Annotated in this window: 46 protein-coding genes (1 of these 46 running past the window's edge); 13 read left to right on the plus strand and 33 right to left on the minus strand. The window is 59.3% G+C overall.

Annotated elements, in window-relative coordinates:
* Positions 1–424: 424 nt before the first annotated feature.
* On the minus strand, positions 425–1,429 hold the full coding sequence (locus tag ACFFT4_RS26125) for a YutD-like domain-containing protein (RefSeq protein WP_378051953.1): 1,005 nt from the start codon (positions 1,427–1,429) through the stop codon (positions 425–427).
* Positions 1,426–2,337, minus strand: a complete 912-nt coding sequence (gene lipA / locus ACFFT4_RS26130) for a lipoyl synthase (protein ID WP_378052012.1) — start codon at positions 2,335–2,337, stop codon at positions 1,426–1,428. Before lipA ends, ACFFT4_RS26125 begins: the two co-directional genes overlap by 4 nt.
* A gap of 168 nt (positions 2,338–2,505) precedes the next feature.
* On the opposite strand from lipA, the gene ACFFT4_RS26135 reads away from it, so the two are divergent.
* Positions 2,506–3,492 carry a M23 family metallopeptidase gene (locus ACFFT4_RS26135; RefSeq protein ID WP_378052013.1) on the plus strand — a complete coding sequence of 329 codons (987 nt, stop codon included), beginning with the start codon at positions 2,506–2,508 and terminating at the stop codon, positions 3,490–3,492.
* Between the two features lie 467 nt (positions 3,493–3,959).
* On the opposite strand, the gene kduD is transcribed toward ACFFT4_RS26135, so the two are convergent.
* From kduD to kduI, 3 genes are read right to left on the minus strand one after another with little or no spacing between them, the layout of a single operon-like run.
* On the minus strand, positions 3,960–4,730 hold the full coding sequence (kduD, locus tag ACFFT4_RS26140) for a 2-dehydro-3-deoxy-D-gluconate 5-dehydrogenase KduD (RefSeq protein WP_378051954.1): 771 nt from the start codon (positions 4,728–4,730) through the stop codon (positions 3,960–3,962).
* Positions 4,702–5,475: a DeoR/GlpR family DNA-binding transcription regulator gene (locus ACFFT4_RS26145; protein ID WP_378051955.1), complete on the minus strand. Its 774-nt coding sequence runs from the start codon at positions 5,473–5,475 to the stop codon at positions 4,702–4,704. Before ACFFT4_RS26145 ends, kduD begins: the two co-directional genes overlap by 29 nt.
* A gap of 34 nt (positions 5,476–5,509) precedes the next feature.
* Entirely contained in the window at positions 5,510–6,343 is an 834-nt protein-coding gene (kduI, locus tag ACFFT4_RS26150; RefSeq protein WP_378051956.1) for a 5-dehydro-4-deoxy-D-glucuronate isomerase, read from the minus strand.
* Positions 6,344–6,637: 294 nt separating this feature from the next.
* Here kduI and ACFFT4_RS26155 point away from each other — a divergent pair, with 294 nt between their 5' ends.
* From ACFFT4_RS26155 to ACFFT4_RS26180, 6 genes are all read left to right on the plus strand, one after another.
* On the plus strand, positions 6,638–8,137 hold the full coding sequence (locus tag ACFFT4_RS26155; RefSeq protein WP_378051957.1) for a helix-turn-helix domain-containing protein: 1,500 nt from the start codon (positions 6,638–6,640) through the stop codon (positions 8,135–8,137).
* Positions 8,121–9,923, plus strand: a complete 1,803-nt coding sequence (locus tag ACFFT4_RS26160; protein WP_378051958.1) for a sensor histidine kinase — start codon at positions 8,121–8,123, stop codon at positions 9,921–9,923. The genes ACFFT4_RS26155 and ACFFT4_RS26160 overlap by 17 nt, the downstream gene beginning before the upstream one ends.
* Positions 9,924–10,010: 87 nt before the next feature.
* Positions 10,011–11,339 carry an ABC transporter substrate-binding protein gene (locus ACFFT4_RS26165; protein ID WP_378051959.1) on the plus strand — a complete coding sequence of 443 codons (1,329 nt, stop codon included), beginning with the start codon at positions 10,011–10,013 and terminating at the stop codon, positions 11,337–11,339.
* Positions 11,340–11,414: 75 nt separating this feature from the next.
* The gene (locus tag ACFFT4_RS26170) at positions 11,415–12,281 is read left to right on the plus strand and encodes a carbohydrate ABC transporter permease (protein ID WP_378051960.1); all 867 of its coding nucleotides are present in this window, start codon (positions 11,415–11,417) and stop codon (positions 12,279–12,281) included.
* Positions 12,278–13,105, plus strand: a complete 828-nt coding sequence (locus ACFFT4_RS26175) for a carbohydrate ABC transporter permease (RefSeq protein WP_378051961.1) — start codon at positions 12,278–12,280, stop codon at positions 13,103–13,105. Before ACFFT4_RS26170 ends, ACFFT4_RS26175 begins: the two co-directional genes overlap by 4 nt.
* A gap of 52 nt (positions 13,106–13,157) precedes the next feature.
* A complete protein-coding gene (locus tag ACFFT4_RS26180; RefSeq protein WP_378051962.1) occupies positions 13,158–16,073 on the plus strand; it encodes a family 78 glycoside hydrolase catalytic domain in 2,916 nt (971 codons plus the stop codon).
* 208 nt (positions 16,074–16,281) lie between these two features.
* Here ACFFT4_RS26180 and ACFFT4_RS26185 read toward each other — a convergent pair whose 3' ends face one another.
* The 6 genes from ACFFT4_RS26185 to ACFFT4_RS26210 form a co-directional block, all read right to left on the minus strand.
* On the minus strand, positions 16,282–18,900 hold the full coding sequence (locus ACFFT4_RS26185; protein ID WP_378051963.1) for a family 16 glycosylhydrolase: 2,619 nt from the start codon (positions 18,898–18,900) through the stop codon (positions 16,282–16,284).
* 430 nt (positions 18,901–19,330) lie between these two features.
* The gene (locus ACFFT4_RS26190; RefSeq protein ID WP_378051964.1) at positions 19,331–20,902 is read right to left on the minus strand and encodes a response regulator transcription factor; all 1,572 of its coding nucleotides are present in this window, start codon (positions 20,900–20,902) and stop codon (positions 19,331–19,333) included.
* Positions 20,903–20,905: 3 nt separating this feature from the next.
* A complete protein-coding gene (locus ACFFT4_RS26195; protein ID WP_378051965.1) occupies positions 20,906–22,744 on the minus strand; it encodes a sensor histidine kinase in 1,839 nt (612 codons plus the stop codon).
* A gap of 157 nt (positions 22,745–22,901) precedes the next feature.
* Complete coding sequence (locus ACFFT4_RS26200) at positions 22,902–24,578, minus strand: extracellular solute-binding protein (RefSeq protein WP_378051966.1); 1,677 nt, start codon at positions 24,576–24,578, stop codon at positions 22,902–22,904.
* A 41-nt stretch (positions 24,579–24,619) separates the two neighbouring features.
* On the minus strand, positions 24,620–25,504 hold the full coding sequence (locus ACFFT4_RS26205) for a carbohydrate ABC transporter permease (protein WP_378051967.1): 885 nt from the start codon (positions 25,502–25,504) through the stop codon (positions 24,620–24,622).
* Positions 25,505–25,519: 15 nt separating this feature from the next.
* Positions 25,520–26,440, minus strand: coding sequence for an ABC transporter permease (locus ACFFT4_RS26210; RefSeq protein ID WP_378051968.1), 921 nt, complete (start codon positions 26,438–26,440; stop codon positions 25,520–25,522).
* Between the two features lie 147 nt (positions 26,441–26,587).
* On the opposite strand from ACFFT4_RS26210, the gene ACFFT4_RS26215 reads away from it, so the two are divergent.
* Positions 26,588–27,331: a glycoside hydrolase family 16 protein gene (locus tag ACFFT4_RS26215; RefSeq protein ID WP_378051969.1), complete on the plus strand. Its 744-nt coding sequence runs from the start codon at positions 26,588–26,590 to the stop codon at positions 27,329–27,331.
* 218 nt (positions 27,332–27,549) lie between these two features.
* Here the strand turns inward: ACFFT4_RS26215 and ACFFT4_RS26220 are convergent, their stop codons facing one another.
* The 11 genes from ACFFT4_RS26220 to ACFFT4_RS26270 form a co-directional block, all read right to left on the minus strand.
* Positions 27,550–28,608 carry a Gfo/Idh/MocA family protein gene (locus ACFFT4_RS26220; protein ID WP_378051970.1) on the minus strand — a complete coding sequence of 353 codons (1,059 nt, stop codon included), beginning with the start codon at positions 28,606–28,608 and terminating at the stop codon, positions 27,550–27,552.
* Complete coding sequence (locus ACFFT4_RS26225) at positions 28,605–29,804, minus strand: M20 family metallopeptidase (RefSeq protein WP_378051971.1); 1,200 nt, start codon at positions 29,802–29,804, stop codon at positions 28,605–28,607. Before ACFFT4_RS26225 ends, ACFFT4_RS26220 begins: the two co-directional genes overlap by 4 nt.
* Positions 29,805–29,902: 98 nt before the next feature.
* Positions 29,903–31,000: an alanine racemase gene (locus ACFFT4_RS26230; RefSeq protein ID WP_378051972.1), complete on the minus strand. Its 1,098-nt coding sequence runs from the start codon at positions 30,998–31,000 to the stop codon at positions 29,903–29,905.
* Positions 30,997–31,470 carry a RidA family protein gene (locus ACFFT4_RS26235; protein WP_378051973.1) on the minus strand — a complete coding sequence of 158 codons (474 nt, stop codon included), beginning with the start codon at positions 31,468–31,470 and terminating at the stop codon, positions 30,997–30,999. Before ACFFT4_RS26235 ends, ACFFT4_RS26230 begins: the two co-directional genes overlap by 4 nt.
* Entirely contained in the window at positions 31,467–32,834 is a 1,368-nt protein-coding gene (locus tag ACFFT4_RS26240; RefSeq protein WP_378051974.1) for an alpha-L-fucosidase, read from the minus strand. The genes ACFFT4_RS26235 and ACFFT4_RS26240 overlap by 4 nt, the downstream gene beginning before the upstream one ends.
* Positions 32,835–32,859: 25 nt before the next feature.
* Entirely contained in the window at positions 32,860–34,554 is a 1,695-nt protein-coding gene (locus tag ACFFT4_RS26245; RefSeq protein WP_378051975.1) for an ABC transporter substrate-binding protein, read from the minus strand.
* A gap of 14 nt (positions 34,555–34,568) precedes the next feature.
* Positions 34,569–35,468 carry a carbohydrate ABC transporter permease gene (locus ACFFT4_RS26250; RefSeq protein WP_378051976.1) on the minus strand — a complete coding sequence of 300 codons (900 nt, stop codon included), beginning with the start codon at positions 35,466–35,468 and terminating at the stop codon, positions 34,569–34,571.
* Between the two features lie 12 nt (positions 35,469–35,480).
* Positions 35,481–36,431: an ABC transporter permease gene (locus ACFFT4_RS26255; protein WP_378052014.1), complete on the minus strand. Its 951-nt coding sequence runs from the start codon at positions 36,429–36,431 to the stop codon at positions 35,481–35,483.
* A gap of 304 nt (positions 36,432–36,735) precedes the next feature.
* Positions 36,736–39,066, minus strand: coding sequence for a helix-turn-helix domain-containing protein (locus ACFFT4_RS26260; protein ID WP_378051977.1), 2,331 nt, complete (start codon positions 39,064–39,066; stop codon positions 36,736–36,738).
* A 173-nt stretch (positions 39,067–39,239) separates the two neighbouring features.
* The gene (gene yunB / locus ACFFT4_RS26265; protein ID WP_378051979.1) at positions 39,240–40,223 is read right to left on the minus strand and encodes a sporulation protein YunB; all 984 of its coding nucleotides are present in this window, start codon (positions 40,221–40,223) and stop codon (positions 39,240–39,242) included.
* Between the two features lie 136 nt (positions 40,224–40,359).
* Positions 40,360–41,226, minus strand: a complete 867-nt coding sequence (locus tag ACFFT4_RS26270; RefSeq protein ID WP_378051981.1) for a helix-turn-helix domain-containing protein — start codon at positions 41,224–41,226, stop codon at positions 40,360–40,362.
* A gap of 106 nt (positions 41,227–41,332) precedes the next feature.
* Between ACFFT4_RS26270 and ACFFT4_RS26275 the strand changes: the two genes are divergently transcribed.
* On the plus strand, positions 41,333–42,439 hold the full coding sequence (locus tag ACFFT4_RS26275) for a glycoside hydrolase family 88 protein (protein WP_378051982.1): 1,107 nt from the start codon (positions 41,333–41,335) through the stop codon (positions 42,437–42,439).
* A gap of 17 nt (positions 42,440–42,456) precedes the next feature.
* On the opposite strand, the gene ACFFT4_RS26280 is transcribed toward ACFFT4_RS26275, so the two are convergent.
* The 3 genes from ACFFT4_RS26280 to ACFFT4_RS26290 all read right to left on the minus strand — a co-directional run bounded on the left by ACFFT4_RS26280 (position 42,457) and on the right by ACFFT4_RS26290 (position 44,552).
* Positions 42,457–43,368 (minus strand): LLM class flavin-dependent oxidoreductase, encoded by a 912-nt coding sequence (locus ACFFT4_RS26280; protein ID WP_378051983.1) that lies wholly within the window; start codon positions 43,366–43,368, stop codon positions 42,457–42,459.
* 24 nt (positions 43,369–43,392) lie between these two features.
* A complete protein-coding gene (locus ACFFT4_RS26285; protein WP_378051984.1) occupies positions 43,393–43,884 on the minus strand; it encodes an LURP-one-related family protein in 492 nt (163 codons plus the stop codon).
* A 242-nt stretch (positions 43,885–44,126) separates the two neighbouring features.
* The gene (locus ACFFT4_RS26290; RefSeq protein ID WP_378051985.1) at positions 44,127–44,552 is read right to left on the minus strand and encodes a GreA/GreB family elongation factor; all 426 of its coding nucleotides are present in this window, start codon (positions 44,550–44,552) and stop codon (positions 44,127–44,129) included.
* Between the two features lie 502 nt (positions 44,553–45,054).
* Between ACFFT4_RS26290 and ACFFT4_RS26295 the strand changes: the two genes are divergently transcribed.
* The gene (locus ACFFT4_RS26295; RefSeq protein ID WP_378051986.1) at positions 45,055–45,870 is read left to right on the plus strand and encodes an SPL family radical SAM protein; all 816 of its coding nucleotides are present in this window, start codon (positions 45,055–45,057) and stop codon (positions 45,868–45,870) included.
* 71 nt (positions 45,871–45,941) lie between these two features.
* On the opposite strand, the gene ACFFT4_RS26300 is transcribed toward ACFFT4_RS26295, so the two are convergent.
* Positions 45,942–47,603 (minus strand): hypothetical protein, encoded by a 1,662-nt coding sequence (locus tag ACFFT4_RS26300; RefSeq protein ID WP_378051987.1) that lies wholly within the window; start codon positions 47,601–47,603, stop codon positions 45,942–45,944.
* 146 nt (positions 47,604–47,749) lie between these two features.
* Here ACFFT4_RS26300 and ACFFT4_RS26305 point away from each other — a divergent pair, with 146 nt between their 5' ends.
* The 3 genes from ACFFT4_RS26305 to ACFFT4_RS26315 are packed head-to-tail and all read left to right on the plus strand — an operon-like array spanning position 47,750 to position 51,474.
* The gene (locus tag ACFFT4_RS26305) at positions 47,750–49,207 is read left to right on the plus strand and encodes a spore germination protein (protein WP_378051988.1); all 1,458 of its coding nucleotides are present in this window, start codon (positions 47,750–47,752) and stop codon (positions 49,205–49,207) included.
* Between the two features lie 14 nt (positions 49,208–49,221).
* Positions 49,222–50,346, plus strand: a complete 1,125-nt coding sequence (locus ACFFT4_RS26310; RefSeq protein WP_378051989.1) for a Ger(x)C family spore germination protein — start codon at positions 49,222–49,224, stop codon at positions 50,344–50,346.
* Positions 50,347–50,391: 45 nt separating this feature from the next.
* A complete protein-coding gene (locus ACFFT4_RS26315; protein WP_378051990.1) occupies positions 50,392–51,474 on the plus strand; it encodes a GerAB/ArcD/ProY family transporter in 1,083 nt (360 codons plus the stop codon).
* Positions 51,475–51,485: 11 nt separating this feature from the next.
* On the opposite strand, the gene ACFFT4_RS26320 is transcribed toward ACFFT4_RS26315, so the two are convergent.
* The 7 genes from ACFFT4_RS26320 to ACFFT4_RS26350 all read right to left on the minus strand — a co-directional run.
* Complete coding sequence (locus ACFFT4_RS26320; RefSeq protein WP_378051992.1) at positions 51,486–52,325, minus strand: ABC transporter ATP-binding protein; 840 nt, start codon at positions 52,323–52,325, stop codon at positions 51,486–51,488.
* A gap of 84 nt (positions 52,326–52,409) precedes the next feature.
* A complete protein-coding gene (locus ACFFT4_RS26325; protein WP_378051993.1) occupies positions 52,410–53,456 on the minus strand; it encodes a FecCD family ABC transporter permease in 1,047 nt (348 codons plus the stop codon).
* Between the two features lie 56 nt (positions 53,457–53,512).
* Positions 53,513–54,574: a FecCD family ABC transporter permease gene (locus ACFFT4_RS26330; protein WP_378051994.1), complete on the minus strand. Its 1,062-nt coding sequence runs from the start codon at positions 54,572–54,574 to the stop codon at positions 53,513–53,515.
* 5 nt (positions 54,575–54,579) lie between these two features.
* Positions 54,580–55,650 (minus strand): iron-siderophore ABC transporter substrate-binding protein, encoded by a 1,071-nt coding sequence (locus tag ACFFT4_RS26335; RefSeq protein WP_378051995.1) that lies wholly within the window; start codon positions 55,648–55,650, stop codon positions 54,580–54,582.
* Between the two features lie 214 nt (positions 55,651–55,864).
* Positions 55,865–56,608, minus strand: a complete 744-nt coding sequence (locus ACFFT4_RS26340) for an ABC transporter permease (RefSeq protein WP_378051996.1) — start codon at positions 56,606–56,608, stop codon at positions 55,865–55,867.
* The gene (locus ACFFT4_RS26345) at positions 56,599–57,285 is read right to left on the minus strand and encodes an ABC transporter ATP-binding protein (RefSeq protein ID WP_378051997.1); all 687 of its coding nucleotides are present in this window, start codon (positions 57,283–57,285) and stop codon (positions 56,599–56,601) included. The genes ACFFT4_RS26340 and ACFFT4_RS26345 overlap by 10 nt, the downstream gene beginning before the upstream one ends.
* 130 nt (positions 57,286–57,415) lie before the next feature.
* A protein-coding gene (locus tag ACFFT4_RS26350) for a hypothetical protein (RefSeq protein ID WP_378051998.1) crosses the window boundary here: on the minus strand, positions 57,416–57,671 show its final stretch. 437 nt of this gene lie beyond the right edge of the window; only the last 256 of its 693 coding nucleotides appear in the window; the start codon falls outside the window, past its right edge; the stop codon is at positions 57,416–57,418.

The following is a 57,671-nucleotide window of genomic DNA, read 5'->3' on the forward strand; positions in this document are numbered from 1 at the left end:
TACATCCCCTCATATGATCTGACATCTAAACCCTGTGAAATCCTGCGAATGAGTGAGCATTCGTGAGAAAACCCCCTAAACCCGAGGGACGGTCTGCCGGACCGCTAACTGGCCCATCTGCGGCGCATTCGCCGAATAACGACCTGCCGGACCGTTAACTGGCACATCAGCGGCGGAATCGTCAGTGTAACGGCCTGCCGGACCGCTAACTGGCCCACCAACGGCGGAATCGTCAGTGTAACGGCCTGCCGGACCGTTAACGGGCTTTCGCAGCGGCGGATTCGCCCCTGCGAAAGCCCGACTCAGGCAGTGCGTGCTCCTGCATAGCGAATGGGTCGGCCATAGAAAAAAAGGCGCCTGCTTCTCCCGCTTTCTCGGGAGACATGCGCCTTTTTGAGTGGAATAAGTTTTTCGCCGCTGCCGGCTATTCGCTTGACTTGGAAGCGCCCGAATCCGGGCGGGAGCCGCCATCAGGCCGATTGCCCGGCTTGCCTCCGAAGCTTTTGCGCCGCCGGTTGCGGTTCTGCCAGCGACCTTCGTTCGGCGCGCCTTCGCCGCCGCGCGTTCCTTCGCTGCGAGCGCCTTCATTGCGGGCATTCTCGTTGCGGGAGTTGTCGTGGCGCTGGCCTTCCTTGCGCGGACCGTCCCCGCGAGAGCCCTCATGGCGCGGATTGTCCTTGCGAGCGCCGCCTTCTCTAGGAGCTTGAGCGTCCGAATGATTCGGCCTGTGCCCGCCTCTGGGTTTGTTCGGAGCCTGCCCTCCGTTACCTTGCCCCTGCTGCGCTCTGCGATCGTTCCCGGAGGAGCCATGGGAGCGGCCTTGCCGCTGGGAACCGCCGGATTCCTGGCCGTTCCTCGCATGGCCTCCCCGCCCGGAGAACGACGAGCCGCCGAAGCCTTTGTCCTGCTGGTTCCCGTTTCTCCGTTCCGCTTCCCGGCGTTCCGCATCCGCCGCGGCGCGCGCCACTGCGGAGACGGTGACGTTCGGCACGCGGACCGGTCCGCCCGCGCGCTCCTTCAGCGGCCATCTCGTGATCGGACCGCTTAGCGCGGCCGCCGTCTCCGCGGCTTGGCCGCCCGTCTCGTCCAGGGCGACCGCAGCCTCGGGAGCGGCCTCCTCCTTGACGATGACCGCGTCCGGCGGAAGCGCGTTGACGTCCAGCTTGGCCAGCACGAAATGCGCGCATCCGAAATTGCAATATTCATTGATGTAATCGACGAAATTGGAAATCGCGAACTCCTTGCCCGCCCGCGGATGCCCGTCCCGATAAAAACCCCGGAGACGAAGCTGGTTGTAGCCCCAATCCCCGACGACGTAATCGAAGCGGTCGAGGACTTCGCTGTACCGCTCGCGAAAAGCTTCGGGATTCCACCCGTTCTTGTATTCATGGACCAGCGAGTAAGCGTTGCCTCCCGCCATAAAGATCATGTTACGCTCTCCTTTTGGAGACCGTTCGTTCTTGCCTCCGCGGATTTGACCTGCTCATGCGCATGATAAGAGCTGCGGACAAAAGGCGCGGACTCCACGTGGGAGAACCCCCGCTTCAGCCCCTCTTCCTTCAGCGCCGCAAATTCGTCCGGGTGAACGTATCTGACGACGTTCAGATGGGACGGAGACGGCTGCAAATATTGTCCAAGCGTCAAAATATTGCAGTCCACCGCCCGCAGGTCGTCCATCGCCTCCAAAACTTCCTCGAAGGTCTCGCCCAGGCCGAGCATGATGCTCGACTTCGTCGGAATTTTCGGCTGCATTTCCTTCGCCCTCTGGATGAGCTCCAGGGACCGCGGATACTTCGCCTTCGCCCGCACACGGTTGGAAAGACGAGCGACGGTCTCGATGTTATGGTTCAAAATGTCCGGCTTGGCGTCCATTACGATTTGCAGAGAATCGCGGTTGCCCAGAAAATCCGGTATAAGCACTTCGACGCTGCAAAAAGGCATTCTCTTGCGGATCGCCTTGATCGTCGCCGCGAAGATCGATGCTCCACCGTCCTTCAAGTCGTCCCGCGCTACCGAGGTGACGACGCAATGCTTGAGGCCCATCTGCTCGGCGGCTTCCGCCACGCGCTCCGGCTCCTGCAGATCAAGCTCGGTCGGCAGGCCGGTCTTGACCGCGCAGAAGCGGCACGCTCTCGTGCAGATATCTCCGAGAATCATAAAAGTCGCCGTGCGGTTGGCCCAGCATTCATATATATTCGGACAGCGCGCTTCTTCGCAAACCGTATGGAGCGTCTTGCTCCTCATCACTTGCTTCAGTTCCTGGTAAGGCTCCCCGGTCGTCAGCTTGATTTTCAGCCAGTCGGGTTTGCGCGGTTTAGCGCCAGTCGTCATAGAAATTCCCCTCTTTCTGTCCCCCTTATTATAGCACGATTCGGATAAAAACCAATGATCTGTAAAACCCTACTTCTAGAAGTCGAGCTCGAGGAGGAGTTCCATTTGCAACCAGATTGGCGGAGATTCGGCCGCAGCTTCCGATTCGTGGTCATTGCGGCTCTCGTTTGTCTCATGACGCTGGAGTCGAGCGAATGCGGACCCGCCGCTTACGGCGCGGACAAGGACAAGCCTTCGATGTCCGACGAATACGCGAAGCGCCGGAAGCTGTACGAAGCGATCAGCTTGCGTACCGGTCTCGCCTGGCCCTATATCGCGGCAATCGATCAATACGAAAGGACGATGTCCCAGGCCCATCCGAAAACAAGACCGATCCGCAAGGACGCGGTTACCGGCGTTTACGTGTCGGAGGAGCGCTGGCGAGGCGATCTGAATCCGACGGAAGAGGATACGAACCCGGCGTCTATCCGTTTTTTTCGCGGGATCGGGCAAGACGGCTCGGGGGACAAAGTCGCGGACCGGAGCAAGGACGAGGATCTGCTCTATTCGGTGACGGTGCAGGCTCTGCAGTACGGCAGCGCCGAGGACGATTTTACTATCGGGCTGTGGGAATATTACCATAACACGCGCGCCGTGCAGCGCGTCATGCAGTTTGCCAAGCTGTACCGTCATTTCGACCGGCTCGACCTGAATGGCCACGCCTTCCCGCTTCCGCTGAAAAGCACCTACTCCTACCGCAGCACGTGGGGCAACAAACGCGGGTGGGGTGGCAGAAGAATTCACGAAGGAACGGACATTTTCGCCGGGTACGGCGTCCCTGTCAGAAGCACCTGCTACGGGGTAATCGAGATCAAGGGCTGGAACGCTTACGGGGGCTGGAGAATCGGCATTCGCGACCTCAACAATCTGTACCACTATTACGCGCATTTGTCCGGCTTCGACAAAAACATAAAGACCGGAGACATCGTCAGTCCCGGCCAAGTGATCGGATGGGTGGGCAGCTCCGGCTACGGACGTCCGGGTACGCAAGGGAAATTCCCCCCGCATCTGCACTACGGCATCTACAGGGATCGGGGACTTGTGGAATGGGCATTTGATCCTTATCCGCTGCTGCGCCGCTGGGAAAACGAGGAGTACAAAGCGGTAAAGGGGAAACGGTAAGCCGCGATCCTTCCGGCGGCTTGGCCGTCTCCCCTCCTCTTCTCTCGTCGCCGCGGCCATTTGGCGGTATCCCGTTCGGTCAGGGACGCGCGCGGTGCGGCATGGCACGGATCGCGGCTTTTGCCGGTATCCCGCTCAGTCAGGGACGCGCGCGGGTGCGGCATGGCACGGATCGCGGCTTTTGCCGGTATCCCGCTCAGTCAGGGACGCACGGTTCGGGCACTGGCCAGTTTTTGCCGGTATCCCGCTCGCTCAGGCACGTACGGTTCGGGCACTGGCCAGCTTTTGCCGATATCCCTCTCGCTCAGGCAGGTACGGCGGGCGGGGCCAGTATTTGACGTATCCCGCTCGCTCAGAAACGCACGCATGTGAGGCCCTCTTTTGCCGATATCCCCCTCGCTCAGGAACGCACGGTTCGGGCACTGGCCAGCATTTGCCGATATCCCCCTCGTTCAGGCACGCGCGGCTTACCGGTTCATCCAACCGCCATCCACGCACAGCACATGTCCGTTCATGTAGTCGGAAGCCGCGGAGGCGAGGAAAACCGCCGGACCGACAAGGTCCTCGTCCGCGCCCCAGCGGCCTGCCGGGATGCGCTCAAGAATTTGGCGGCTGCGAACCGGATCGCTGCGAAGCGCCTCCGTGTTGTCCGTCGCCATGTAGCCGGGCGCGATCGCGTTCACCTGCACGCCCTTGGACGCCCATTCGTTGGCGAGCGCCTTGGTCAGTCCGGCGACGGCGTGCTTGCTGGCCGTATAGCCCGGAACGTTGATACCGCCCTGGAAGCTGAGCATCGACGCGATGTTGATGATTTTGCCGTGTCCCTGCTCAAGCATCAGCTCTCCGGCGAGCTGACACAGGACAAACACGGAATTCAGGTTGACGTCGAGCACTTCCTGCCAATCCGAATAACCGTGTTCGACCGCCGGCGTCCGGCGAATAATGCCGGCGTTGTTCACGAGAATGTCGACGCCTCCGAATGTCTCCACGGCGGCGTCGATAATCGACGGCAGCTTGCTGCGATCGGCCACGTCCGCCTGCACGATAACGGCTTTGCGTCCGTGCGCCTCCGCCTTCGCTTTCGTCTCTTCGGCGGGAGTGCGGTTGGTGACAAGCACGAGATTCGCGCCGGCCTCAGCCAGCCCGACGGCAATCGCTTGTCCCAGTCCTCTGCCGGCCCCGGTGACGATAGCCGTCTTGCCGGCTAGATCAAATCGGTTTCCTGGTTGCGAGTTCAATTTTCACTCTGCCTCCTTCTTCGTAACGATGCCGAACCTCTTCGGGAAGTCCGTCGTCCGTAATCAGCAGATCCAAATCTTCCAGAGCGGCGAACGTCTGCAGCGCGGTCCGGTCGAACTTGCTGTGATCGGCCACGCCGTAAATTTCCTTCGCCCCGGACAAATAAGCCCGCTTCAAATCCAGCAGCTCCCCGGTAAATACGGACAAGCCGAACTTGTCGTGTACGCCCGTAGCCGACAGAAACAGCCTCTGCACGTTCAGGCGAGCCAGCCACTCCAGCGCGTCGTTGCCGACAAGCACGTTGCGGTGACGATACCCGCCCGGCACGACCAATCTGATCCGTTCCTTGCCCATCAGCTCGCGCATGATCAGCAGATCGTTGGTCAGCACCGTCAGCGGCATGTCGGGAAGCTTCCTGGCGATCTCCAGCGTCGTGCTGCCCGCGTCCAGCGCGATGACATCGTCCTGTCGAATGTAGCGCAGCGCGTGCTCGGCGATGGCTTCCTTCTCATTGGCGTGTTTCGTATTCGGAATTTGCAGCGCCTGCATCGGATCCGCCGCGTCCGCGCGGCTGACCGCTCCTCCGTGAATGCGGGTGAGCAGCCCTTTTTCCTCCAGCTTCTCCAGGTCCTCGCGAATCGTCTTCGGAGTCACCTCGAACCTGTCGCTTAGCTCCGACACCTGCACGGCCCCGTTTTCCTGCAGCAATTCCAAAATCAATTGATGTCGCGTTATCGCAAGCATGTAGCGGTCGTTCCTCCCGACTTGGCAGTTGCTGCTATTTTAACGCATCCATCTCGACAACATCCATATCTTTGAACGTATAATTTTCCCCGGCCATCGCCCAAACGAACGCATAGCTGCTCGTGCCCGCCCCGGAATGGATCGACCAGCTCGGTGAAATGACCGCCTGCTCGTTGGCGATGACGATGTGACGGGTTTCGTTCGGCTCGCCCATAAAATGGAATACCCTGGCGTCGGCGTTCATATCGAAGTACAGATACGCCTCCATGCGGCGGTCGTGCAGATGCGCCGGCATCGTGTTCCAGACGCTGCCCGGCTTGAACAGCGTGACGCCAAGCATAAGCTGGCAGCTTTGCACGCCGTTCTCGTGAATGATCTGATGAATCGTGCGTTCGTTGGACGATTCCAGCGAGCCGAGGTTCAGCGTATTCGCTTCCTGCACCGACACCTTGCGCGTCGGGTACGTCGTGTGGGCAAGCGCCGAAGTAAAGTAAATTTTCGCCGGATCGGACGGATTTACGCTCGACAGCTTCAGGCTGCGCGTGCCTTTGCCGACGTAGAGCGTATCCAGCTTGCCGAGCGCGTAACGCTCGCCGTCCGCTTCGATCGCCGCTTCTCCCCCGCCCACATGAATAAAACCGATCTCCCTGCGCTCCAGAAAATAGTCCGTCTTCAGCACGTCGGCCGCTTCGATCGTCAAGGCGGCGTTAACGGGAAGCGCTCCGCCGATAATCAGGCGGTCGTCGTGCGCGTACACCATTTTGATTTCATCGGCTTGAAACAGCTTCTCGATCAAATATTGCTGGCGCAGCCTCGCCGTGTCGTAATGCTTGGCGTCGGCCGGATTCGTCGAATGTCTGATGTCCATTCTAATTCCCTCCGATTAAGTTCGTTTAGGTTCGGATTCAGTATATCACACATTTTCGAACTTTTGTGAACGATTTTAAACCCGAATTGGGAAAACCAATTGTCTAATCTGCTCGAAAAAACGTTTATCCGCAAAGCCAACCAGGAAAATCAAGCGAAGAATGAGAGGTCCGCTTCCGGCGTTCGGCTCGATTGTCGGAAAAGGTCGATCGTGTTAGCATAGGGGGAAAATCGGTGCCGGAGACGGGAGACGCGGATTTTGCGATCAAGTCAACGGCTATTGGAGGAGTAGGACATGCTTAAGGCGGTCGTGTTCGACGACGAATACATCGTGCTGCAGGGGCTGCGCACCATGATCGACTGGCGGCGGTTCGGGGTCGAGCTTGCCGGAACGGCGAGCGACGGACTCGCGGCGCTCCGCATGCTGCTGGCGCTGAAGCCGGACATCGTGTTCAGCGATATTCGCATGCCGGGCATGGACGGCTTGAAGCTGATCGAGACGGCGGCGCGCGACCTGCCCGATACGACGTTTGTCGTGTTCAGCGGGTTCACGGAATTCGAATACGTGAAGCGCGCGATCGGACTCGGCGTCGTCGATTACGTGGACAAGCCGGTAACGGTGCCGAAGATCGAAGAGGCGCTGCTTAAGGCGCTGGCGCGGATCGAGAAGCGCCAGCAGCTCAGCGCGCTGCGCGACAGCTGGGAGGCGGGCCGCGAGGAGCTGCTGGAGAGAGCCGTAATGGACCTCCTGCTCGTCGGGGATAAGGCGGCGGAACGCTGCGGGGAGCTGTACGGCCCGGACTGGAAGCGAATTCACGGCGTGACCGTGCTCGCCTTCTCGGACGCCCAGCCGCCCTGGCGAGAGCACGAGTCGTACCGGGTCGTGAACGCGACCAACGGCGACGAGCGCCTGTCGGTCGCTTTCCGCTACGATCTGTCGGAGCAGGAAGCCTGGGAGGAACGGCTGCTCGAGCTTGCCGGCGAAGAGCGGAACGTTTTCGGTTCCGGCCGGACCTATGCGAGCGTGAACGACGCTCCGCAAAGCTACCGGGAAGCGCTGCGGGCGCTGCGCTACGGAAGGTTCATGGGCGATACGGGCAGAACCCGGATCGAGGACGTGGAAGGCAGCGCGCGCATGCCCGCCGACAGGCTGAAGCACGAGGAGGCGGTCATCGTTTCCCTGCGCATCGGCGACGAGAACGGTTTGACCCGGGCGCTAGAAGGCTTCGAAGCGTGGGTGGAGGAACAGCAGCTCGATCCGGAACGAACCGAGCAGGAGCTGCTCAAGCTGGCCTACCTGGGCCGCAGCGTGATGGAGGAACAAGCCGTGGACGAAGGGCTCGCGGAGAAAATTCGCCATCGGGAGCTGTCCGTCATGCATACCCGGGGAGAGATGTTCCGGTGGCTGCGCCAGCAGCTCGACGCGCAGCTCGCTTGGAAGAAGGCGTCGAGCCGGCTTCCGAGACACGCGGCGGTTAACCGGGCGCTCGCCTATCTGGAGGAGCGCTACGGGCAGGACGTGTCGCTGCAGGATTTGGCCGAGCACGTCGGGATGAATCCGACCTACCTCAGTCTCCTGTTCAAGGAAGAGATGGGGGCCACCTATATCAAGCATCTCACGCACATTCGAATGGAGCGGGCGAAGGAGATGCTGCGGGACGGCTTTCGCGTCAATGAAGTCAGCGAAAAGGTCGGCTATTTGAATTACCGGCATTTTACCGAAACGTTCAAAAAACACGTCGGCGTCACGCCGGGCCAATATCGGGAGGGATACCAGGTTGGAAAACCGGGATGAGCGCATGACGAAATGGCGGCGGTGGAGAAATGCGCTGCGGTTCCGGAGAATCCGCAGCCGCTTCCTCGCATCGATGCTTGTATTGTTCCTCCCTTCGATCATTTTGCTCGGCACGATCTCCTACAACATTACGAAGCGGACGATTGTCGAGATGAACGAGCAGACGACCCGCGACCATCTCCGGACGTCCAGCGAGGTCGAGGATTTGCTTTTCCGCAATGTGATCAATCTTCATTTCTCCATCGTGGTGAACGACGCGATTCAGGACAATCTGCGCAGCCGCGGCCATCCGAACGTCTCGTACGACGCCCGCGACGACGGCTTGGCGGCGCAGCTCCAGCGGGTCCTCAACAAAGGCTTGACGGACACGCGATACGTCAAGTCGATCTGTCTGCTCGATCTCCAATACCGGACATCCTGCGTCGGGCGATCCGACGATGCGGGCGTCCATCGCGGCTCGGATACGGCGGCCAACATCGCGGCAGCGGATTGGTATCGCGAAGCCTATGCGAACAACGGGAAAGTCGTGTTCTACCGCAGCGATGTATTCGGCGAGGCGAGAGACGTCTTCTCCACGGTGAAGCTGTTCCGGGATGCCGACGAGGTCGGAGGAGAACCGCTTGGCCTGCTCGTGGTCAACGTCTCGAAAACCATCTTCGACAAGGTGTTCACGGACAGCGGCGAACGCGGCTCCTACCTGGCGGTCGATTCGGCTCCCGACGCGACGACCGCCGTCTACAGCGGCTCGGACACGGTCGAGCTGAAGAACGGTACAATCGCCGAGACGCTGAAGGATCTCAGGAAACATGGCTACCAGGTAAGCTCGCATTACAACCAGATGACGAATTGGACCTTCCTGCACGTCGTCGAAACGAAAGTGCTGCTGCGGGAGTCGGACAACATCCGCTGGGCGACGACGGCGATCGCGGCCGGTGTCTCGGTAATCGCGCTCATCTACTCCTACTTCATCTCCGGAAGCATCACCCGCCCGCTCCTGCAGCTGAAGAAAATGATGCTCGACTGGATGAAGGGCTCCCGGCAGTTTCCCGACGCCTTCGCGAAGGACGAGGTCGGGGTCATCGGCGAGACGTTCAGGCGAATCGCCTACGAGAACGAGGAGTTGAACGAAAGGCTGTTCCATTCCGAGCTGAAGGAGCGCGAAGCGGAGCTCAGGACGCTGCAGTCGCAGATCAAGCCCCATTTTCTGTACAACACGCTGGACTCCATCTACTGGATGGCCACTTTGCAGAACAACGGCAATGTCGCCCAGATGGCCGTCTCCCTCTCGGAAAGCTTTAAGCTGAGCCTGAACAAAGGGAAGGAATTGATCTCGGTCTACAAGGAACTGCAGCATATCCACCACTACATGAAAATTCAGAACATCCGCTTCGACAACCGTTTTCGCTATGTCGAACAGGTGGACGAGTCGATCATGAGCGTCGAGGTGCTGAAGCTGCTGCTGCAGCCGCTTGTGGAAAATGCGATCTATCACGGCCTTGAGCCGAAAATCGGGAGCGGCGAGGTTCGGTTGACCGGCGTCAAGGAGGACGCTTATCTGGTGTTTACGGTGGAGGACGACGGCGTCGGCATGGACGATCCGGAACGCACGGAGCAGGGCTACGGACTGCGCAACGTGAAGGAACGGTTGAAGCTGTATTACGGACAGGACAGCGGGCTTTACGTCTGGAGCCGTCCCGGAGAAGGGACCAGGATCACCTTGCGCTTCCAGCCGTACGCCGACCTGAAAAAGCCTGACATCGACCATAAAAATGAGGCGCTTACGTAAAGCGCCCCCTTTCCCTATGCTAAATCTAGAAGAAAGCCAACGCTTTCTCACGCTTACTATTCAACGAAGTATAGGGGGAACACGCAAATGCTGAACAAAGGCGTAAAGCCGCTTGCCGCGGCGACGGGTTTGCTGCTGCTCGCGGGCTCGCTGGCCGCATGCGGCGGCGAGAATGACGCGAAGTCGAACGGGAGCGGCGGAGAAGCGACAAAGGAAGTCAAGATTTCCGTGCTAACCGGTAATTCGCAGGATTCGGTTAACGGCATGAACGCCATGATCGAAGGGTTCAAGAAGGTGGCGCCGCATATTACGATCGAGCTCGAGACACGTCCGGACGGCTCCGAAGGCGACAACATCGTCAAGACGAGGCTGGCGACGGGCGATATGGCCGACGTCTTCTTTTACAATTCGGGCTCCTTGATGCAAGCGCTGTCTCCGGAGAAAAACTTGCTGGACCTGACGAACGAGCCGTTCATGGAAAATATCCAGGACTCGTTCAAACAAACGGTGTCCTACAAAGGCAAGGTATACGGAGCTTCGGGCGGCTCCGTCGTCGCCGGCGGCTGGTATTACAACAAGAAAATATACGCCGACCTCGGCCTGTCCGTACCGCAAACCTGGGACGAGCTGATCGACAACAACAAGAAAATCAAAGAGGCCGGCATTACTCCGGTTATCGGCACGTTCAAGGACAGCTGGACCTCGCAGCTGGTCGTCTTGTCGGACTACTATAACGTGCAGGCTCAGGTGCCGAACTTCGCGGAAGACTTCACCGCGCATACAGCGACCAACGCGAACACGCCGGCGATGCTGCGCAGCTTCGAGAAGCTGCAGGAACTGCACGAGAACGATTTTTTCAACAAGGACTTCCTGGCGACCACGTACGACGCGGGACTCAAAATGCTGGCCGAGGGCCAGGGCGCGCACTATCCGATGCAATCGGTCGGCGTGCCGACGCTGCTGCAAAATTTCCCGGATCGGATCGACGATATCGGATACTTCGCCCAGCCGGGCGACGATCCCGCCAAGAACGGGCTGACGGTATGGATGCCGGGAGCGGGTTACATCTACAAGGGAAGCAAGCATATCGAGGAAGCCAAGCAGTTCCTGGCTTACACCGCCTCCGTGGAAGGCGTCCAGGCGGCCGCCGCCGTATCGAGTCCGATTGGTCCTTACGTCGTCAACGGGGCGAAAATGCCGGACGACGTGCCGGAGCTCGTCAAGGATATGCTGCCTTATTTCGAGAAGGGGCAGATCGCGCCGGCGCTCGAGTTTTTGTCGCCGATCAAGGGACCCAGCCTGGAGCAGATTACCGTCGAGGTAGGCGCGGGCTACAAGACCGCGCAAGAAGGCGCGGAAGCGTATGACAAGGACGTAGAGAAACAGGCGAAGCAGCTCGGCTTGGAGGGCTGGTAACGAGCGGCGAGAACGGGGCTGTCCCTAATTGCGGACGGCCCCGTCACACTTCACGCAGCGCTAGGAGAGATTTGAATGAACCCCATCTTTAAGCGGACGTATTCCTACTGGTTTTTGCTCCCGGCCGCCGTCGTTTACTTCCTGATTTTTATCGTGCCGACCGGGATGTCGTTCTTCTTCAGCCTCACGCGCTGGACGCTGGACGACTGGCAATTTATCGGCCTTGAAAATTTTATCATGTTCTTCGACGAACAGTCGCTGAGCATCGGATTTAAAAATACGCTGATCTACGCCGTCGTCACCTGCGGCTTAAAGGTCGTGCTGGGGCTGCTGCTGGGCGTTCTGCTCACCTCGAAGCTCCGCATCCGGAATTACCTGCGTTCCGTCATCTTCTTCCCGACGCTCGTCAGCACCATAGCGGTCGGCCTCGCCTTCAGCATGATGATGCATCCGAGCCAGGGCATTATCAATACGACGCTCTCCGCCATCGGCGTGACGGGTCCGGATTGGCTCGGCGACACGCGCATCGCGCTGCTCTCCGTCGCCCTGGTCGATGTCTGGAAGGGAGTCGGCATTGCCACGGTGATCTATATCGCCGGCATTCTCGCCATCCCCGCGGAATACCACGAAGCGCTTCAAATCGACGGCGGGAACGCCTGGCACAAGTTTTGGAACATCGTCGTGCCGCTCAGCCGCCCCGCGACCAATACGGTCATTATCCTTGCCTTCATCGGCGGACTTCGCTCCTTCGATCTCGTGTGGGCCATGACGAAGGGCGGACCGGGCTTTGCGACCGATTTGATTGCTTCTATTATTTATAAGCAATACCAGGGCGGCTTCTACGGACTGGCGACGGCCGGCAACGTGATCCTGTTCCTCGTCGTGACCGCGCTGGCCCTTCCGCTCTACACGTACTTGAACCGCAAGGAGGTGGATCTATGAGATCGCTTCGGCGGTTCGGCTTTGAAGCGGGCGGAATCGTATTTTCCGTCGTGGCGTTTTGGATTCCTTTCTACTTTATTATCGTCAACAGCGGCAAGGACGCGAAAGAAGCGGCCCTGCTCAATCTGGCCTGGCCTTCAAGCACGCACTTCTGGGCCAATATCAAGACGGTTATCGTTGAACGAAACTTCATGCTGCTGCGAGCCTTCTATAACAGCACCGTGCTCACCGTCGCTTCCATCGCCTTTCTGATCGTTCTTTGCGCGCTCGCGGGATACGTGCTGCAGCGCAGATCCGACCGGGCGACGCCGTTGTTCAACTTCCTGATTCTCGCCGGGCTGATCGTTCCGCCGGCGATTGTTCCGACGATCTGGCTGCTCGACGGGCTGGGGCTCTTCAAGACGCTGATCGGCCTTATCCTCGTGGAAGTGGCTCTCGGCTTTCCGTTCGCCGTCCTGTTGTACAAAGCCTTCATGGCCGCGCTTCCGCGGGAAATCGACGAAGCGGCGGTCATCGACGGCTGCGGGGGCTTCGGTCTGTTCTTTCGCATCATTTTGCCGCTGCTGCAGCCGGTGACGGCTACGGTTGTCGTCCTGTCGTCGGTTTCCATCTTTAACGACTTCACGAATCCGCTGTACTTCCTGCCCGGCTCGAAGAACGTCACCGTGCAGCTGACCTTGTACAACTTTCAGAGCATGTACACCACGCAATACAATTTGCTGTTTACGAATATTTTGATGATCACGATCCCGCCGCTCGTTCTTTTCCTGATCTTCAACAAACGGATCGTCGCCGGCATGACGGCCGGATCGATCAAGGGTTAATCCGGAACAGCGCTCGATCGTCTTACTTCATATTAAAGGAGCATCGAATCGCATGCGGGAATTCAACGTTGCGGCAACTTGCGAATATCGCTCGGACCTTCTCGGTTCCGACGTGAGGAAGCCGCGTTTCAGCTGGGTGCTGGAGACGGGAGACGAGCGGAACGTGCGGCAGACGGCGTATGTTCTGCAGGTCGCCGCGGAAGAGGCAGGCTTCGAGACGCCGCTATGGGATACCGGCCGCGTATCGAGCGATCAATCCGTCCACGTCGAATATGGCGGTCCGGCGTTGAGACAAAGAGTTTCTTATCGATATCGCGTCAAAGTGTGGGACAACGCCGGCCGTGAATCTGCATGGAGCCAAGAGGGACGTTTCGAGCTCGGCCCTCTCGGCCCGTCCGACTGGCAGGCGGCGTGGATTACCCCGGAGCCTTCCGGGATCGCCGCCGACACGGAGGCGGCCTTCCTGCTGAGAAAAGACTTCAAGCTGAAGGAAGGCATCGCGTCCGCACGCATCTATACGACGGCCGCGGGCGTATACGAGCTGTACCTGAACGGGACGAAGGTGTCCGACGATCTGCTTGCGCCGGGCTGGACCGCTTACCAGCACCGGCATCAGTACCAGACGTACGAGGTCACCGAACAGCTTCGCTCCGGCGGCAACGGCATCGGCATGCTGCTCGGCGACGGCTGGTACCGCGGCCGGCTCGGCTTCGATACGGTGAACTACCTGTACGGCGATCATCGCGCCGCGCTGGCGCAGCTCCATGTGCGGTATTCCGACGGCACGGAGGATGTCATCGTCACCGATGAGAGCTGGAAGGCTTCGACCGGCGCCATCCGATACTCCAATCTCTACCACGGAGAAACGTTCGACGCCAGATTGGACCCCCTCGGGTGGAACGCCGACGGCTTCGACGACTCGGCCTGGTCGACCGTCAAGGCGCTTGATCTCGGTTACGAGCGGCTTGTCGCGCAGGAAAATTGGCCGACCTCCGTTACGGAGAAGCTTCGGCCCGTGTCGGCCTTCGTGGCGCCGAACGGAGCCGCCGTGCTCGATATGGGGCAAAACATGGTCGGGCGAATCCGCATGGAAGTCCGTGCGCCGGCAGGCTCCCGGATCGTGCTGCGGCATGCGGAGGTTCTCGATCGGGACGGCAACGTCTACTTCGGCAATCTGCGTTCCGCCAGGCAGACGGTCGAATACGTCGCCCGGGGCGAAGGCGTGGAAAGCTATGCGCCGTTTTTCACGTTCATGGGCTTTCGCTATGTGCAGGTAGAAGGCTTCCCCATCCATGAGGACGGCCTCCCCCTGGATGCTTTCATCGGAGAAGTGATTCATTCGGATATGCCGTCAACCGGCGAATTCGCATGCTCCGACGAACGGGTTAACCGGCTGCAGCGCAACATTCGTTGGGGACAGCGAGGGAACTTCCTGGACGTTCCGACCGATTGCCCGCAGCGGGACGAGCGGCTCGGCTGGACGGGAGACGCGCAGGTATTCGTCGGAACGGCTCTGTTCAACTTCCATGGCGGTCCTTTCTTCGCAAAGTGGCTGCGCGATCTGAAGGCCGAGCAGCATGAGGACGGAGGCGTGCCGTTCGTCATTCCGGATATTATCCGCGACTCGAATGCCGCCGCCTGGGGCGATGCGGCGGTCATCTGTCCGTGGACCGTGTATCAATATTACGACGACTTGCGTCTGCTTGCCGAGCAATACGACAGCATGCAGCGGTGGGTGGACTATATCCGCCGTCAAGGAGACCGCGAAGATTTGTGGAACACGGGCTTCCACTTCGGGGACTGGCTTGCGCTCGACGCCAAGGAGAACGGCTATATCGGGGCGACGCCGCCGGCGCTGATTGCGACGGCCTACTACGCCTATTCCGTACGTCTTGTGGGCAATGCGGCGCGGGCGCTCGGACGTCAAGCGGACGCGGAACGATACGAAGCGCTTCATCGGAAGATTCTGCAGGCGTTCCGTGACGAATACGTCACGAAGACGGGCCGTATCGCGGCTCCGACGCAGACGGCGCACGTTCTGGCGCTTGCCTTCGAGCTTGTGGACGAGAGCATGAGGCCGCGCGTCGCGGAGGATTTGAACGCGCTCGTGATCGAGAACGACTACCGGCTGACTACCGGCTTTGTCGGGACGCCTTACCTGTGCTTCGCGCTCTCGAACAACGGCTATCACACGACGGCGCTGCGAATTCTGCTGCGCGACAGCTATCCGGGCTGGCTGTACTCGATCTCCAAGGGCGCTACGACCATCTGGGAGCATTGGGACGGGATCAAACCCGACGGCTCGTTCTGGAGCGACGATATGAACTCGTTTAACCACTATGCCTACGGGGCCATCGGAGATTGGCTGTATCGCAGAGTCGCGGGCTTGGACAAGGATGTCGCGGTTCCGGGATTCAAGCGCATCCGCATCGAGCCGTTGTTCGGATCGACGCTTCTCGCGCATGCGAAGGCGGCTTATGAATCGCCGTACGGCCGCATCGAGTCCGGCTGGCACGCGGACGACGGACGCATCCGCGTGGAAGCCGTCGTTCCGGCGAACGCGGAGGCCGAGATCGTGCTGCGGGGCGCGACGCTTGCCGGCCTCGCGGAGAGCGGCCGTCCGCTCGACGAGCGCAGCGGAATGCTCGAGGTTGAGGAGCTGACGCTCGGAGTGCGGCTTGTCGTCGGATCGGGGCGCTATCGGTTCGATTACGACGCTCCGCATTTGTTCCGGGAAGCTTACGACGAGAAATCGAGGCTGAACGAGCTGCTTCTTGACGAGGACGCGACGAACATATTGAGGCGGCATGCGCCCCACCTGCTTCGCCTGGAGGGCATCCCCGCGCAGATCGCCCGGACGGCTACCCTGCGGCAAATTCAGGAGAACGAGATGACGCGCCTGTCGGAGGCGGCGCTGGCCGGCATTTTGGAGGACCTGTCCCGACTTTCGGAGCGACCGATGCAGTGACCCCGGGGCGGACGATGAACGGACGACGATCGATGGAACGACCGCTGCTGGAGCGAACGACGGAGTGAAGGGCGACGTGAACGAGGGGAGCGGAAATAACGGACGCGGACGTCGGCGAACGGCCCTTTAGGTTGGGCTCGACTGCCGAATAGCAAACGATCGGATAAGCGGCGCCAGGCCGCCTATCCGATCGTTTAACTTTGTCGCCTTACTCCGGAGTGCCCTGAGTCACCCCGTGAACGTAGGTTTCCCAAGAGGTATCCAGCGCTCCCTGCCCCGGATTGTACGTAAAGAAGTATTCGACGGTATCCCCGTACTGCAGGTTATTGACCGGATACGTATAGTTGCCGTTCCCCGTCGGGGTCATGGCCACGTTAAGCTGCACGCCGTTGTTCACCTTGTAGTGCAGGTCGGCGAACGTGGCGCCGTTGACGTAGAACAGCAGGTTGTCACCCGTTTTCTTCAGGCCGCGCACCTCGTCGCCGATGACGATGACGACCGGGGCGGCCGGCACGACCGTCACGGCGCAGACCGCCGTTTTGCTGCCGTCGGCCGTCGTCGCGGTCACCGTGGCCGTCCCGGCGGCGATCCCCGTCACGACGCCGCCAGAATTAACGGAGGCGACCGAGGGATTCGACGATGTCCACGAGACCTGCTTGTTCGTCGCGTTGGACGGCGCCACCGCGGCGTTCAACTGCACGTTCTGGCCGACTTCAAGCTGTGCGGACGTCTGATTCAGAGAGACGCCCGTAACCGGCACGTTACCCGGATTGCCTCCTCCGCCCGGCTCGTAAACCCGCACGTAATCGACCTGCATCGTGGCCGGAATATCGGAAGGGTCCGGAGACAGCCCGCCGTCGAAGTGCCCGCCGACCGCCAGATTCATTATAATGTAGAAAGGCTGGTCGAACGGAGCGTTCGGATTGTTCGGCGCGGCCACGGAATACCACTGATCCCGCGTCACTTTAAAGAAGAATTTGCCGTCCACGTACCACTTAAAGTCGTCCTCTTCCCAGATCAGCGTATAGACATGGAAATCGTTGGCGAACGTCTGCCCTTGCGGGAAATGATATTCGCCGGCGATATACCGGTTCACCGGCCATTGGCCGCCGAAATGCACCGCGCCGCTCGTCGTGCCCGGCAGCCGTCCTTTCGCTTCCATGACGTCGATCTCGCCGGACGCCGCCCACGCTCCGTACACGGCATCCTCCGGCAGCATCCAGAGAGCCGGCCAGATGCCGTTCCCGGTTGGCAGCTTGGCGCTGAAGTCGATCCGGCCGTACTGGAAGGAGAAGTGGTCCTTCGTATTGATTTTCCCGGAGGAATACAGCGCGTACCGATTAGGGTCCTGCGGGAACGATTTGGGATCGCTCAAGGCCCGGATATTCAGCTTGCCGTCCTGCACGAAGACGTTTTGCGAGCTGTTCGTGTAATGCTGCAGCTCGGCGTTGCCCCAGCCCCAGCTGTTCGGATCGTTGCCGATATAGTAGCCTTCCTCATAGTTCCACTTGCCCGTATCGAGCTGGCTGCCGCCGAATTCGTCCTGCCACACGAGCGTCATGCCCGCGATGGCCGGATCGCTTGGCGTTCCGACGGCAATATCCTCCTGATCGGAGACATCCGGACGGGGAGCGTTCGGATTGCCTATGAACGTATAGTAGACGTAATTGCCGCCGATGCTTCCGCCGGATTGCCCGTTCAGCGGATACCCGATGCGCAGCTGCATATCCTCCTGGATCGGCTGGAACCACAAGCCGTAAATATAGTCGGCCCAATAGCCCCACTGATTGGCGTCCGACATATTGTTGTAGCCGTTGCCGGAATAGAGGAATCCGCTCAGGGCGGAGTTGCCCAGCTCGACCCATTGCCCGCCGACATCAATCTCGTAGACGAAATTGCCCAGCTCCGTGCCGATCGGCGCCCCGCCGTCGATCTTGGGCAGCGGAATACCGATGGCGCCGCTCGCATCCGCCGAATAGGTCGTTCCGTCATAGGCGGCGATCGTATACGAATTTCTGACCGGCTCGTTAAAAATAATCGTATACGTCAAGCTGGCCGCAGAGGTTTTGGATTCCAGTTTAACGTGAATGGATTCCGTTACCGTAAACCAGTAGCCGCCGCCCCCGTCGGTGAACTGGCCGAAGTTGCTGTCGTAGATCCAGCCGCTGGCCGCGTTGTTGTCGATATCGATCCATGTACTGTCGTTTACCGGTTTGACGTAGACCTTCAAGTCGTCGGCTACGGCTTCGTAAGGGATCGACGAATTATTGTTGAATATCGGATAAGTGAAGCCCGCGCCCCCGGTAAAGCCCGCCGTAATCTGCGGCCCCTGGGTCGGCGTCATGGATGTGATCGTCGTCTGGTTAATATTCTGAAACACCAACGTGTAGTCCAGCGTTACCCCGTTCGCCTTGGAGAAGAGCCGGATTTCCGTTGTGGCGGAGAGGGTAAACCAGAAGCCGTAAAAGCCGCCGTCGCTCCAGTGGCCCCAGTTCTGGTTGTAGACGTAACCTCCGACGCTGTCGATATCGACCCAATTGCCGCCGGTCTTCACCTTCACGCCCAGATCGTCGGACACGTCGTTCCATCCGGCGGAGCCTCCGTTGAAGATCGGCATGACAAACCCGTAGCTCGCCTGGCCGACCCCCGACTTCGAGATCACGGGACCGTCCGCCGCCGAGAAGTACGCCATCGAGGTAATCGCGGTCCCCGCCGCTCGAGCTTGGGGCGCTGCCCACAGGCCGGAGCCGGCCAGCATCGCCACCGCCAGAATCAAACTCCACACCTTTAACGACAACCGTTTCTCCTTGCTGCAAGACCGTTTCATAATTGCCCTCCTTTAGGTATCATTCCAAAGAATCTAAAGCGGACTTTTCGAACCACCTCTTCATCAAGTTTCTTCGTTTCGCGCGCGATTCCGCAGCTTTCCGGCCGACAACAGAAAACGCTTACAGAGACTTGTTCCTGCAGGACAACTTTATTTTATCGAATCGCACACCGGAGAAAAAGGTTCAATAATTTGCATATTGACCCAATTTTTTGTTCCAAGCAAAAACGCCTGCGGCATCCTTAGGATGACGAACGCGTTTTTGTCGGAGACGATACAGTCAATGATAAGGGTGAAACTTAAAAATTCTGTATCGTCAAGCAAAAACGCCTTCGACGTCCCTGGGACGATGAACGCGTTTTTGCCGGAGACGGTCCGGATAAGATTGGCGAATTTTATACTTTCCGAATCGTGAATCAAAGCTTCCTCTTCAAAATCCCGTGTCCCTATATTTCCCCTCCCTCTCGCCTTCCTGCCGAATCCGCTGCCGGTACTCCGTCGCCTGCATGCCCATCACGTCCCGGAACGCGCGGATAAAGCTCTTGTAGCTCTCGTATCCGACCATGGCGGCGATGTCGACGATTTTATGCTCGGTCTCGGCCAACAGCCGCCGCGCTTTATCCAGACGGACGTCGCGCAAATATTCGGCGAAGCCCTTGCCGATATTTTTCTTGAACAGGTTGGAAAAGTAGGCGTAATTCAGCGATACGTGGTTGGACACCATCGCCAGGTCGAGCGGTTTATGATAGTTTTCGTGAATGAAACGGATCGCTTCGTTCAAGTCCTGCGAATTGCGGTAGCTGCACTTGAACTCGTAATAGAACTGGTTCAGCCGCAGCAGCTGCTGCTGCAGCGCCTGAATATAATCGCGGATGCCCGGATAATCGTACAGATTGCGCAGGCATTCGATGTCCAGCGCCCCCTCCCCCATATAAGGGTGGATGACGCGCTCGCTTTCCTCCAGCATCTGCACCACGGCCCGGCAGAGCTGCTCCGTATAGCGAATATGGCGGCGCTGCAGCACGTTTTTGTTGAAAATCGCGGAAATCCCCTCGGCGATCGTGCCTCCGTTCTTGGTCCCGATCATCTGGAACAGCGCGTACAGCTCCTCGTAGGGAATTTCCCATTGCCGCTCAAGCCCCTCGATATCCGCGGGCAGAAGGCAGCGCTTATCCGGAAACAGGTACCCGTGGCGGTACAGCTCCAATACTTGCGCATAGCTTTCCGGCAGCTCCTTTAATCCGTGCCGGGGACCGGTCATGGCCGCTACGGCGCCAATCCGCTCCTCCTTGAACGCCGCGGGCAGAGCCTCCGGATCGACGTCCGCGGCGACCGCGAGAATCAGATGCGGCCGATGCTGCAGACAGACGCAGCCCCGTCTGCCGTATACGCGGTAAGCGATCGATTCCATGCTGTGCGCGCTGTCGGCTCCCGGCTGGTTGATCCGCAGCTCCTCCCGCAGCAGAACCAGCCGGTAAGCGGCCCACAGCTCGGAATTTTGCCGCTCCGCCTGGCCGATCCACTCGTCGTCGCTCGCCGCGCCCTGCATGAACATGGCCAGCTCTTTCCGATCCGTCTCGCGGGCCCGCCGGGAGATGCGCTTAATATTGCGCGACAGCTCCTGCCGCGTTCTGATCTCCTGCGCGACATGCTCGATCGAAGCTTGCAGGTCCTCCCGCTTCACCGGCTTGAGCAAATAGCCTTTGGCCCCGAGTCCGATCGCTTTTTGCGCGTAAGCGAAATCGCCGTAGCCGCTGATGATCAGGAAATCGGCTTTCAGCCGCTCCTCCCTGGCGCGGGCCATCAGCTCCAGGCCGTCCATGTCCGGCATCCGAATGTCGGTGACGACCAGTTGGATGCTCTCCCGCTTCAGCAGCGCCAGCGCCTCGATCCCGTTGCCGGCGCAATGAATGCCGTCAAGCGGTACGGGAAACTGCCGCAGCATCGCCTGCAGCCCGTCGCGTATCTGCTTTTGATCGTCCACAATCAGCACATTGATCATCCTCTACCACCCCCCAAGGTTGGCGTTCTCCCAAGGCAAGCGGATCGTCACGCGCGTATAGGCGCCCTGCTCGCTGTCGATCCACAGGCCGCAATCTTTGCCGTAGTGAAGCTGCAGCCGCTTGTGCACGTTTTCCAGGCCCAGCCCGTTCTTGCTCGCGACGATCGGCGTGTCCGAATCGCCCCGCAGTGCGGCCTGCAAGCCGGCCAGCGTCTGCGGATCGACTCCCGCTCCGTCGTCCCGTATTTCCACGATCAGCTGCCGGTCGTTCTCCGCCTTGACGGAAATTTGGATGCGCACGCCGCCGCCCCTGGGCGCCGCGTGGTGAACCGCGTTCTCCACGATCGGCTGCAAACACATCTTCGGAATGGCGCAGCGGAGCACCTCCGAAGGAAGCTCCGCCGTCAAGACAAAATCGGCGCTCTCCATAAAGTTGACGAATTGAATGTAGCTTTGAATGTTGGCCAGCTCCTCGCCGAGGGCGACCGTGTCGTTGCGCCACTTCATGCTGTAGCGCAGCAGCGAGCCGAGCGACACGAGCGCTTCGGCGATAGCCGGCTGCTTCTGCACCTCCGCCAGCATGCGGATCGACTCCAGCGCGTTATACAGAAAATGCGAGTTGATCTGCGAATGCAGCGAGTGAAGCTGCGCGTTTTTGGCGATCAGCTGCTTATCCACAACCTGCGTCATCAGCCGCTTGATTTCGTCCAGCATATTGTTGTAGCTGACCGCCACCTCGTCGATCTCGTCGCCGGTTTCGTTCTCGCCGAGCCCGGTGTCGATTTTCGCGTCCAATTGCCCCCGGCGTACCTTGCGCATTGAGATCAGCACGCGATCGAGCCGCCGGAAAATGCGCCTGGTCGTATGCGATACCAGCAGCAGCATCAGCAGCAGCACGCACGCGGCGATCGCCGTCACCCAGACGTACCAGCTGCGCGGCCCCTTCATGAGCGCCTGATGGGAGGCAATATCCACCACATAGGCGTTCAGCGGGGCAATGTAGCGATAAATCGCATAGTAGGTCTGATCTCCCTCGGTGATTTTGACGGGACTTGTCTGCTGCAGCACGTCCAGCTGCCGATGAACGCGGCCAAGAATCGCGTTCAGCTCGCCGCCGGCATCGCGAACGAACGCATGCTCCGGATTGTACACATAACGGGAAGGGTTCGTTCCGTCCATCACGACAGAGAAGAAGTCTCCCCCTTTCTCCTCCAGCAGATCGCTGAAAAAGGCCGCATGATCGACGCGGATTTCCATAATGCTGGGCCGCTTCTGCTGCTGCCCCGGAAGACGCACGAGCCGATAATAGGACAGCGTGCGCTCGCCGTCCTTAAGCGCGAACAGGCGATAGGCCGAGCCGCCCTCCTCGCGCAGCGTCACCCAGAAATCCTGCGGCCAAAACCGGTCGTAATGGTAGATTTCGGGCCAGATTTCATACAAATTCGGATTATCGACATAAAAGCTGAGCTCGCTGATCATCTCGTTGCTTTGGATGATGTTGTGCATCTGCTCGAACTGGTTTTGCCTGAACTTAACGAGACGCAAGCCGTCCGCGCGCATATTCGTATGAATAAAATCGACGAACGCCTTCTGGGTCAGCGCGGTCGAGGAAACGTTTTCAATCATCGCCATCTTGCTGCGCAGCTGCTCGTTCAATCGCGCGACATGGCTGCCGCCCGTCGTCATCGCGTCCTTATAGAGCTGGTTCTGCTTAATCCCGATAAATAAAAAAGAGATCGCAATAGCCGGAACGGCGATCATGACGCTGAAAGCCAGAAACAGCTTGCGAGAGATGCGGGAATTGCGGTAAATCTTCCTGATTCGCGTCGGCAAAATTTTCAATTCGATGCCCTCCCCACCCCCATAATCGTACCACACAATGCTGCTTGGCGTTTAGGGCGTGTATGCATTACACGCCCTAGGGATGCGGGGGAAAACGGACCGCTTCGCAGGCTGTCCGAATCGGACAACTCGCTTGCGGGGCGGCCCCAGCTTTGCGTTACTGCGCCATTTTGGTTTTGCGGGCGTCCAGCTCGGTCTGGCGGTGCGCCATCACCTGCTCGAAGCCGTAATTGTCGCGCTTGGACAGGAAGCTTTCGAAGATTTTGTCGAAGGCGGCTTCGTCCTTGGCGGTAATCAGCTCGGGAACGACCTCCTCCCAGGTTTGCGAGATGCGCGACCACGACACCGCGACCTCGGAATCGCCGAGCGGGTCAAGCCCTTTGTAAATTCCGCTGTCGATGTCGGCCTGCGCGTTGGCGAAGTCCTCCATCTGCTTGATGACCGGCGCCTTCTCCGGACGCCACTGATTGACGATAACCGGGTTGCGCATCATCCAGTACGTGTCCATAATGCCGTATTCCTTCTCCAGCTTTTCAATATCGTTATCCAGCAATTGCACCAGCTCCGGCTTTAATGTCGGCTTGTCGCCCATCATGTCCCACATCTCGCCTTCCTTGCCGAGAAACAGGTCTCTTTGCCCTTCTTCGCTGGCCAGATAAGTCAGGAAACGGATGGCGCGCTCCGGATTTTTGGCCGATTTGCTGATCATCGTAACCATCCAGCCGTCCATGTTGCCCGGGAACAGCTTGGCGCTGTCGCCGTTGCTGTTCTGAGGACCGTCCACGGCGATATAGTAGGAATCCGGATTTTCGCTTGCGGCCAGCATCGGGTTAACCGCCGCCATGCCGTTCCATTCGCGAATCATCATAAAATAACGGCCGTTGTTCGTTTTCTCCTCTACCTGAGTGTCGGAGTCGACGAGGAAATCGACGTTGATCAGTCCGCGCTCGTAGGCGGTGCGGAACGTTTTCAGCCAAGCGACGTAGTCGGGATCGGTCATGCGGTCGTACACTTTGCCGTCCTGCTCGTGCGGAACGGCCAACAGGTTTTGCAAATACTCGGTCATTCCGTAAGGCACGTTGCCCTGCGCGAAGAACGGGCTCATCGGCTGGCCTTTGTACTGGGCGTAATTGTCCTTCAACAGCTGCAGCGCGTTCAGGAACCCTTCCGGAGTCGACAAATCCGGGCTGCCCATCTCCTCGTACAAATCCTTGCGCACGAGGAACGTCTGGTTGGCGGCGGTCATGCCGGTCTCATGCATCAGATTCGGGCTGTAGGAATCGTTCGGAATGCCGTACGTATTGCCGTTCTCCTGACGGTACCACTTCAGCGTGCCGTCGCCCGCCACCTTGAAGAAATACGGATCGTACTGCTCCGCCAGTTCGTTCAGGGCGTACACATGGTCGCCCTCCCACAGCTTTTTGACGGCGGTTTCCCAGGAGCCCATGCTGATCACGTCGGGCAGCTTGCCGGAGGTCATCATCAGCGTCATCTGCTCGTTGGCGTCGCCGGAAGGCACTTCGATTTTCACGTTGACGCCCGTCTTCTCGGTGATGTACTTGGAGTTCAAGCTGTCGCCCCAAGTGCGGCCGTACCAGGAAGCGCCTACAAACCAGGTCAGATCGACAGGGCTCGTATCCAGCTGCCACGCGGCAACTTCGGGATTCGGCTCCGGAGCGCCCGACGAGCTCTCGGACGGCTGCGCGGCGCTGCCGGACGGCTGGGCCGACGGCTTGCTTTCGTTATTTTCGGACTTCGAGCATGCGGCCAGGCCAAGCGCCAAAATCACCGCTAAAATCAGAGCCATGCCCGGTTGCAAAAGTTTGCGCTTCATTGCATGTTCATCCTCTCTTTGTTTCGTTTTGTATTTTTTGCTTACCCTTTGATCGCGCCGATCATGACCCCTTTGACGAGATAGCGCTGAATAAAAGGATAGAACACCAGAATAGGCAGCGTGGCCACCATCATGGAAGCGAACTTGATGGAATTGCCCGGCAGCTTCGCGCCGAACTGGGCCATCGCCTGCTGCTGCATGAACGACATGGAGTTTTCCGCAATGATTTTGTACAGCATCGTCTGCAGCGGCAAAATGTCCTGAGAGCGGATGTAGATGACGCCCTGATAATAATCGTTCCAATGATAGACGGCGGAAAACAGCGCTATCGTAGCAATGACCGCCATGCTGTTGGGCAGCACGATTCGGAACAGAACGCCGTAGTCCGAAGCGCCGTCCACTTTGGCCGACTCCTCCAGACTGTCGGGAATGGTGCGGAAGAAGCTGATGAAGATGACCATATTGAAAAAGGAATACATCGCCGGGATGATAAACACCAGGAAATTGTCGTACAGCCCCAGCTTGGTCATCAAAATAAACGTCGGAATCAGTCCGCCGGAGAACAGCATCGTGATCAGCGCGATTTTCATGTACACCTTGCGGCCGATCAGGTAGGTCTTGCTCAGGCCGTACGCGACGATGGCCGTAAACAGGACGTGCGCGACGGTTCCGATCACCGTGCGCAGGGTCGTAATATAGAAGCCGTTCATCAGCACCTTGTCGTTAAACACGACGCTGTAGCTGGCCAGCGACAGCTCCTTGGGAAACCAGTTGACCGTGCCCAGCAACGCCTGCTTGGGCGCGTTAAACGAGTTGACGAACACGAACCACATCGGATACAGCGTTGCAAAGCATACGATCAGCATCAACAAGCCGTTGAAGAGATCGAAGGCGCCGAAGCGGCCGATTTTTCTCTGCTGTCCCATCGTTTTCCCCCCTTATCAGAAAATGCCTTCGCCGCTAAGCTTTTTGGAAGCGGAGTTCGCCATGAACAGCAGCGCCAACGCCACGATGGAACGGGCAAACAGCACGGCCGTCGAGAAGGAGTGGCGACCGGACACGAGACCCATATTGTACACGTACAGGTCCAGGCTTTCGGCCATCTTCAGGTTCATGTTGTTCTTGAGCATGAAAATCTGGTCGAAGTTGCTGCCGAGCATGCCTGCGACCGCGAGAATAAACAAGATGGCGATGGTCGGGCGTATGCATTGAATCGTAATATGCCACATCCGCTGCCAGCGGTTGGCCCCGTCCAGCTCCGCCGCCTCGTACAAGCCGGGATCGACGCCGGAGATCGCGGCGATGTAGATGATCGCGCTCCAGCCGGTTTCCTTGAGCGTGTCGGAGAAATAGGTGATCCACCAGAAATACTTCGGATCGCTGATATACAAAATCTCGCGCTCCTGCAGCCCCAGCCCGACCAGCAGTTGGTTGACGACGCCGCCCTCGCCCATCCAGTTGAGCATAATGCCGCCGAAGATCGTCCAGGCGATAAAGTGCGGCAGATACGAAATCGTCTGCACCGTGCGCTTAAATCGAAGGTTGCGAATTTCGTTCAGCAGCAGGGCGAACAGAATCGGGATCGGAAAGCCCAGCGCCAGCTTGATCGCGCTCATCCCGAGCGTGTTGCGGATGGAGCGCCAGAAACGATCGTCCGAGACGAACGCCTCGAAATGCTTCAAGCCGACCAAGGGAGATTGCAGCATCGGCTTGGCAATGCTGTAATCCATAAAAGCAATAATGAGCCATAACATCGGAATGTAGCAAAAGACGAACATCCAGACGATGCCGGGAACCACCATGCTTTGCAACTGCCACTGCCTAAAAAACGCTTTCATCTGTCCGGTTTTGCGTTGGCCCATCTTGCCTGCCTCCTTCTCTTCCATCGTAAAAAAACGGACGCGCGAAAAAAAGGCCTCCGTTTTTGAAGCCATCCCATTTTTTTGGATTCGTTTGACTCGTCTGCGAAATTCAGTATTCTGGGAATATCACGGAGAGGGGTGCGAAGGATGAACAAGCTGGTGTGGCAGCAGGATTTCCGCAGCGGCGGGGCCGATTTGAATTTGTGGAATATTCGTCTGGGCAACGACCTGCTGGACGACGAGGGCAAACCGATAGATCCGGGGTGGGGCAACGGAGAACGGCAGTTCTACACGGGAAATCCCGGCAACCTGTATCTCGACGAATCGGGGCTGAACCTGTGCGCGCGCCGCGAAACCGTAGAGAAAGACGGGCGCAGCTTCGCTTATACATCCGCGCGGATCGATACGAGAGACCGCTTTTCCTTTCGCTACGGCAAGCTGGTCGTCCGCGCCAAGCTGCCGGCAGGAGACGGGCTGTGGCCCGCCATCTGGCTGCTTCCGCAGGACAAAGCGTACGGCGAGTGGCCCGCTTCCGGAGAGATCGACATGATGGAGGCCAGAGGGCGCCTGCCCCGACAAGTGTCCGGCACGCTGCACTACGGGAAGGATTGGGACCATAAAGTGACCGATGAATCCTCCTACGAGCTGGAAAACGGAACGATCAACGAATATCGCGATTACGGGCTTGAATGGAACGAAAGCTCCATCCGCTGGCTGGTGGACGGGCACTGCTATGCCGAGCGGCCCCTGGAGCCGGGCGTTATGCCGTTCGACCAGCCGTTCTACCTGGTGCTCAACCTGGCCGTCGGCGGCTGGTTCGACAACGTGCCGGTGGACGAGGCCGCGCTTCCGGGGGTCATGACGGTATCCGGCATTTGGCTTTACGAGTAGGCCTTGGCCGCCGATGAGGGGCTGCCCCATAAAATAAAGAAAGTCGTACAAAAAGATGATCGATGAATGGTTGCAAGTCGCATCTATCGCCTTCCGCTGCTATACGATCCTGAAATTTTGAACTGGTAAACCCGTAAATGGGTCATTTCAGGAACGTATGAGGCAGTCTCCAGGAGATAGATGCTTCTTCTTTTCCCATCGATCATCTTTCGGTGCGACTAAAAGCGAATCTCCTCGCCCTTCTCCGCCGACTCGTAAATACCGCACAGAATCTTCATCATCTCCACGCCGTCGGATACGGGACTAAGCGGTTGCCGGTCGTTCAGCACGCAATCGACGAAGTGGTCGATCTCGTTCTGGAACGCGCTCTCCAGATGGAAGCCCGGGTGGTCGGTCTGCGGTGTGACGTTCAGAATCGTATCGTGCTTCTCGAGCGCGAAGATCAGCTGCGGATCGATCTCCACGCCGCCCTTGTCGCCGTGAAGCCGAATCGTCGTCTTGTTCTCCTTGGCGTGGAGCGTAAAGCTTGCCTCCAACATCAGTGAAGCTCCGTTCTCGAAGCGGATCAGCGCGTTGGCCATATCCTCCACCGAATTGCGGGAAGCGTCGTAATCGGCCGTCCGGTAAGCGGACAAATGCTTAATGTTCGCGCGGTTGCCGAGCCTGCTATAAGCGTTCGCGGAGATCGACTTTACCTTCGGCCTCCCCATCAAATACCAGATCAGATCGAGGACATGGACGCCGATGTCGATGACCGGACCGCCTCCCGACCGGCTTTTGTCCGCGAACCAGCCGCCCGGATTGCCGATTCTGCGGATGCTGGAAGCATGGGCGTAATAAAATTCGCCGAATTCTCCCCGATCGGCGAACTGCTTGACGAGCTGCGCGTTGCCGTCGTATCGGCGGACGTAGCCGACCTGAAGCTTGCGTCCGCTGGCTCTAACCGCCTCCTCGATGCGCAGCGCGGCCTCGACCGTGGTACTGAGCGGCTTCTCGACGAGAACGTCCAGCCCGGCCTCCAGCGCCGCGACGGCGATCGGCTCGTGCGTATTGTTCCAGGTGCAGATGCTGACGGCGTCGAGCTCCCCCGAAGCGAACATCTCCCGGTAATCCGTATAAAACCCGGGCGCCCCGAAGCGGACCGCCGTCTCCCGCGCACGCCCCTCGTTAATATCGCAGATCGCGCGGATATCCGCGTCCGCGTTGGCCCGGTAGGCGTTCAAATGCAGCTCCGAGATCGTGCCGACGCCGACGATTCCGATTCTGGCTTGCGTCATGTCTCTTCATCCTCTCTGTAATGAACGATCAAATCCAGCAGCGTCGCCGCCGCGGTTCTTGTCTCCGCGAGCGACACCCATTCGTCGCTCGTATGCGCCTGCGCGATGGAGCCCGGCCCGAAGACGACGGTCGGGACGCCGACGCGCGCCAGCTTGCTCGCGTCCGTGCCGTAGGCCGCGCCCAGATTGCGCTTGCCCGCCGCGAACTTCTCCGTCGCCGCCTCCAACCGCCTGACGATCGGCGACCGCGGATCGACCTCCATCGCGTAGTCGACAATGAAGGGCTTGCCGACCGTCAGCGACAGCCCCGGCGTTCTCCGGGCCAACCCGTGCAGCCGTTCCTCGAGCGCGGCCCGCACCGCCAGCGGATCTTCTCCGGGCACGGTTCTGCGATCCACGGTCACCCGGCAGAAGCCCGGAATCGTATTGGGAGCGTCGCCGCCGACGATCTCGCTGACGCAATGCGTCGGGGGCCCGACCCAGGCATGCCGAAGCGCCTCGTAGCCGGGTTCTATCTCATTGCGCAGGAAGGAGAGAACCTCCGCCATGCTCTGAATCGCGTTGATCCCTTTCGCCGGCTCCGAGCTGTGGCCAGACATTCCGCGAACCTCGATATGGAATCGGACGCAGCCCTTGTGGGCGACAACGCGATGCAGCTCCGTCGGCTCCCCGACGACGGCGGCGTCGACCCTCAGCCGTCCGGCAGAGATGGCGCCCGCCAGCACCGAGACGCCGCGATATTCCACTTCCTCGTCCACGACGGCGGCCAGATGAACGCCGGTAGGAAGCGAGCCTCCGCTTCTCCCCAGCGTACCGACGGCGACGAGCATCGCGGCCAGCGAAGCTTTCGTGTCGCATGCCCCGCGCCCGTACAGCCGGCCGTCTTCGATTCGTCCGGCGAACGGATCGACGGTCATGCCGGTCGTCTGCACCGTATCCATATGCGCCTCCAGCAAGAGCATCGGCCCGTCTTCGGAGGCGGGCAGGCGGCCCAGCACGTTGCTGCGCCCCGGCAGGACGGGCTGCTCCTCGACGAGCGCGCCGTTCCGGCGCAAATAGTCGGCCGCGTAAGCGGCGACGCCCGCTTCTCCCGTCCCGCCGGCGAAAGCGGGATTGACGCTCGGAATCGCCACCAAGTCCCGCAGCACCGCATCGACCTCGCCGGGATCGATCTTCAAATTCGCCAACCGCTTCATTCCGTCGTCCCCTTCATTCGCCAAGCGGCGGGCCCGCGACCCGCCGCTTGGCCGTTATACGCGTTTCCTTGCCGAACGGTTCTCCCGTCCGGCCCGTCTTACGTACTGCAGCCGCGCGCGTCGACGATCAGCCATTCCACCACCTCGCCCGAACGAACGCCGGCGATGCGGTCCAGCAGATTGGGGAGCACGCAAGCATGGTTCGGGATCAGCTCCACCCGGTCGCCGACCCGAAGCCGGATGCGCGCCGGATCGAATTGCAGGAAGCCGTGCTCCTCGTTTAATCCCGCGATGGTCACCTCCGGCAGCCCGACCGCGATGCCGAAGCCGTCCCGCCGGTGCGCCCGATCGCTCGTCAGCGTCTTCGTGCCCGCGTCGATTGTCGCCCTTCCCGGCACCGGCACGCTGACGACGGTTGCGACGACGCGCAGCGCGCATTCGCTCTCCGCCGCCATTCCAATACCGACGCCCGAGGCGTCGAAGAAGACGTAATTGCCCGCGCGCACCTCGGTCACGCCCTCCAGCGCTTCCGCGTACATGCCGGCTGGGGTCGAGCCCGTGCTGACGATATCGGCGGCGACGCCGTTCTCCCGGAACAGCCTCGCGGTCGCCGCCATCGTCGCGGCCTCTTCCCTGACCGCCCGGGCCATGTCCGGTCCGTGCGCATGCTTGTAGACGTTGCCGAAGTACCCCATCAACCCGCGAATCTTGAGACCGGGCAGCTCCCGAGCCTCCAGGGCGAACCGCAGCGCGTCTCCGCCCGGCTGAAGCCCGCTGCGATGCAGTCCTCCGTCGATCTCGATCAGCACGGACACCGGCTTGCCGGTCGCGACGCCGACCGCGGACAAGCCTTCCGCAGCCGTCAGGCTGTCCGCGGTGACCAGCATATCCGTCTTCGCATGCAAAGCCTTGAATCGGTCCAGCTTGTCGGCGCCGACGATCGGATAGGCCAGCAGGAGATTCGGAATGCCTGCCGAGACGAAGACTTCCGCTTCGGAGAGCTTGGCGGCCGTCACGCCGATCGCGCCGGCCGCCAATTGCCTGCGGGCCACCGCGACCGATTTGTGCGATTTCAGATGCGGACGATGGAAGAGGCCTCGCGCTTTCAGCCGCTCGGCCATGGCCGCAATGTTCCCTTCCAGGATATCCAGATCGACGTAGACCGCCGGCGTCGGAAGCTCCGCCAATGCGCTCACGCTTCCTCCACCTCGACGATCAGCTCGATCTCGACCGGCGTATCGAACGGAAGCTCGTTGGCCGCCAGCGCCGAGCGCGCGTGTCTGCCCTTCTCGCCGAACACCTCGACGAGAAGGTCGGACGCGCCGTTAATGACGAACGGCTGGCGTGTAAAGCCGTCCGCGCTATTGACGAACGCCAGCATTTTGACGACCTGCTTGATTCGATCCAGCTCGCCCAGATGCTCCTTTAGCACGGCCAGCAAATTGATCGCGACCTGTCTGGCCGCGGCGTAGCCCTGCTCCACTGTCAGATCCGAGCCGACTTTGCCCGCAAGCATCAGCACGCCGTCGACGCGGCAGTCGTTCCCCGACGTATACACCAGGCTGCCAACCGTCTTCGCCGGCACGTATGTCGCCACGGCCGGGGGCACCGCCCCCAAGCGGATGCCCAGCTCGTCCAGCCGGCGTTCGATGCGGCCCGCCGTCATCTCTCCGCCCCGTCGACGTAGACGGATTCTCCGCGCTGTCGACGCGCCCATTCGGCGACGCGGGCGGGATCGCCTTCCCAGAGGCGCTCCCGGCCCCACTGGTTAGCCGCGGGCCGTCCGTCCCAGGTCACGCGGATGACCGGGAACAGGCGGGTTGGCGCTTCTTTCGGCAAGCCGTCGATGATCAGCTCGTCGCCCTCCTGGCGGAACGGCAGTTTCTGCCCGGTCGTCAGCAGCGTCACCTCGCGCACCTTCGCGACCAGATCGGCCAGTCTCAGCTGCGGCCGTCCGTCCCAGAACCGAATAATCAAATACAGATTGTCGCCCCGGGTCGTCTGGCGGCCCCGTGTAATAAACTCCGTCACGGAGCCGCCGTCGCTGCCGTAGATCGCTTCGCCGTGCACCTCAAGCCAGCGTCCGATCTCGTCGGCGCGTTGCAGAAACTCCGGAGGGAACAGACCGTCCGCCTGCGGCCCTACGTTCAGCAGCAGGTTGCCGCCGTGCGCCCCCCCTTTCTCTGCGCATTCGCACAGCATATCGAGCAGGTAGTCCGCGGGACGCCAGCGCTCGCCGAACACGTGGCTCCAGAGCCGCCACGTCGTCACCTGGCACGATTCCCACAGCCGCTTGCTGTCGGTGACAATCAGGTGCTCCGGCGTGCCGAAGTCCCCGAGCGTCTCCGAATCGCCGGCTCCGACGCCGCCGTCCGCGCGATAGCCGTCGTGCGCCTTCGAATAGCCGAGCCGGTTGTTGATCAGAATGTTGGGCTGCAGCTTGCGCATCTCCTCAACAAGCTCGACGCTGCCCAGATCGTCGGCATTGCGCGGCCAGACGCCGTCGAAGAAGAAATGGTCGATCCGCCCGTATTCGGTAAGCAGTTCCTTGACCTGGTTGTGCAAATATGCGCGTACCTTCGCCCAGCCCTCCGGATTGGTTTGCGGGCCTTCGAAGTACGCCGGAAGCCGCCAGTCGATCCAGGAATAGTAGAGGCCGACGCGCAGCCCGGCCTTGCGGAACGCCTCCGCGTATTCGCGCACGAAATCCCGCTTCGGCGCCTGCTTGGCGCTTGTATAGTCGGTATACGCGCTGTCCCACAGACAATACCCGTCGTGATGCCTTGTCGTCAGGCAGGCGTATTTAAAGCCGGCTTTCTTCGCTTGGTACGCCCACAGCTCGGCGTCGAAATGCTCGGGATTCCAGCGGCATGCTTGTTCTGCGTAAGCTTGTTGGTCCAGATGCTCCCGAAACAGCACCTGTTCCCCCCGTCCGTGCTCCGCATAGGGCCCCCAGTGGATAAACAGGCCGTAACGGCTTTCCGTAAACCATTTCCATTTGTCCGGAACTTCGAAAGCTGGTCTAGTCATGTTTGCGCACCCTTCCTTTTGTCGTTCAGTTTGCGACGGCCGCTTTGCGCGCCTCGTAGGCTTCTTGGTAGATTTCCAGGTAACGGGGGAGGTTCATGCTTTCCAGCGTCTGCAAATATTTATCCCATTCCTCTTCCAGCCCGGCATCGCCGATAATGAAGCGCGCCATCATCTCGTTCGTGTAATCGTAGATCGTCTTGGACAAATCGGCGATTTCCTGCGACTGATCGACGGTAAGGTTCAGCGGAGGCAGCACCGTCTCCACTTCGACGCGGTACGGCTCGTACTTGTTTTTCGTCTCCGAGTACAGAATCGATTCCAGCGGGTTTTCCGGGTCGGCCACCGCGCCCAGGCGAAGCGAGTTCGGCCGATAAGCGATGCCCGTTTGCGACCAATGCTTGTTTTGCGTCACGCCGAATTTCGATTCGTCCTTATAGATGGCCGGTTCTCCATTCAGTCCGATCTCTCCGGACTCCGCCCATCTCCAATCCACGTCCGGCTCGCCGATCGTGGAACGCAGCGTCATCTCGCGATCGTAGAGCGCGTCGGCGAAGCGGAACGCCGCTTCCGGATTTTTCGCCGCGTTCGTGATGACGAACTTGCCCGGTGCGACCTGATACGGATCGTATTGCGTCAGCTGTACGCCGTTCGGTCCTTTAAGCGGCGGTACCGCGACATATTCCTTCCATCTGCCGCTCGCCCCGTTCAGCTGCGATACGACGCTCATATTCGGACCGGAGGCCGCGCCCAGCACGGCGACGCCCGGGTTTTCGCCCAATTGGACGAGCTGCGCGGCGTCGCGGGTAAGCGCCTGCGGATCCATCAAGCCTTCCTTGTACAGCTTGTGCAGGCACGCAAGCCCTTCCTTCCAGCCCTCCTTGTTGAATGGAACGTCGACCTTGTCTTCCTCATTGACGTAAAGCCGGGTATATGGCGCGTACGTAAAGGAGTTCATCAGGAAATTTTCCACGCTTGTCGTCAGCGTAGACGTCTGCGCAACCTGCGGCGCGCCCGAGAACGGGATTTCATCGGCTTGTCCGTTTTTGTTCGGATCCTGCGTCTTGAACGCTTTCAGCACCTCGTAGAACTCGTCGATTGTCGTCGGCATTTCCAAGCCGAGAGCGGTCAGCCAAGGCTCGTAAATCCACAGCTTCTGACGCATCGAGCAGTGGTAGCATTCGTTGGGCGCCGGAAGCGCGTAGATGTTGCCGTCGGCCGAGGTGATCGTCGGCTTGACCAACGGGCTTTCCTCGAACAGCTTTTTCGTGTTGACGCCGTACTTCTCGATATAGTCGTTAAGCGGCAGCAGAATGCCTTGCTCGCCGTACAGCGCCTGCTGCTCCGGCGTGACATCCATCATCATGATCACGTCCGGCAGGTCGCCGCTCGCCAACGTCAGGTTCAGCTTCTCCGCCGCCATGCTGGTCGGAACCAGTTCCCACTCGATGTGAATGTTCGTCAGCTCTTCGAAATACTTCGTGAATTCGTTCGTCTCGAAGTTTTCGACCGCCGGATTGGCCGCGGTCATGACCTTGAGCGTGATTTTCTCGTCGACGATCGGGAATGCGCCCGCGTCGTTCACCGCCGCTCCCGTTCCGACGGAAGCCGTGGAAGCCGCCCCCTGCGATTCTTTCGTCTCCGACTTGCCGCTGCAAGCCGCCAGCGATCCCGTGAATGCCAAGCAGCAAACCAACGTTAACGCCATCTTTTTGATCTTCATTCGTAACCGTCCCCTTATCCTTTTAGTGACCCGATCATAACGCCTTTAACCAAATATTTCTGCACGAAGGGATAAAACAGCAGCAAAGGCAACGTAGAAATAACAATCAACGAAAACTTCAGCAGCGTCTTCAGCGCTTCCCGCTTCGCCGCGTCGAGCGGATCGCCGGACAGCAGCGCGGAATCAACGTCGTTGCTGACGAGAATATCCTTGAGCACCAGCTGCAGCGGGTACAGTGCCTGGGATTTCAAGTAAATCATGGCGTTGAAATATTGATTCCAGTTGCCCGCCGCGTAGTACAGCGTAATGACGGCGAGAATCGGTCCCGACAGGCGAATGACGATTTTCCAGACGAACTGAAAATCGTTGCAGCCGTCCAATTGGGCCGCTTCCAGCAGCTCGTCCGGAATGGACATCTGGAAATAGGTGCGCGCAATAATGACGTTCCAGACCGTCAAGGCGCCGGGAATGACCATCGCCCAGACGGTGTCGAGCATGCCGAGCTCGCGAACGAGCAAATAGTTCGGAATGAGACCGCCCGTAAACATGGTCGTGAACATGAACGCGATCATAAACAAGTTTTTGCCGAAAAAGTCCTTGCGAGACATCGGATACGCCGCCAGCACCGTCATCCCCACGTTGATCGCCGTACCGACGATGGTATAGATCAGCGAGTTTTTGAAGCCGGTCCATACCTGATCGTATTGGAAGACCGCGGAATAGCCCTCCAGCGTCGGCCGAACCGGCCACAGCCATACTTCCCCGGATACAACGGCCTGCGAATCGCTGAACGAGGCGCTGACGATATATACGATCGGGTACAGCACGCTCAGAAACAGCACGGTGATTACGGCTGCGTTAATCCATGTAAACGATTTGTCCGACCAGGATTCATTGCGAAACGAGCTGTTCAAGATTTCACCTTCCTACCACAGGCTTGCCTGCCTCGTCTTCTGCGCAAGTTTGTTCACGGTCAGGAGCAGCGCCAAATTAATGACGGACTTGAAGAGCCCGATAGCCGTCGAATACGAATAATTGGCCACTTGCGCGGTCAAACCGACCTTGTACACATAGGTGTCGATAATTTCCGAGGCCTTCAGGTTGATCGGATTTTGCAGCAGCAGCACCTTTTCGAAGCCAACGTCCAGAATGTGGCCGGTATTGAGAATGAGCAGAATGATCGCCATCGGCATGATGCCGGGCAGATCGATGTGCCACATCCGGCGAAGTTTGCTCGCCCCGTCCACGACCGCCGCCTCGTGCTGCGCCGGATCGATGGCGGCCAGCGCGGCGATAAAGATAATGCAGTTAAAGCCGACGTGCTGCCAGACGTCCGACCAGACATAGATGGACGAGAACATCGAGATCTCGCCCATGAAGTTGATCGGCCCGATGCCGAGCAGCCCCAAAAGCTTGTTGACTATGCCGATCCGCGGATCGAGCAGTTCCTTGATGATGCCTACTACGACGACCACGGAAATGAAGTGGGGCGCGTAGGTTACCATCTGAACCGCTTTCCTGTACGCGTTGCTTCTCAAGTAGTTCAGTCCGAGCGCGAGCAAAATCGGAAACGGAAACCCCGCGATCAAGTTGTAAAAACTGAGAATCAACGTATTTTTCAAAATCCGCCAGAAGTCATAGGAATTCACGAACCGTTCGAAATGCTTCAGCCCGACCCAGTCGCTGCCCCATATCCCCTTGGTCACGACGAAATTTTTGAAGGCGATCTGCGCCCCGTACATCGGCACGTACTTGAAGACGATCAGGTACAGAAATGGAAGCGCCATCAAAACATACAATTGCCAGCTCTTCACGAGCTTCTTGACGAAAGGAGACCGCTTGAGCGGCGAAGGTGCCGCATCGGCTTTCGTTCGCATTTTCGCCGCGCCCGCGTTCGTTGCATTCACTTCCCTGTTCACCTCCCTGCACTGGTTCGGTTGCCGCCTCGAACGATGACCGGTCCATCGGCCGAGCGGAGTATTCCCAGCATAGGCCCATGTCGCCCGGGCCGTAAATTGGAAATGCGCAGGATCGTATACAATGTTGCAGAAAGCGGGCTTGTCGTTTGTCCGGTCTTTTGGCATTTGCTCAGATTGATGTAACGACGCGGGATTCCGGGTCCGCAGAGTGCAGGAAAACAAAGAGCCAGGGCGACCGGCCCTGGCCCGACTTCGGTAATTGTCAACCCTCGGCGGAGCTGACCGCCATGTTCCCCTGTGTAAATTCGCGATAGGACGTCGCGCTTAACCCGCCGCTTCGCTTGAACGCCCGGCAGAACGTGCTGGACGACTGATAGCCCACCCGCTCCGCGATATAACCGATCGGCAGCGAGGTGTCGCCCAGCAGGCGCTTCGCCTCGTCCATCCGCCGCTTCTCCAGGTAATCCGAGAAGTTGATTCCCGTCTGCTCTTTGAAAAATTGCGACATGTACCCTTTGGAGATGTTCATGCGATCCGCGACGGCGTCCAGATTAAGTGCGGCTTCTCCGAAGTGCTCGTTGACGTAGGCGAGAATATCGTCGATCAGCTTCACGTTGCGGCTTTTTTTGCGCCCGTCCGCCTCTTCGCTCGCCTCCAGAAACCGTTCCGATACGGAGCGGTACGCGAGATGCGGACTTTCACCCGCCGCAAACTGCTGGAACAGCTGCTTGATATCGAGCGGCGTTCTCGGAAGCAGCTCGTCCTGCAGCTTCACGAGACAGCTCACGACCTCGAAGAAAAACAATTGCTGCATAGCCAGAGGCAAATGGCGCCGCTGGAAGTTTTCCCGATACAGCGATTCCAGCAGTTGGCGAACCTCCGAGGTTTCTCCCGCCTTCGTATAATTGATGAGACGGCTTTCGGCGTCCGCGGGGAAGTAGAAACCGGCCTGCTCGTTGGGCAGATCGGCATACCAGACGATTTTCGCGTCCTCTTCGTCCCGCAAGGCGCACAGAGACTGGCGTGCTTCCTCGTAAGACCCCGATACGTCCAGCAGCGACGAACGAAATCCCCCGACGGCAAAGAGAAGCTTCGATTGCACCCGTGCGGCCAAGCCTTCCGTAATCGCCGTCAGGCCGCGCTGGGTTCGCTGCCGAAATTGCGCCTCGTCCCCGACGTAATCCACGAACAGCAGGGCAAGCTTGTCCTCCGCCAGATTATGGACGTATTTGGCGTCGCCCAAATATCCGCCGAGCGCTTCCTTGATCAGCACCCGCTCGATGTCCAGCTTCGTTAAAGCGTCGGCGCCTCGCTCGCCTCCCGGAACGGGAAAGTGAACGATGCCCACCGCGTAGCCGATCCCGTTAATCTCGATGCGCTGATGCTGCAGCAAGGTGTTGATCTCGTTCATCGTCATGAACTCGCCCTTCAGCAAGCGCTGGAAAAACGTCTCCCACAGCAGCGGAGACTGCCGTTCGATCTCCCGCTGAAGCTCGTCGTTGTCGTGAATCAAATGGTTTAACGAATGCTGGATAAAGCCGTACATATCCTTCGGCCGCTGCGGCTGCGCGCTGACGTGGCGCTCCTTCAGCATGGACACGATTCTGGCCAGCGGCTTTCCGCTCCGGTTGGCGAACAAATACGCCAGCACGAAGCCGATCGCGACGAACACGAGCAGAATCGTCAGCGTAAGCTGCTTCAGCGTAAACACCTTGCCCAGCACGATATGCGGAGGCTGCGCCACGACGTAGCTCCAGCCATTGTACTCCGATTTCATATAGGTCAGCATCCGGTCGCCCGTCTCCGCGGAAGGCTCGATCATGCCTGACTTTCCGGGATAGTCGTCGCCGTCGACTTCCGGCACGCCGCCGTCGGACGACAGCGAACTGACCAGCCTCCCCTTCTCGTCGACAATGGCCGCCCAGCCGCCGTCGGAGACATCCACGCCGGATAGCAGCGATTTCAGATTCTGAGCGTCGACCAGCACGATCAGAGCGCCTTGAACATGCCCCGGATAACCGAGGGACTGGACGTAAGTCAACATCTCGTAGGATCGTCCCTGATACGACGCCGCCCCCGTCTGCATGATCTCCCGATTGCGGTACGTATCGAACAGTTCCTCCCGCCATGTCGCGTAATCCATGTTTTCATAGGAAAGCACATGCTCGTAAAACGCCGGCAGCTCGTAGGTCGTATTGGTGGACAAGGCCAGATCGCTGTTCTTGAACAGCAAGTAATAATCCAGCACGAAGTTGTTGGAGGCGCTGTAGCTGTACAGGTTTTTCTGGGTTTCCAGCACCTTGTACGTCGTCGTATCGTTAAACGGGTCGCTTACCCGCTGAAAACTCTGCACTCTTGGATTGCTGGACAACTGCATCGCGATCATATTCATTTCGGACATCCGGCTGTCCATCGTTTCCTTGACTTGCTCCAGCAGATGCATGTTGTTGCGCATCACTTCGCTTTTGACGACGTCGTAGGTCTGATTATAGAACAGCCACCCGAGAAAAAGCGCCAGCAGCATGAACAAAAAGTAGGGAATCATCAGATGAACAAACAACGTTTTTTGTCCCAACCGCTTACTCACGCCCATAAACCGCTCCCCCTTGTTTATCGCTCAAATCGTTATTTTAAGCGCTTTCAATCGGGAAAGCAACAAAATATGCAATATTGTATACCGGCCGAACGATTGTCAAAAGGGCCGTACAGTGGCTCCCCGCCTCCGGAAAAACGCTGCAGCCCATCCGGCAGGCGGGTCTTTCTCTGCTAATGCTCCACCCCGTCTCCCGCATCCGGCGAAGGGGCGGGCGAGGGAGACGGGGCCGCGTCCGCGCCGGGCAGCGGCAGGGCGATCGCCGGAGCCTGGGAGGCGCCGCTGCCGACCGGGTTGCCGCTGCCGTCGTAATAGTAGGACGGCACGTCTCCGACGACAAGGGCGTAGGAGAGCGGAATTTTCGTCTCCACGATTTCCGGCTCGCGGTCGAAGGGGATTACGACGGCGATTTCCGTGCGAATGCGCACGTACACTTCGACGAGAAGCATATTGATGCCGGCCTCCGTCTGATTCAGCCCCACTTCCGCCTTAATGACGCTTGCCGGATGGAAATTGATGGCCACGCTCGGACCGATGGACGAAATCAGCGGACTGTTCAGCGCGTGGCCGATCGGGATGCGCTCCGGCACGTCCTCATGCTCCTTGAGCGAACGTTCGACGACTTCGATCGTTTTGGACGTAATGGCCATCTGCTGCTTGTAATCGAGCTCGAAGCCCGTGATTTTCCCGTCGTCGCTCGTGCGCCACGAAATCATTTTGTCCGATTCGGCCGCGCGGGCGAATTCGGCCTTGATCGCCGCGTTGATCGCCTCCGTCGCCAACTGGTTCACCTTCACCTTGGCGAGAAACATCAGCGGCTGCCGCAGCTCGCGGTCCAGGAAGATCATGCCCTGGATGACCGCCAGCGCGATCAGCAGCAGCGCGACAAGCCATAAGTGCTTGCGCTTCATTCTCGGCCCCTGGCGCTTCGTTGTCCATCGCTTGGCCGGCGCATACCCCGAGCCGGAGCCGCCGCTCCCGGCGGAGAAACGCCTCGTCGTCCCCCACTTGCGCGGCGCGGGCCTGGGCGAAGACGCTCCAAGCCGCGGAAAAACCGCCTTCCTCCCCCAGCGGCGGGGAAGCGGCTTGAGCGACTTGAACGGCGAGCCGTTACCGAAACTATTGATTTGAAAACCTCTGCCCCATTTTTTCCGCATCGCTTGCCCCTCCCCACGTAAGCCCCTATGCAGGGTCGTCCCCGGGATTCCATGGTTCAAGCTTATGCTTGCCGCCGGGCAAAAAGAAGCGGCACAGTTGAACCGATGAGGCACGCACCGGTTCGGCTTCTGCAGCTTACGCCCGGTTCCTGTACTTCAGCGGAGTCGTTCCGATCACCTTCTTGAACAATTGAACGAAATACGACGCGTCGGGCAGCCCGACCTCGGCGCCGATTCGCTCCACCGGCAAAGTCGTCGTCTGCAGCAGCCGGCAGGCGTGCTTGATCCTTCGCGCCGTCAAGTAATCGGTCAGGCTGGCGCCCGTCTCGGTTCGAAAAACGCGGGACACGTAAGACTTGGACAGATGCAGCTCGTCCGCGATCCGTTCCAGGCCGATCTCTTCGGCAAAATGCCCCTCGATCCAGCGCATGATCTTCTCCGAATAACGAAGCGGCCTGCGGACGATCCCCGCGGCGGCGTCGTGCCCGAAGCTCCCTTCCGCCTCCTGCATGACGCCGAGCAGCTGCAGCAGAAACAGCACGTCGTCCTCCTCCGACGCATGTCCCTTGGCCGCGCCCTGACGATCGTACCGTCGGAGCAGCTGCTCCAAATATTCGGCATGCTCCAGCAAATCCCATGCGCACAGAGTGTCCTGCCCCTCCCACAGCCGCTGCAGCAGATTGAAGCGCCGAGGGAAATCTTTCATTCCGTCGGCCATCTCCTCGGGAACGAAATGCAGCTTCGATCGAATATAAGGCTGTTCCGGACTCGGCCGGGGGTACACTTTGTGCAAATGAAACGGCTGGAACACGAACAGCATCCCGCGCTTGATCTCGTAAGCGATCTGATTGACGATCACGGTCCCCTCCCCTTCGTGGACGAAGAGCAGCTCGAAGCACGGATGCCAATGGTAATAGCCCTGGAACGGCGCGTCGCTGCGCAGCCGATAGTCCCAGACGATGCGTTTGCCTTCAAAGGAAACCGACGAGTATAGCCGTTTCATGTTCTCCCCCGCACAGGACAAAATAACAACATTTTCATCCATCGTACCACAACTTCGATCGCCGGGGTCGAGTTATAATTCGGGTAACAAAGGAGGCGGAATAGAGATGGACAACGTTTACCTGGATGAAGTATGGCAAAAAATCGAGGGCAAAGTCGACCGCATGATCGCGCAGATCGGGACCAAGACGCCGCACGTGGCTCTCGATGACGGACGGTACGACGACACGGATATGGACTGGTGGACCTCCGGCTTCTGGCCGGGCATTCTGTGGGTGCTGTACGACATGACCGGCAAGGAGCACTACAAGGAGGCGGCTTGGGGCTGGGATATTAAAATGGAGGCGTACTTCGCCCGGCAGGCGCAAAGCTTTCACCACGATGTCGGCTTCCAGTTTCTGTCCACGGCGGTCATCAAGCATAAAATAACCGGAGACGCGGACGGGCAACGCCGGGGAATCGACGCGGCGAACTTCCTTGCCTCCCGCTTTAATCTGGCCGGGAACTTCCTGCGGGCCTGGAACGGGGACAAAGCCGGCTGGTCGATCATCGACAGCATGCTGAATGTTTCTCTGTTGTTCTGGGCCAGCGAGACGACGGGAGATCCCCGCTACAAGCAGATCGCCGTTCGCCACGCGGAGACGACGATGAAGTACGGCGTTCGGGAGGACGGCTCCACGAACCATATTATTTCCTTCGATCCCGAAACCGGCGAATACATCGAATCGTTCGGCGGGCAAGGGCTGGCTCCGGAATCGACCTGGAGCCGGGGCAACTCCTGGGCCTTGCACGGATTCGCGAACACTTATCGCTATACGGGCGATGTTCGCTTCTTGAACGAAGCCAAGCGGGTCGCCCACTACTTCGTCTCCGCGCTTCCCGACGATTCCGTGCCTTACTGGGACTTCCGGCTCGAATCGCTCGAGGGCATGTCCCGCGACAGCTCGGCGGCGGCCATCGCCGCCTCCGGACTGCTGGAAATCGCGGCGGCCGTTCCCGCGGGCGAGAAGCGAATGTACCTGTCGGCCGCGAAGCGAATTCTCAAGTCTCTTACCGAGAACTACGCGACATGGGACCGGCCGGACCACGAGGCGATTTTGCTACACGCCACGGGCAGCGGCACGGATAACATCGACGTCTCCCTGATCTACGGGGATTACTATTATATCGAAGCGATCGCCAAGCTGAGAGGCTGGAAACGGCGGATCTACTAAAATTTCGCGGCGGACCGTTATCCGTCGGACAGCGTCTGCCCGAGAAGTTCGTAGGAACGAAGCCGCGCTCGATAATCCGCCAGCATCGTGACGACGATGAACTCGTCGACGCCGTACGAATCGGCGAGCGATCGCAGCCGGACGCGAAGACTGCCCGGAGAACCCGCGAACAGTCTTCTTGCGTTCGCGGGGCTCTCTTCGGACGAGGCAAGCCGCTCCGCCTCCTCGTCGGTGTCCGCGCATACGACGCCGACCGCGACGAAGGCGCGAGGCTCCGGACACAGCGGAGAAGGCGCGAAGCCGTCGCGATACGTCCGCAGCGCCTCCTCCCCGGAAGAATCGCTCATGAATTGGCCGAAAACGTAACCCGTTCCGAACCGCGCGGCGTAAGCCGCGCTTTTCTTGTTCGTGCCAAGCAGCCAGGGATGCGGCGGCTCGGGCGGGATCGGACGGGCCGCCACCGGCCGTCCGTCGTACTCGTATGTTCCTTGGAGCAGGCGCATCAGATCCTCGAGCAGCTCGGGCATTTTGCCGACGTTCTCGAGGAAGTTGCCGCTAAGCGCCAGACTTGCCTCGCCCGAGCCTCCGGGCGCCCTTCCCAGTCCGATATCGATGCGTCCCGGGTACAGGCTGGCAAGCATGTGAAACGATTCGGCCACCTTCAGCGGCTTGTAATGAGGAAGCAGCACCGCTCCCGAGCCCAGCCGGATGCGTTCCGTTCTCGCTCCTATGTGAGCCAGCAGCACTTCCGGAGAAGTGCAGGCCAGCCCGGGCATGTCGTGATGCTCGGCCGTCCAGTAACGCCGATAACCGAGCCGCTCGGCCAATCGGACCAGCTCGACCGCCCGCCCGAGCGCATAAGGCGCGTCCGCTCCTTCGAGCACGGGGACCAGATCGAGCACGCTTAACCGAAGCTTCCTTGTATTCATCGCCGCATTCCCCCTTCCGGTACGTCATGCGCCCGATTGGCGATGCCGTTTCCGAATTTCGTGCATTCCCATAATCACCGCAACCCACTCATAGCCGTCGATCCAACCGGTATGCACCGTCAGGCGAAAGGCGGACGACTCGAACCAGCCGCTTATTTTTTGAAAGGAAACGACAAGCTCGCCCTTGCCGTTCCTGATCTCGTAATCCCGCGAGAAGGCCGGGGAAGTCACCTCGAACACGCCGGCGCCGTATCGGTCGTACTCATACCTTTTGGACAGGAACGACATCCGGTACCTTAGCAGGCCGCATTCCCCGCCGCTTGCGTCCGTCACCGCCCACTTGTTGGACAGCAGCCGAAAACGGCCGCCGAAGAGCGGCCTGCCGTCTCCTCCGTATACGTTCAGCGCCGATCCGAAGGCGCTTCGCAAGTCGACGAGCCCGACCGGTTCCCTGTATTCGTTGACGATTTCCGTTCCGCCGGCGTTAAAGAAGTTGTCCCGAAAATACAGAATCATTCCGTTCGCTCCTTCGTGAGCTGTAATTATTCTACTCTATAATATAGTAAACGCAGCGCACAGAGGGAAGTTTCCCCGCCGGGACGACCGAAGCTCCTCCGGCATGCGCGATCCGCCTCGGCGACGACCGTCTGCATGTTGATCCAGCGGGACATGCCGTCAAAGGCGCGCAATCGCCAAAAATCCCGGAGAGTTCTCCGGGATCGGAATAGGATCGGAAATACGAAAACGCGGCGAAAGCTTCATTTTTCGTAGGCAGCCTCGAACAGCATAACGCCGTAGCTGCCCGACGGGGAATCCACTTCGATGCGATCCCCTTTGTGTGCGAGCAGCAGCCGGCTGCCCAGCGGAGAAAGGAAAGAGATATGTCCCAGATCGGCGTTGATTTCATGCGGCAGCACGATTTTATACCGTTCTTCCGTGCCGTCGATTTCGTCTATAATCGTCACGACCGAGCCGATCCATACGCACTCGTCGATTTCCCCTAGAATATCGCCGTTCAGATAGCCATAAATATGGTCGCAGTATTTGGAGACCAGAGCGTGAATCGCATCTCTTTTGGCCAGATCGGGGTACGCTTTCCTCAGCAGCTCGGACGTCTCCTTCTCGAAATAAGCCAATTGCTCCCGCAAATCCTGGCGGAAGGTTTGCTCCAAACTATGGCTCATACAGAGTCTCACCCTCCTTGCCCGCGGTTACGTACTCCGTCAGCAGCCTAAACAAAGATTTCATGAATCGATTCCTCCTGTATAGGAAAATAGACCCTCCGAAAGGGCCTTATGGCTATCATAACAGATATTGAGAATTTCCGCTTATGAAAAAAACGCCAGCCCCTTTCGCCTGCAGCCGTCCAACGGACCTTTTGAGGGGAGATAATCGGTTTTTTAGAACATTGTCCGTCGTTTGAGCCGGAATGGGGGGACGTTACTCGATTTTGTAGAACATCTCGGGTCAAATGGAAGTTTTTCGGGGGGAGATAACCGATTTTGTAGAACATCTTAGGTCAAATGGAGGTTTTCCGAAGGGAGATGACCGATTCCGTCGAGTATCTTGAGTTAGTCTGAGTTAGATTAGGCTCAGGGGGCGGCGTTCCATTCGTTTGCGTTCGGAATTATACTAGGGTTATGAAAGTAAGCGGCGCGATCGTCGCAAGGAAGGGGGGGACGAGCAATGACGGAGGTGCAGTATAAGCTTCCCAAGACGCTGTTGAACAAAGGAACCGGATTCCTGGGCGGATACACCCATTCGCTGAATCCCTATACGGGCTGCGCATTCGGCTGTTCCTACTGCTATGTGAGACAGATGCCGGTGTCCTTGTTCCATGAAGGCCAGTGGGGAGAATGGGTGGACGTAAAACGGGAAGCCGACGCCCTGCTGCGCAAGGAGCTACGCAAAGCGAAGGCGAAGGGTCCGGTGACGATCTTCATGTCGTCCAGCACGGACCCTTACCAGCCCGTCGAATACCGGGAGCGGGTGACGAGGTCTCTACTGGAGGTTATGGCCGAAGAGCCTCCCGATTTTCTGCTCGTGCAGACGCGCAGCCCGCTCGTTACCCGGGACGTCGATCTGCTGGAGCGCTTGGGCGACCGGGTACGGGTCAGCATGACCGTCGAGACCGACCGCGAGGATATCCGCAAAGCTTTCGCTCCGTCCGCTCCGCCGATTCCGGCCCGCTTAAGGGCGCTGCGCGAGCTGACCGACGCCGGCATCCCGACCCAGGCGGCGATCGCGCCCGTCCTGCCCAGCACGGAAAGGTTCCCGGAGCTGCTCGGACAAGCCACGGACCGGGTATGCGTGGACGACTATTTCATGGGCGACGGCAGCGGCGGCAAGCGCACGCGCAGCCTGGGCATCCACACGCTGTACGACGAGCTGAACGCGCCGGAATGGAACCGTCCCTCCGCCTATCGCATCGTGCTGGAGCGGCTGCAGCGCGTATTCCCCGCCGATCGGATCTTCGTCAGCCGCGAGGGCTTCGAGCCGTAACTCAAGGCTCGAGCCCCGCCTGCCTTCGCGCGCCGCCGAGAGCGGCAAACCTAATCGCGAACGGGCGCTGCTCAGCTCTGAAGGTTCACCCGCCAGATCCCCTCGCCCGACTCGCTCTCGCCTTCTCTGACGGCTTCGATCGTCCAGCCCCGGCCGTAATCGGCGGGAAAGCCGAGAATGGAATCCGGCTGGCCCCAATAATACTCGTACAGCCGCAAAGTGAACAAATACGTACGATCGTCGACGCGGCGTTTTCCGGCCAGCTCGTAGGTCATATGGTGCGGATTGGACGTCCCGACAAAAAAGGCTTGCTGCTCCTCGAGTTCATTGTCCGCTTTCCAATCGTCGCCGACCCATTTCAGTCCCGCTTCCCAATCGCGATGCGCCCATGCCGCGGCGAACTCGTTCACCGCCTGCAGGGCAAACAGATACTCCCGCGTAATCTGCGGCGGCTGCACGGCGGCCGGGACGGTGCCGTCGGACAGCGTCAGCTCCTCCAGCGGAATGAGCGACGCGGCGACGAACAGCAGCTCTTCCTTGCTGACCGACTTGGCCGAACCGATAGACAGATACGTCGAGCCGCGGGAAAAGTACCAATCTCCGCCGGCCTCGCTTTCCGGAAGCCCGATCCATTCCGCCGTAAAATCGGGAAAATACCGTTTCTCGTAGACAACGCCGCTGCTCCTCTCCGGCCGCAAATCCGTCCTCGATTGCACAATCGAGAAATGAGGGAACGTCAGCTTCAGCGTTCCGTCCCGCCCCGGCTCCGCCTCCACTCCGTAATCGGTCGCAATGCCTTTGCGCGGCACGAACGGCTCGAAAACGCGCAAGTCGTCCGCCTGCTCGCGAATGCGCAGCGCCTCTTCGCTTGTATACGGAATCGTAACAAAACGCTCCGATTCGTACTCCTCCCGCGAATACGACTGAAAATGCTTCAAACCTTCCCGCTCCATCCAGTACAGCTTATACCGGGCCCCCTCCTGTCCGTATACGGCCAAAACCGCGCCCTCGTCGGTTATCGTTACGGTCTCGGTGCGCAGCGCATCGTTTAACGAGCATCGCTCCGCGCCTCCGTCGTTCCATCGGTACACCGCCAAGCGCGGATTCGTTCCCGAGGCGGAGACAACGTCCAGCTTCCCGTCATGGTCGATATCCATTTCCGACGCGTGCCCGTCATCCACGACCAGCAGCGGCTTCGGAACGCCGTCGACGAGCTCGAAATAACGGCTGACCGAGGCGGCCGCGCCGACGGAGCCCTGGATTTTGAACGCTTCCTTGCCGAATAGCCGCAGATTGCTCACCGTTAGCTGATTATCTTTATCGTAAGGGTAACCCGCCACCGCCCCCAAGTCGTAGGCGGCCTCCCCGTTAACCATCGCCGCATACAGATGGTCGGTATCGTTCTTGCGCGCATAGATGACGACTTTCGGGTCCCGCGTCCCGTCAATCGCATACAGGCTCGTTTCCTTCACGATACGCTCCGCCTGCTTCAAGCCGCCTTCGAGCAGCCGTACCGAGCCGCGGTTCGCATAGCTTTCCCACGACAGAGGCACGTCGCCATCGTCATCGGCGTGATCGGCCTTAATCGACGAAGCCTTTATCGCGCCGGTCGTATGCGCGGACACGGAGCCGTCGTTCGTCTTTGCTTCGACGACCCCCTCCCGATCCGCGGCATAACCGCACGCCGTGCCGAGCAGCAGCATCGTAACGACCCAAAACAGTTTAACCTTCATAGGAATCACTCCAAATGTCCATTGTACTGTTATAGACGAGCGAGCCCGGCACTTTGTTGGCAAAAAGGGAATTAGAGTCACGAGGAATGGAGATACAGAGAGTATGATCAGCCTTCTGACTATCCTATTGTAAAGGGCGAGACTAGATGAAGAGACGACAACTGTATGCCCTGGACGATCGTAAGCGGGAATTCGACCTTCTCCTCGGGGACAGCTCCGATCTGATCGCGCGGGAATGCCGCATCGGTCCAGAAGGGATGCCGGCTTTGCTGATGTGGATCGACAGCCTCGTGGACAAGCGTACGCTGCAGCTGACGACGCTCTCGCCCCTGCTGTCCATGCAAGCCTCTCCGCTGCCCTCGAACGAGCCGTCCGTCTGTATGGAGGAGCTGTGCCGCTCCGTCATCTCCGCTCCCGAGGCGATCATCGTCGATACCGTAGACGAAGCGATTCCCCTGCTGATGAGCGGCTGGACGATGCTGATTCTCGACGGCGCGCGCGGCGTTGCCGTTATCCAGACGGAAGGCCTCGACAAACGAGGGATCGAAGAAGCGCCCTCCTCGACCGTCGTGCGCGGTCCTCGCGACGGCTTCGTTGAATCGCTCAACACCAACGTTTCGCTGGTCCGCCGCAGACTGCGCAGCGCCAGAGTTCACGTGGATATGCTTAAGGTCGGCGAGCTGTCGCATACCGATATCGCCGTGCTGTACATCGATCAAAAGGCGAAGCCTTCGATGGTCGAGGAGGTCAAGCGCCGGATCGGCAACCTGAAAATCGACGGCGTGCTGGAATCCCAATATATCGAAGAATTGATCAAGGACAATCCGGCCTCCTTCTTCCCGACCGTATACAGCACCGAGCGGCCGGACGATATCGCCAACATTTTGCTGGACGGGCGGATTGCCATTATCGTGGACGGCACGCCGTTCGCGCTTGCGCTGCCCTCCACGCTGGCCCATTTTCTGATTACGACCGAGGATTTGTACTTGGCTTATCCGGTAGCGACGTTCATCCGTTGGCTCCGTTACGTCGGATTTACGATGAATCTGCTGCTCCCGTCCGTTTACGTCGGAACGCTCACCTTCCACCCGGAAATGGTGCCTCCGCAGCTGCTCAGCAGCATTCTGACCGCCCGCGAAGGCGTGCCGTTCCCGGTGCTGATGGAAACGCTGCTGATGGAGGCGACTTTCGAGGTGCTGCGAGAGGCCAGCGTGCGGATGCCGCGCTCGATCGGCTCGGCGATCAGCATCGTCGGCGCGCTGGTCATCGGGGAATCGGCCGTGCAGGCCGGCATCATCTCCTCCCCGGCCATCATCGTCGTCGCGGCGACGGCAATCGCTTCCTTCACGATTCCGTCCATCTCTCTGTCGGGCACGGTGCGGATTTTGCGATTCGGCATGGTGCTGCTGGCCTCGATGTTCGGCCTGTACGGCATCATGATCGGCGTATTCCTGCTCGGCATCCACCTGGCTTCGCTCACATCGCTCGGCGTCCCGTACCTGACTCCTATCGCTCCGTTCCACAGAAAAGAATTTCTGAAAGTCTTGTTTCGCGTCCCCTGGTTCCTGTTGAGCGGGAAACGAAATCCTCGGCGCCGGGCCTGAAGGAGATGCATCTTATGAAGCCGGTCAAAGCCGGAATCGGCCTGCTGGCGGTTCTGCTGCTCAGCGGCTGCTGGGGCCAAATCAACTTCGATCAGTTGACCGTCGTATCGGCGATCGGGCTCGATCCCGCCAAGAACGATAGGGTTCGGGTGACGCTCCAGCTGTCCAATCCGACGCTGCCGGTCGCCGCCGGCGGAGGAAGCCAGCAGCGCAGACCGTACGTCAACTACGACGCCATCGGAGTTACGATCCAGGAAGCGGTGGAACGCATTCAGCACCAAGCCAAAAAAAGCCTGTTTTTCCCGCAAACGAAAGTCGTGCTGATCAGCGAAGCCTTTGCCCGGCGCGGCCTGGACGACACGCTGGATTATTTCTGGCGGGAGACGAACCAGAATCTGAACAGTTGGGTGCTGGTCTCGAGGCTGCCGGCGCGCCAGGTGCTCGACAAGGCGATGGAGCTGGAGCCGGTCCCGGCGGAGGAATGGCGGAAATATCTGCAGGGGGATTGGAAGCGGCCGCTCCAGGTCGACGTGCAAATGTACCAGTTTCTTCCCCGGCTGAATCAGATCGGCCATCAAGCCGTCAGCCCGGGCATCGGTCCGTTCAACAAAAGCGGCAAAACCGACATCATGGAGATCGGGGATACGGCCGTATTCAAAAACGATCGCATGATCGGCTGGCTCAGCGGGGAAGAGAGCCAGATCGTGAACTGGCTGACCGGCATCAGCCGCCGCGGCAGCTTTCATACCGACCTGAACAAGGAAGAAAGCATCAGCTTCAGCTTAAATGGCATCCGCGCCAAAGTTAAGCCGGTAATAAGAGGAAATAAGCTGGTGATGAAGGTCCGCATCAAAGGAGAAGCCGAAGTGCTGACTGCAACTGTACCGCTGCACTTCAGCACGGAGCAGGCGATGCTTCGGGATATCTTGAACCAGCAGGCGAAGCTGGCCGTGGAGGAGACGATCGACAAGCTGTTCCACAAATACGCCAGCGACGTCATCGGCTTCGGAGAGGCGCTGCACAGAAGCAAGCCGAAGGAATGGAAGAATCGCAAATCCAACTGGGACGAGGAGCTTCGTCAAGTCGAGACGGAGATTGCCGTCTCCTTCCGGGTCAGAAGATCGGGGCTGCTGCATTAGGCGTGCTTCCCGGTCGCGGACCCGCTCCCGAAAAGGAATGAAAGCATGAATAACCAGCAAATTTCGGAGCGTCAATTTTTCTTTATCATTTTCGTGTCCATCGCGTCCCTTACCTTCTTCTCCGTACCCTCCCAGCTGATTCCGAAGGTCAAGCAGGACCTGTGGCTGTCCATGGCGCTCGGCATCACGATCGACGTCTTCGTCGCGCTGCTGCTCTATCGTCTCGGCCTCAAATATCCCGGCAAGTCGCTCGTGCAATACTCGCGAGCGATTCTGGGCCCTTTCGGCGACCTGATCAGCCTGGTCGTGCTGCTGTTCTTCTTTGCCGTGTGCGTGACCGCCATCTGGATCTACAGCGATTTCCTGTCCAGCTCGCTGCTGCCCGACACGCCGCTGGTCGCCTTCTCGTCGACGCTGACTCTGTGCTCGGGCTGGGCGGCGATCAAAGGCATCGAGACGATCGCCCGGCTCAGCGAGATTCTCGGGACGATTATTCTGATTACCTCGCTGATTCTGTTCGCCACCTCAATCCCGTCCGTTGAGCTTCGTCATCTGCTGCCGCAGTTCGAGAACGGCTTCGGACCGGCTTTGCAGGGAGCGATCTACCCTGGAAGCTGGTTCGGCATCTGTATCTTGATGGGGATGCTGATGCCTCATATGAGCCACCCGCGGAAGACGCTTAAAGTCAAAGCGAACGCCGTGTTTCTGGGCGCGCTCGTCATGACGTTGTACTTGCTGTACAGCATCGCGGTGATGGGCGGCTATATGGCAAGCCAGATGGAAAATCCGCTCTACGTCTTCACCCGGGTCACGCAGCTGATTATTTTCGAACGGATCGAGGTGCTGACGCTGCTTGTCTTCGTCTCCGGTTCGTTTATCACGTATGCCACGCTGTACTATTCGATTGCCCAAGGCTGCTCCGAGCTGTTTCGGACCAAAAGCTACAAGCCGTGGGTTTACGCGTTAAGCCCGCTGTTCATCATCCTGCCCGTGCTGTCCATAACGGAGAGCTTCGGACAGTGGCCGCCCTATCTGGGCTTCTGGTTTCCCGTCATCGCCTTGACCATCGAAGGCAGCAGCGTCGTGCTTCTGTACGTTGCCTCCCTGTTCCGCAAACGGAAAAGCTGATCGAATAACGCTCAATTAACCGAACGGTCCCTGCCGAGCGGCACGACAAGCGGCGTATGCGAGACCGGATCGTCGATGACGGTGCATTTTAAGCCGAATACGTCTTCGACCAGCCGCTCCGTCACGATCTCGCGCGGATCGCCCTGCGCGATCAGCTGACCGTTTCTCATCGCGATCATGTGCGTGGCGTACCGGGCGGCATGGTTCAAGTCGTGCAGCACCGCGACGATCGTGCGTCCCTGCTCGTTCAAGTCCTTGAACAACTCGAGCAGCTCGATCTGATGCGCGATATCCAGGTAGGTTGTCGGCTCGTCCAGGAGCAGCAGCGGCGTTTGTTGGGCCAGCGCCATAGCGACCCAGACGCGCTGCTTCTGTCCCCCCGAGAGCTCGTCGACAAACCGGTGCGACAGCTCGCTCGTATCGGTCAGCCGCATCGCGGACATCACCGCCTGCTCGTCCTCGTCCGTCCACTGCCTGATGAAGCTTTGGTAGGGGTAGCGGCCATGGGCCACCAGATCCGCCACGGTAATGCCGTCCGGAGCCGTGGACGACTGGGGGAGCAGACCGAGCTTGCGCGCCACTTCCTTGGACTTGTAGGCTGCGATCCCCTTCCCGTCCAGCAGCACCTGCCCGACGGAAGGCTTGAGCAGCTTGGACAGCGTGCGGAGCAGCGTCGATTTGCCGCATGCGTTCGGTCCGACGATGACCGTATACGAGCCGTCGGGAATTTGAACGGACAAGTCGCGCGAAATCACCCGGTCCTCATATTGAATAGTAACGTTGTCCGCCCGGAGCCGCGATGCCGATTCGGCCGCAGCCGCGTTCCGGATGTCTGCCTCAGTTTTTTTCATCTGCTCGTTCAACTACTTTCCCGTAACATGTCGCTAGCTTGCGCGAAGTTTTGACCGGCCGGACGTTGCGCGCCTCCGAAGCGTTCACGAAGCCGACCGCGCCTGCCGAAAAAGCACGCCTGTCAAATACAAGCCGCCCAACGACAACGTGACCACGCCGACGGGGAGAAGCGTCCCCGGCACGACCCGCTGCGCCAGAATGTCGGCCCCCAGCATGATAAAAGCGCCCATCGCCGCCACGGGAGCAAAGCTCCGCGCCGACTTGGTAAGCCTTAGCGCAATCTGCGGGGCCGCCAAGGCGACGAAGCTGATCGGTCCCGCGACCGCCGTAGGAGCCGCGGTCAGCACGACGGCGATCAGGATCAACGCAAGGCGGGTTCGTTCCACGCGAATTCCGTGCGCTTTAGCCGCGTCTTCTCCCAATTCCATCGCCCGAAGCGGTCTGCCCATCGCGGCGGCGCACACAAGAAGCAGCAGGACGGTCAGCATAGCCGGAAGCGACTGCTCCCAACTGATTCCGTTCAGCGAGCCGACGCCCCACGCCGCGGCGGTCAACGCCACTTCCGCTTTGCTCCGCAGCAGCAGCACCGCGTTCGCGCTGCTCAGGATCGTCGATATGGCGACGCCGACAATGATCAGCCTGAAGCCCTGCGTGCCTTTGCGAAACGCCAGAAGATAGATCAGCATAGCGGTGGCAAGACCGCCGATCAGCGCTCCCGACGCCACGCCGATAAACGAAGTCGAACCGGCGACGAGCATGGCGATCAGCGCCCCCGTATACGAGCCGGACGTAAAGCCGATAATGTCCGGCGAGCCGAGAGGATTGCGCGTCAGAGATTGGAAAATCGCGCCGCTGACGGCCAAGGCCGCGCCGAAAACCATCGCCGCCAGCACGCGCGGCAGCCTCCATTCGACGACGACCGTCCGGGTCATCTTGGCCGCGTCGCCGAACAACGCGGCCAACACTTCCGGCACGCCAAGCCGCAAAGACCCGATCATTAATCCGAATACGGCAAGCGCCAGCGCCGCTCCGAGGAGAATAGCCGTCACCGCAAAGCTCTTGGCATCGATGCGCAGCTTTACGGGACCTTTAAGCCGTATGTAACGCCTGCCGAAACGAACGGGAGGCATGTCGCTCACTCCTTCTCGCTGCCGAGCCGCGTCCGGCTCCTGTAAACGTCCGCCGCTCATAGCTTGCTAGCCGAGCGGCGCCGGACGAGGACGATCAGAATAGGCGCGCCGATGAAGCCCATGACGATGCCGACCGGCACTTCCCCGGGGGAAATCACGATCCTTCCGACAATATCGGCAATCAACAGGAGCAGCGGAGCGACCGCCAGGGAATACAGAAAAATCCAAGGCTGGCTCGGACCTACGAACCAGCGGATGCAGTGCGGCACCATCAGTCCGAGAAACCCGATCGGCCCGACGAGCGCCGTCGCGCTTCCCGCAAGCAGGGGGATGGCGATCAGGCCGATGCCGCGAATCAACTGCACGTTGACCCCGAGCGACGAAGCGCGGTCCTCTCCGAAGGCGATCGTGTTCAGCGCCTGGGAGATGGCGAAGGCCGCCAGCGCGCCAACGAGAATAAGCGGCAGCACCAGCCAGAGATCGCCCTCGCTTTTGCGCACTAACGTCCCGACGGTCCAGTTCAACATACGGGAGAACGCCTTGCTGTTCATCAAGGTCAACGCCGTCGTAATCCCGCTCAAGGCCGCGCCCAGGGCTACCCCGGCCAGCGTAAGCTGGATGGGCGTCGGAGGTTTCTTGCCTGCCCCTCCGCCAATCACGTAAACGATAATCGTGGCCGCCAGCGCGCCGGCAAGAGCAAACCCGACGTAGCCGGACAGCGTGCTGATCGCGAACACGCCGACGCCCATAGCGACCGCGAAGGCCGCCCCTGCGCTCACGCCAAGAATGCCGGGGTCGGCCAACGGATTGCGCGTTAACGCCTGCATCAGAGCCCCGGCCAGTCCGAAGGCCGGACCGACGGCAAGCGCAAGCAGCGTGCGAGGCAGCCGGGAGTCCAGAATAACCCGATGCTCGTAGCTGTCGGCGTTATGGAACAACGCCTGCCAGACGACTTCGATGGAAAGCTGCTTGGACCCGGTCATCAGACTTAAGCACATCGCGGCGGCAAGCAGAACGAGCGCGATGATAAATCCCGCAAAACGTCTGGAACGCAACGATGCGATCGACTGCGCCCGCGCTTGTCCGCTATCGATCATGGGGGGCTTGGCCGAGGTCACCGCATTCACGCTCCAGGCTGCGCGAGTGCCTTAATTTGCGTTGGCAAATGCTCGATCGTCCACAGCAGCGACGGAATCGTGCCGGTCGAGAAAGCGTTGGCCGTATTTTCATCGAGAATAATCGATCTGCCGGCCACGACGGAAGGAATTTTCTGGAACAGCTTGTTGTCCGTAATTTCTTGCGGATCGACCCAGATCGGCATAACGATCGTCACGTCCGCATCCAGAAGATCCAGCTGTTCGTCCGACACCTTCACATAGAACGTGCCCGTCGCCAGCTTCTCGATCTCTTCCTTCGTCTTGAAGCCAAGCCGCGTCATGAAGTCGATGCGCGCATCGCCCTGCACGTACGCTCCGAAGCCGTCGGAGGAATACGCCGCCACGACGATCGTTTTATCGGAGAATTCCGGGTTTTCTTCCGCTGCCTTCGCGAAGGCGTCGTCGACTTTTTTCAGCAGCGCCTGGCCTTCCTCTTCCTTGCCCAAGGCTTTGGCAATCATCTCGACTTGTTCGTTCGCGCTTGTCAAATAGTTATCGCCGTCCGCGGGAACGCCGACGGTCGTGGCGATCTCCGAAAGCCGCTTGTAGCGCGTCTCGTCTCCGGAGGATTTCACGTCAAGAATAAGATCCGGCTGCAGCGCCGCGATCTGTTCGTAATCCAGCTCGAGCGTTCCAAGAATCGTCGGCGGCGTTTGGTAGGCGCCTTCCAGCCACGGGCCGACCCCGTTCCCTCCGAACGCAAGCCAGTCGCTCGCGCCGACAGGCTCGACGCCAAGGCTGAGCAGCGTCTCGGCATCGCCCCAGCCAAGCGCCACGACCCGCTTCGGCTGCTCGGTAATATTCACTTGGCCGAACTTGGTATCGATGGTCGCGTTAAATGAATCCGCGGAGGCGGCCGGGGAACTCTCGGCAGCGGCCTGGGACGGCGCCGGGGTTGGGGAATTCGTATTCTCGGCTGCTCCCGGGCTTGCCTCGCCGTTATTGCCATTGGACGAACATCCGATCAATCCGATTGCCAATACGGCTGCGATAGCCGCCGCTGCTGCCCATTTCGATATTCTGAAGCTTTTCGTCATGCTGATCTCCCTTTTCATCTTATGAAATTGATAATCATTATCATCGTAATTATTCTATATAAACTCCGCTCTGTCAAGCTGTAAAGGCACGCAAAGACGCCGGAAATCGCTCTGCTCTGCGCAGCGATTCCCGGCGCTTCGTCGGCGGCCGTTAAATTCGGATATATGACTATATGACGGCTAAGAAACATTCGCGAGAATCGTCGTCGCGCCGTCAAGCAAGCGCGTCTTGCCTGGTAAACCAAAGACGATAAGTAAGCAGCGCGAGCATGATGCTCGTCAGAGCGGCGGAAGAGGCGAAGGCGAACGTGATCAGAATCTGATAGCGCACCGCCTCGAGCGGACTTGCCCCCGCAATAATCATACCGGTCATCATGCCGGGAAGCTGTACGATTCCGACCGTCTTCATGCCGTCGATCGTCGGAATCATGCTGGATTTGGCGGCGCGTTTAAGCGCGTCTTGAATCGCCTGCCGTGACGAGGCGCCGAGCGACAGCAGCGTCTCTATCTCCTCCTTGCCGGAGGCGATTTCGCGTTTCATTTGGTTCAGGAACAGGCTGGCCGCGACCATCGCGTTGCCGATCGTCATGCCGCTGATCGGAATGATATACTGCGTCGTAAAAGGGATAATGTCCAACAGCAGCAGCAGACCAAGCGTCGCGAATTCCGTGATCAAAATCACGAGACCGATTCTCCACCGCATGCCGCGCAGCCCTCCCGCCCTCGTGTTGGCGTTCCAGGCGGCGACAGCGGTCATCACCAGCAAAATAAGCCCGATGACCAGCCAATGATTGGATTGAAACACGAATTGAAGCACGTAACCGACCGCGAGCAGCTGAATGGCGGAACGAACGGTGCCGATCAGAAGCTCCCTCTCCAGCCCGAGCTTCTGCCACATGGAAATACCGAGGGAGACCGCCACAAATACGAGCGTAAAACCCAGAGCCGTCAAAGACATGCCGATAAATTCTCCCCTTCGTTCTCCCGAATGCCGCCCCCGGCCATACGCCAGATGCGCTTCGACACTCTTCCCGCCTGATCCGAATCGTGGGTGATCCAGATCAGCGCGGTTCCCTCCCGCTCGTGCCAAGCGTCGAGCAGTTCCTCCACCCTTCCCCTGCTGTCGGAATCCAGAGAGGCGGTCGGCTCGTCCAGCAGCAGCATGTCCGGACGCAGCAGCAGCGCCCGGATCAGCGCGATTCGCTGCTTCTCGCCGCCGGACAGCGTTGCCGCCTCCTTGCCCCAATCGATTCGTTCAAGTCCCAGCTTCGCGGCCAGCTCTACGGCCAGCGCCCGTTCGAAGCTGCGCTTGTGCAGCCTGCTGACCGCCGACAGATTATACTCGACCGTGCCTTCCAGCATTACGGCGTGCTGCGGCAAATAACAGACTCGCGACCGCCAGTCTCGGGGCTGCCATTCGGTGTGCGGCTTCCCATGGAGCGAGATTTCGCCGCGATCGGCCGCGGCCAGCAGCGCCAATATTCGAAGAAAGGTGCTTTTTCCTTGGCCGGAAGGTCCTACGATCGCAATTCTGTCGCCGGGCGCGACCTCTGCAGACAGATCGGCAAACAACGTTTTTTCCGCATTTCCGGGAATCGATTTTGTCAAATCGCGAAACGTCAACAGCGGCTCCAAGCCATCCTCTCCCTTTAGCGGAATGATTCCTTTTTATACGACAAAAGCTACCCTCGGGTCAAGCCATAATCTCCCGACTCGAGGGTAGTCCTTGCTGCCGCGCCGTTTCGAAAGATCCCGAATCGCGGTTTCAACGATCCAGTATCCGATAGAACAAATCGGGAGACAAGTAAGCGCCATGTCGATATAACGCATTATCGATATGGCGCGCGATAACGTGTTTTCCTTTATTTAAGCTCCACCTCTGCTGTCGTATATCGGCCTGAAAGGGTGGGTTTACTTCTATCGCTTTATCCAGGACAGCCTCAAGACTGTCCATGCTCACATAGTAATACTGCTCGTTGTGCGCTTGATCCCAACCTTCAGCCGTCATGAACGGACGCACG

Source organism: Cohnella cellulosilytica (assembly GCF_042431195.1).
Lineage (GTDB): Bacteria > Bacillota > Bacilli > Paenibacillales > Paenibacillaceae > Cohnella > Cohnella cellulosilytica.

Coding starts and splice junctions, on each gene's coding strand:
- ACFFT4_RS26320 (WP_378051992.1), bottom strand. CDS start 52,325: ATGAAAAAAACTGAGGCAGACATCCGGAACGCGGCTGCGGCCGAATCG.
- ACFFT4_RS26295 (WP_378051986.1), top strand. CDS start 45,055: ATGACGGAGGTGCAGTATAAGCTTCCCAAGACGCTGTTGAACAAAGGA.
- ACFFT4_RS26205 (WP_378051967.1), bottom strand. CDS start 25,504: ATGGGACAGCAGAGAAAAATCGGCCGCTTCGGCGCCTTCGATCTCTTC.
- ACFFT4_RS26275 (WP_378051982.1), top strand. CDS start 41,333: ATGGACAACGTTTACCTGGATGAAGTATGGCAAAAAATCGAGGGCAAA.
- ACFFT4_RS26340 (WP_378051996.1), bottom strand. CDS start 56,608: ATGTCTTTGACGGCTCTGGGTTTTACGCTCGTATTTGTGGCGGTCTCC.
- yunB (WP_378051979.1), bottom strand. CDS start 40,223: ATGCGGAAAAAATGGGGCAGAGGTTTTCAAATCAATAGTTTCGGTAAC.
- ACFFT4_RS26210 (WP_378051968.1), bottom strand. CDS start 26,440: ATGGGCCAACGCAAAACCGGACAGATGAAAGCGTTTTTTAGGCAGTGG.
- ACFFT4_RS26235 (WP_378051973.1), bottom strand. CDS start 31,470: ATGACGGCGGGCCGCATCGAACGCCGGCTGGACGAGCTGGGCATCCGC.
- ACFFT4_RS26300 (WP_378051987.1), bottom strand. CDS start 47,603: ATGAAGGTTAAACTGTTTTGGGTCGTTACGATGCTGCTGCTCGGCACG.
- ACFFT4_RS26310 (WP_378051989.1), top strand. CDS start 49,222: ATGAAGCCGGTCAAAGCCGGAATCGGCCTGCTGGCGGTTCTGCTGCTC.
- ACFFT4_RS26215 (WP_378051969.1), top strand. CDS start 26,588: ATGAACAAGCTGGTGTGGCAGCAGGATTTCCGCAGCGGCGGGGCCGAT.
- ACFFT4_RS26285 (WP_378051984.1), bottom strand. CDS start 43,884: ATGATTCTGTATTTTCGGGACAACTTCTTTAACGCCGGCGGAACGGAA.
- ACFFT4_RS26280 (WP_378051983.1), bottom strand. CDS start 43,368: ATGAATACAAGGAAGCTTCGGTTAAGCGTGCTCGATCTGGTCCCCGTG.
- ACFFT4_RS26165 (WP_378051959.1), top strand. CDS start 10,011: ATGCTGAACAAAGGCGTAAAGCCGCTTGCCGCGGCGACGGGTTTGCTG.
- ACFFT4_RS26335 (WP_378051995.1), bottom strand. CDS start 55,650: ATGACGAAAAGCTTCAGAATATCGAAATGGGCAGCAGCGGCGGCTATC.
- ACFFT4_RS26325 (WP_378051993.1), bottom strand. CDS start 53,456: ATGCCTCCCGTTCGTTTCGGCAGGCGTTACATACGGCTTAAAGGTCCC.
- ACFFT4_RS26255 (WP_378052014.1), bottom strand. CDS start 36,431: ATGCGAACGAAAGCCGATGCGGCACCTTCGCCGCTCAAGCGGTCTCCT.
- ACFFT4_RS26190 (WP_378051964.1), bottom strand. CDS start 20,902: ATGATCAATGTGCTGATTGTGGACGATCAAAAGCAGATACGCGACGGG.
- ACFFT4_RS26175 (WP_378051961.1), top strand. CDS start 12,278: ATGAGATCGCTTCGGCGGTTCGGCTTTGAAGCGGGCGGAATCGTATTT.
- ACFFT4_RS26220 (WP_378051970.1), bottom strand. CDS start 28,608: ATGACGCAAGCCAGAATCGGAATCGTCGGCGTCGGCACGATCTCGGAG.
- ACFFT4_RS26155 (WP_378051957.1), top strand. CDS start 6,638: ATGCTTAAGGCGGTCGTGTTCGACGACGAATACATCGTGCTGCAGGGG.
- ACFFT4_RS26185 (WP_378051963.1), bottom strand. CDS start 18,900: ATGAAACGGTCTTGCAGCAAGGAGAAACGGTTGTCGTTAAAGGTGTGG.
- ACFFT4_RS26270 (WP_378051981.1), bottom strand. CDS start 41,226: ATGAAACGGCTATACTCGTCGGTTTCCTTTGAAGGCAAACGCATCGTC.
- ACFFT4_RS26170 (WP_378051960.1), top strand. CDS start 11,415: ATGAACCCCATCTTTAAGCGGACGTATTCCTACTGGTTTTTGCTCCCG.
- ACFFT4_RS26225 (WP_378051971.1), bottom strand. CDS start 29,804: ATGAAGCGGTTGGCGAATTTGAAGATCGATCCCGGCGAGGTCGATGCG.
- ACFFT4_RS26290 (WP_378051985.1), bottom strand. CDS start 44,552: ATGAGCCATAGTTTGGAGCAAACCTTCCGCCAGGATTTGCGGGAGCAA.
- ACFFT4_RS26135 (WP_378052013.1), top strand. CDS start 2,506: ATGACGCTGGAGTCGAGCGAATGCGGACCCGCCGCTTACGGCGCGGAC.
- kduI (WP_378051956.1), bottom strand. CDS start 6,343: ATGGACATCAGACATTCGACGAATCCGGCCGACGCCAAGCATTACGAC.
- ACFFT4_RS26180 (WP_378051962.1), top strand. CDS start 13,158: ATGCGGGAATTCAACGTTGCGGCAACTTGCGAATATCGCTCGGACCTT.
- ACFFT4_RS26315 (WP_378051990.1), top strand. CDS start 50,392: ATGAATAACCAGCAAATTTCGGAGCGTCAATTTTTCTTTATCATTTTC.
- ACFFT4_RS26245 (WP_378051975.1), bottom strand. CDS start 34,554: ATGAAGATCAAAAAGATGGCGTTAACGTTGGTTTGCTGCTTGGCATTC.
- ACFFT4_RS26240 (WP_378051974.1), bottom strand. CDS start 32,834: ATGACTAGACCAGCTTTCGAAGTTCCGGACAAATGGAAATGGTTTACG.
- ACFFT4_RS26305 (WP_378051988.1), top strand. CDS start 47,750: ATGAAGAGACGACAACTGTATGCCCTGGACGATCGTAAGCGGGAATTC.
- ACFFT4_RS26260 (WP_378051977.1), bottom strand. CDS start 39,066: ATGGGCGTGAGTAAGCGGTTGGGACAAAAAACGTTGTTTGTTCATCTG.
- ACFFT4_RS26145 (WP_378051955.1), bottom strand. CDS start 5,475: ATGCTTGCGATAACGCGACATCAATTGATTTTGGAATTGCTGCAGGAA.
- ACFFT4_RS26200 (WP_378051966.1), bottom strand. CDS start 24,578: ATGAAGCGCAAACTTTTGCAACCGGGCATGGCTCTGATTTTAGCGGTG.
- ACFFT4_RS26125 (WP_378051953.1), bottom strand. CDS start 1,429: ATGATCTTTATGGCGGGAGGCAACGCTTACTCGCTGGTCCATGAATAC.